The sequence below is a fragment of the Campylobacter concisus genome (assembly GCF_003048445.1).
In the GTDB taxonomy this organism is placed as follows: Bacteria; Campylobacterota; Campylobacteria; order Campylobacterales; family Campylobacteraceae; genus Campylobacter_A; species Campylobacter_A concisus_BF.
In genome coordinates, this window is the sequence record NZ_PIQW01000009.1 from 56,177 (window position 1) to 110,427 (window position 54,251).

70 protein-coding genes and 5 tRNA genes (2 of these 75 running past the window's edge) are annotated in these 54,251 nt (G+C 38.6%); 37 read left to right on the forward strand and 38 right to left on the reverse strand.

Annotated elements, in window-relative coordinates; translation table 11 throughout:
- The 12 genes in view from rplN to rpsJ are tightly spaced (at most 20 nt apart) and all read right to left on the reverse strand, a layout consistent with a single transcriptional unit that may run on beyond the window.
- Positions 1-15, reverse strand: the beginning of a protein-coding gene (gene rplN, locus CVT14_RS06705; protein ID WP_002941516.1) for a 50S ribosomal protein L14. 354 nt of this gene lie to the left of the window's left edge; 15 of the gene's 369 nt are visible here — the first part of the coding sequence; the start codon lies at positions 13-15; the stop codon falls past the left edge of the window.
- Positions 15-266 carry a 30S ribosomal protein S17 gene (rpsQ, locus tag CVT14_RS06710; protein ID WP_002941511.1) on the reverse strand — a complete coding sequence of 84 codons (252 nt, stop codon included), beginning with the start codon at positions 264-266 and terminating at the stop codon, positions 15-17. Before rpsQ ends, rplN begins: the two co-directional genes overlap by 1 nt.
- 1 nt (position 267) lies before the next feature.
- Positions 268-462, reverse strand: a complete 195-nt coding sequence (gene rpmC, locus CVT14_RS06715; RefSeq protein WP_002941625.1) for a 50S ribosomal protein L29 — start codon at positions 460-462, stop codon at positions 268-270.
- The gene (gene rplP / locus CVT14_RS06720) at positions 449-874 is read right to left on the reverse strand and encodes a 50S ribosomal protein L16 (RefSeq protein WP_002941572.1); all 426 of its coding nucleotides are present in this window, start codon (positions 872-874) and stop codon (positions 449-451) included. Before rplP ends, rpmC begins: the two co-directional genes overlap by 14 nt.
- Before the next feature lie 2 nt (positions 875-876).
- A complete protein-coding gene (gene rpsC / locus CVT14_RS06725) occupies positions 877-1,575 on the reverse strand; it encodes a 30S ribosomal protein S3 (protein WP_002941650.1) in 699 nt (232 codons plus the stop codon).
- Between the two features lies 1 nt (position 1,576).
- Positions 1,577-1,909 carry a 50S ribosomal protein L22 gene (gene rplV / locus CVT14_RS06730; RefSeq protein ID WP_002941544.1) on the reverse strand — a complete coding sequence of 111 codons (333 nt, stop codon included), beginning with the start codon at positions 1,907-1,909 and terminating at the stop codon, positions 1,577-1,579.
- An 11-nt stretch (positions 1,910-1,920) separates the two neighbouring features.
- On the reverse strand, positions 1,921-2,202 hold the full coding sequence (rpsS, locus tag CVT14_RS06735; protein WP_002941639.1) for a 30S ribosomal protein S19: 282 nt from the start codon (positions 2,200-2,202) through the stop codon (positions 1,921-1,923).
- Positions 2,203-2,204: 2 nt separating this feature from the next.
- Positions 2,205-3,038 (reverse strand): 50S ribosomal protein L2, encoded by an 834-nt coding sequence (gene rplB / locus CVT14_RS06740; RefSeq protein ID WP_002941522.1) that lies wholly within the window; start codon positions 3,036-3,038, stop codon positions 2,205-2,207.
- A 1-nt stretch (position 3,039) separates the two neighbouring features.
- Positions 3,040-3,321: a 50S ribosomal protein L23 gene (locus CVT14_RS06745; RefSeq protein WP_002941535.1), complete on the reverse strand. Its 282-nt coding sequence runs from the start codon at positions 3,319-3,321 to the stop codon at positions 3,040-3,042.
- Between the two features lies 1 nt (position 3,322).
- Complete coding sequence (rplD, locus tag CVT14_RS06750; protein ID WP_021089209.1) at positions 3,323-3,937, reverse strand: 50S ribosomal protein L4; 615 nt, start codon at positions 3,935-3,937, stop codon at positions 3,323-3,325.
- Positions 3,934-4,512, reverse strand: coding sequence for a 50S ribosomal protein L3 (gene rplC, locus CVT14_RS06755; RefSeq protein WP_002941563.1), 579 nt, complete (start codon positions 4,510-4,512; stop codon positions 3,934-3,936). Before rplC ends, rplD begins: the two co-directional genes overlap by 4 nt.
- A 20-nt stretch (positions 4,513-4,532) precedes the next feature.
- On the reverse strand, positions 4,533-4,841 hold the full coding sequence (gene rpsJ / locus CVT14_RS06760; RefSeq protein WP_009295257.1) for a 30S ribosomal protein S10: 309 nt from the start codon (positions 4,839-4,841) through the stop codon (positions 4,533-4,535).
- A 363-nt stretch (positions 4,842-5,204) separates the two neighbouring features.
- Between rpsJ and CVT14_RS06765 the strand changes: the two genes are divergently transcribed.
- The 3 genes from CVT14_RS06765 to CVT14_RS06775 all read left to right on the forward strand — a co-directional run bounded on the left by CVT14_RS06765 (position 5,205) and on the right by CVT14_RS06775 (position 7,788).
- Positions 5,205-6,299, forward strand: a complete 1,095-nt coding sequence (locus tag CVT14_RS06765; protein WP_021089213.1) for an ATP-binding protein — start codon at positions 5,205-5,207, stop codon at positions 6,297-6,299.
- A gap of 80 nt (positions 6,300-6,379) precedes the next feature.
- Complete coding sequence (locus CVT14_RS06770; RefSeq protein ID WP_107849983.1) at positions 6,380-7,234, forward strand: S-adenosylmethionine tRNA ribosyltransferase; 855 nt, start codon at positions 6,380-6,382, stop codon at positions 7,232-7,234.
- Complete coding sequence (locus CVT14_RS06775) at positions 7,234-7,788, forward strand: ribonuclease HII (RefSeq protein ID WP_021089239.1); 555 nt, start codon at positions 7,234-7,236, stop codon at positions 7,786-7,788. Before CVT14_RS06770 ends, CVT14_RS06775 begins: the two co-directional genes overlap by 1 nt.
- A gap of 72 nt (positions 7,789-7,860) precedes the next feature.
- Here the strand turns inward: CVT14_RS06775 and CVT14_RS06780 are convergent, their stop codons facing one another.
- The gene (locus CVT14_RS06780; protein ID WP_035169966.1) at positions 7,861-8,391 is read right to left on the reverse strand and encodes a hypothetical protein; all 531 of its coding nucleotides are present in this window, start codon (positions 8,389-8,391) and stop codon (positions 7,861-7,863) included.
- Positions 8,392-8,394: 3 nt separating this feature from the next.
- Positions 8,395-10,770, reverse strand: a complete 2,376-nt coding sequence (locus CVT14_RS06785; RefSeq protein ID WP_021089231.1) for a molybdopterin-dependent oxidoreductase — start codon at positions 10,768-10,770, stop codon at positions 8,395-8,397.
- A gap of 102 nt (positions 10,771-10,872) precedes the next feature.
- On the opposite strand from CVT14_RS06785, the gene CVT14_RS06790 reads away from it, so the two are divergent.
- A complete protein-coding gene (locus CVT14_RS06790; protein ID WP_021089222.1) occupies positions 10,873-11,550 on the forward strand; it encodes a hypothetical protein in 678 nt (225 codons plus the stop codon).
- Between the two features lie 106 nt (positions 11,551-11,656).
- On the opposite strand, the gene frr is transcribed toward CVT14_RS06790, so the two are convergent.
- The 5 genes from frr to CVT14_RS06815 form a co-directional block, all read right to left on the reverse strand.
- A complete protein-coding gene (gene frr, locus CVT14_RS06795) occupies positions 11,657-12,214 on the reverse strand; it encodes a ribosome recycling factor (RefSeq protein WP_087581160.1) in 558 nt (185 codons plus the stop codon).
- A complete protein-coding gene (locus tag CVT14_RS06800; RefSeq protein WP_107849984.1) occupies positions 12,204-13,163 on the reverse strand; it encodes a polysaccharide deacetylase family protein in 960 nt (319 codons plus the stop codon). Before CVT14_RS06800 ends, frr begins: the two co-directional genes overlap by 11 nt.
- 2 nt (positions 13,164-13,165) lie before the next feature.
- Positions 13,166-13,495: a preprotein translocase subunit SecG gene (gene secG / locus CVT14_RS06805; RefSeq protein WP_021087232.1), complete on the reverse strand. Its 330-nt coding sequence runs from the start codon at positions 13,493-13,495 to the stop codon at positions 13,166-13,168.
- Positions 13,496-13,557: 62 nt separating this feature from the next.
- A complete protein-coding gene (locus CVT14_RS06810) occupies positions 13,558-13,941 on the reverse strand; it encodes a hypothetical protein (protein WP_021089275.1) in 384 nt (127 codons plus the stop codon).
- Entirely contained in the window at positions 13,934-14,632 is a 699-nt protein-coding gene (locus tag CVT14_RS06815; RefSeq protein WP_002941542.1) for a Bax inhibitor-1/YccA family protein, read from the reverse strand. Before CVT14_RS06815 ends, CVT14_RS06810 begins: the two co-directional genes overlap by 8 nt.
- Before the next feature lie 171 nt (positions 14,633-14,803).
- Here CVT14_RS06815 and CVT14_RS06820 point away from each other — a divergent pair, with 171 nt between their 5' ends.
- From CVT14_RS06820 to CVT14_RS06835, 5 genes are read left to right on the forward strand one after another with little or no spacing between them, the layout of a single operon-like run.
- Positions 14,804-15,448 carry a carbonic anhydrase gene (locus CVT14_RS06820; RefSeq protein WP_021086289.1) on the forward strand — a complete coding sequence of 215 codons (645 nt, stop codon included), beginning with the start codon at positions 14,804-14,806 and terminating at the stop codon, positions 15,446-15,448.
- Positions 15,441-17,285, forward strand: coding sequence for a mechanosensitive ion channel domain-containing protein (locus CVT14_RS06825; protein ID WP_107849985.1), 1,845 nt, complete (start codon positions 15,441-15,443; stop codon positions 17,283-17,285). The genes CVT14_RS06820 and CVT14_RS06825 overlap by 8 nt, the downstream gene beginning before the upstream one ends.
- 10 nt (positions 17,286-17,295) lie before the next feature.
- A complete protein-coding gene (locus tag CVT14_RS10735) occupies positions 17,296-17,454 on the forward strand; it encodes a hypothetical protein (RefSeq protein WP_002941615.1) in 159 nt (52 codons plus the stop codon).
- Between the two features lie 45 nt (positions 17,455-17,499).
- On the forward strand, positions 17,500-18,594 hold the full coding sequence (locus tag CVT14_RS06830; RefSeq protein ID WP_107849986.1) for a GGDEF domain-containing protein: 1,095 nt from the start codon (positions 17,500-17,502) through the stop codon (positions 18,592-18,594).
- The gene (locus CVT14_RS06835) at positions 18,587-19,636 is read left to right on the forward strand and encodes a GGDEF domain-containing protein (RefSeq protein ID WP_021089238.1); all 1,050 of its coding nucleotides are present in this window, start codon (positions 18,587-18,589) and stop codon (positions 19,634-19,636) included. The genes CVT14_RS06830 and CVT14_RS06835 overlap by 8 nt, the downstream gene beginning before the upstream one ends.
- Before the next feature lie 25 nt (positions 19,637-19,661).
- Here the strand turns inward: CVT14_RS06835 and CVT14_RS06840 are convergent, their stop codons facing one another.
- The 3 genes from CVT14_RS06840 to CVT14_RS06850 are packed head-to-tail and all read right to left on the reverse strand — an operon-like array spanning position 19,662 to position 22,491.
- The gene (locus CVT14_RS06840; RefSeq protein WP_021089224.1) at positions 19,662-20,945 is read right to left on the reverse strand and encodes a TRAP transporter large permease; all 1,284 of its coding nucleotides are present in this window, start codon (positions 20,943-20,945) and stop codon (positions 19,662-19,664) included.
- A gap of 11 nt (positions 20,946-20,956) precedes the next feature.
- On the reverse strand, positions 20,957-21,499 hold the full coding sequence (locus tag CVT14_RS06845) for a TRAP transporter small permease (RefSeq protein ID WP_021084026.1): 543 nt from the start codon (positions 21,497-21,499) through the stop codon (positions 20,957-20,959).
- A complete protein-coding gene (locus CVT14_RS06850) occupies positions 21,499-22,491 on the reverse strand; it encodes a DctP family TRAP transporter solute-binding subunit (protein ID WP_021089263.1) in 993 nt (330 codons plus the stop codon). The genes CVT14_RS06845 and CVT14_RS06850 overlap by 1 nt, the downstream gene beginning before the upstream one ends.
- A 469-nt stretch (positions 22,492-22,960) precedes the next feature.
- Here CVT14_RS06850 and sodB point away from each other — a divergent pair, with 469 nt between their 5' ends.
- Entirely contained in the window at positions 22,961-23,578 is a 618-nt protein-coding gene (gene sodB, locus CVT14_RS06855) for a superoxide dismutase [Fe] (protein ID WP_103599099.1), read from the forward strand.
- A 195-nt stretch (positions 23,579-23,773) separates the two neighbouring features.
- Here sodB and CVT14_RS10650 read toward each other — a convergent pair whose 3' ends face one another.
- Both CVT14_RS10650 and CVT14_RS06860 read right to left on the reverse strand, forming a co-directional pair.
- Entirely contained in the window at positions 23,774-23,938 is a 165-nt protein-coding gene (locus CVT14_RS10650) for a hypothetical protein (RefSeq protein ID WP_159071748.1), read from the reverse strand.
- 222 nt (positions 23,939-24,160) lie between these two features.
- Positions 24,161-25,327, reverse strand: coding sequence for a MalY/PatB family protein (locus tag CVT14_RS06860; protein WP_103599098.1), 1,167 nt, complete (start codon positions 25,325-25,327; stop codon positions 24,161-24,163).
- 88 nt (positions 25,328-25,415) lie between these two features.
- Here CVT14_RS06860 and CVT14_RS06865 point away from each other — a divergent pair, with 88 nt between their 5' ends.
- The 3 genes from CVT14_RS06865 to tpx all read left to right on the forward strand — a co-directional run bounded on the left by CVT14_RS06865 (position 25,416) and on the right by tpx (position 27,772).
- A complete protein-coding gene (locus CVT14_RS06865; RefSeq protein WP_103599097.1) occupies positions 25,416-25,871 on the forward strand; it encodes a DIP1984 family protein in 456 nt (151 codons plus the stop codon).
- A 218-nt stretch (positions 25,872-26,089) separates the two neighbouring features.
- Positions 26,090-27,232 (forward strand): trans-sulfuration enzyme family protein, encoded by a 1,143-nt coding sequence (locus CVT14_RS06870; RefSeq protein ID WP_107849987.1) that lies wholly within the window; start codon positions 26,090-26,092, stop codon positions 27,230-27,232.
- Positions 27,233-27,241: 9 nt separating this feature from the next.
- On the forward strand, positions 27,242-27,772 hold the full coding sequence (gene tpx, locus CVT14_RS06875; RefSeq protein ID WP_009295238.1) for a thiol peroxidase: 531 nt from the start codon (positions 27,242-27,244) through the stop codon (positions 27,770-27,772).
- Between the two features lie 6 nt (positions 27,773-27,778).
- On the opposite strand, the gene CVT14_RS06880 is transcribed toward tpx, so the two are convergent.
- The 6 genes from CVT14_RS06880 to CVT14_RS06900 form a co-directional block, all read right to left on the reverse strand.
- Positions 27,779-29,647 carry a nuclease-related domain-containing DEAD/DEAH box helicase gene (locus tag CVT14_RS06880; protein ID WP_107849988.1) on the reverse strand — a complete coding sequence of 623 codons (1,869 nt, stop codon included), beginning with the start codon at positions 29,645-29,647 and terminating at the stop codon, positions 27,779-27,781.
- A gap of 211 nt (positions 29,648-29,858) precedes the next feature.
- Positions 29,859-29,948, reverse strand: a tRNA-Ser gene (locus tag CVT14_RS06885).
- A gap of 58 nt (positions 29,949-30,006) precedes the next feature.
- A complete protein-coding gene (locus tag CVT14_RS10740) occupies positions 30,007-30,162 on the reverse strand; it encodes a hypothetical protein (RefSeq protein WP_181001016.1) in 156 nt (51 codons plus the stop codon).
- 31 nt (positions 30,163-30,193) lie between these two features.
- Positions 30,194-30,267, reverse strand: a tRNA-Cys gene (locus CVT14_RS06890).
- 7 nt (positions 30,268-30,274) lie between these two features.
- Positions 30,275-30,361: transfer RNA gene (locus CVT14_RS06895), tRNA-Leu, on the reverse strand.
- Between the two features lie 9 nt (positions 30,362-30,370).
- A tRNA-Gly gene (locus CVT14_RS06900) sits at positions 30,371-30,445 on the reverse strand.
- A gap of 103 nt (positions 30,446-30,548) precedes the next feature.
- On the opposite strand from CVT14_RS06900, the gene CVT14_RS06905 reads away from it, so the two are divergent.
- The 8 genes from CVT14_RS06905 to CVT14_RS06945 all read left to right on the forward strand — a co-directional run bounded on the left by CVT14_RS06905 (position 30,549) and on the right by CVT14_RS06945 (position 35,750).
- A tRNA-Ala gene (locus tag CVT14_RS06905) sits at positions 30,549-30,624 on the forward strand.
- Positions 30,625-30,815: 191 nt separating this feature from the next.
- Positions 30,816-32,036, forward strand: a complete 1,221-nt coding sequence (locus CVT14_RS06910; RefSeq protein WP_021089240.1) for a tyrosine-type recombinase/integrase — start codon at positions 30,816-30,818, stop codon at positions 32,034-32,036.
- A gap of 7 nt (positions 32,037-32,043) precedes the next feature.
- Positions 32,044-32,703, forward strand: a complete 660-nt coding sequence (locus tag CVT14_RS06915; protein WP_021089284.1) for a hypothetical protein — start codon at positions 32,044-32,046, stop codon at positions 32,701-32,703.
- 268 nt (positions 32,704-32,971) lie between these two features.
- On the forward strand, positions 32,972-33,184 hold the full coding sequence (locus CVT14_RS06920) for a helix-turn-helix transcriptional regulator (RefSeq protein ID WP_021089242.1): 213 nt from the start codon (positions 32,972-32,974) through the stop codon (positions 33,182-33,184).
- Positions 33,181-33,639 (forward strand): hypothetical protein, encoded by a 459-nt coding sequence (locus CVT14_RS06925; RefSeq protein ID WP_035169960.1) that lies wholly within the window; start codon positions 33,181-33,183, stop codon positions 33,637-33,639. The genes CVT14_RS06920 and CVT14_RS06925 overlap by 4 nt, the downstream gene beginning before the upstream one ends.
- A complete protein-coding gene (locus tag CVT14_RS06930) occupies positions 33,636-33,866 on the forward strand; it encodes a hypothetical protein (protein WP_021089225.1) in 231 nt (76 codons plus the stop codon). The genes CVT14_RS06925 and CVT14_RS06930 overlap by 4 nt, the downstream gene beginning before the upstream one ends.
- 229 nt (positions 33,867-34,095) lie before the next feature.
- Complete coding sequence (locus tag CVT14_RS06940; protein WP_021089220.1) at positions 34,096-34,929, forward strand: phage antirepressor KilAC domain-containing protein; 834 nt, start codon at positions 34,096-34,098, stop codon at positions 34,927-34,929.
- A gap of 62 nt (positions 34,930-34,991) precedes the next feature.
- Positions 34,992-35,750, forward strand: a complete 759-nt coding sequence (locus CVT14_RS06945; protein ID WP_021089228.1) for a hypothetical protein — start codon at positions 34,992-34,994, stop codon at positions 35,748-35,750.
- 726 nt (positions 35,751-36,476) lie between these two features.
- On the opposite strand, the gene CVT14_RS06950 is transcribed toward CVT14_RS06945, so the two are convergent.
- The gene (locus tag CVT14_RS06950) at positions 36,477-36,698 is read right to left on the reverse strand and encodes a hypothetical protein (RefSeq protein WP_021089218.1); all 222 of its coding nucleotides are present in this window, start codon (positions 36,696-36,698) and stop codon (positions 36,477-36,479) included.
- A 157-nt stretch (positions 36,699-36,855) separates the two neighbouring features.
- On the opposite strand from CVT14_RS06950, the gene CVT14_RS06955 reads away from it, so the two are divergent.
- The 12 genes from CVT14_RS06955 (at position 36,856) to CVT14_RS07010 (ending at position 44,483) form a co-directional block, all read left to right on the forward strand.
- On the forward strand, positions 36,856-37,221 hold the full coding sequence (locus CVT14_RS06955; RefSeq protein WP_035169957.1) for a hypothetical protein: 366 nt from the start codon (positions 36,856-36,858) through the stop codon (positions 37,219-37,221).
- Entirely contained in the window at positions 37,218-37,454 is a 237-nt protein-coding gene (locus CVT14_RS06960) for a hypothetical protein (protein ID WP_035169955.1), read from the forward strand. Before CVT14_RS06955 ends, CVT14_RS06960 begins: the two co-directional genes overlap by 4 nt.
- Positions 37,451-37,789 carry a hypothetical protein gene (locus CVT14_RS06965; RefSeq protein ID WP_021089259.1) on the forward strand — a complete coding sequence of 113 codons (339 nt, stop codon included), beginning with the start codon at positions 37,451-37,453 and terminating at the stop codon, positions 37,787-37,789. Before CVT14_RS06960 ends, CVT14_RS06965 begins: the two co-directional genes overlap by 4 nt.
- Positions 37,790-37,890: 101 nt before the next feature.
- Positions 37,891-38,205 carry a hypothetical protein gene (locus tag CVT14_RS10840; RefSeq protein ID WP_234403118.1) on the forward strand — a complete coding sequence of 105 codons (315 nt, stop codon included), beginning with the start codon at positions 37,891-37,893 and terminating at the stop codon, positions 38,203-38,205.
- A gap of 354 nt (positions 38,206-38,559) precedes the next feature.
- Positions 38,560-38,802, forward strand: coding sequence for a hypothetical protein (locus CVT14_RS06975; RefSeq protein WP_021083829.1), 243 nt, complete (start codon positions 38,560-38,562; stop codon positions 38,800-38,802).
- Positions 38,796-39,074: a type II toxin-antitoxin system RelE/ParE family toxin gene (locus tag CVT14_RS06980; RefSeq protein WP_021089274.1), complete on the forward strand. Its 279-nt coding sequence runs from the start codon at positions 38,796-38,798 to the stop codon at positions 39,072-39,074. The genes CVT14_RS06975 and CVT14_RS06980 overlap by 7 nt, the downstream gene beginning before the upstream one ends.
- A gap of 430 nt (positions 39,075-39,504) precedes the next feature.
- Complete coding sequence (locus tag CVT14_RS06985; RefSeq protein ID WP_103609026.1) at positions 39,505-40,245, forward strand: spore coat protein; 741 nt, start codon at positions 39,505-39,507, stop codon at positions 40,243-40,245.
- An 80-nt stretch (positions 40,246-40,325) separates the two neighbouring features.
- Complete coding sequence (locus CVT14_RS06990; RefSeq protein WP_103609018.1) at positions 40,326-41,450, forward strand: PepSY-associated TM helix domain-containing protein; 1,125 nt, start codon at positions 40,326-40,328, stop codon at positions 41,448-41,450.
- 71 nt (positions 41,451-41,521) lie between these two features.
- Positions 41,522-42,544: a ribonucleotide-diphosphate reductase subunit beta gene (locus CVT14_RS06995; protein WP_009494790.1), complete on the forward strand. Its 1,023-nt coding sequence runs from the start codon at positions 41,522-41,524 to the stop codon at positions 42,542-42,544.
- Entirely contained in the window at positions 42,531-43,022 is a 492-nt protein-coding gene (locus tag CVT14_RS07000) for a hypothetical protein (protein WP_199907326.1), read from the forward strand. The genes CVT14_RS06995 and CVT14_RS07000 overlap by 14 nt, the downstream gene beginning before the upstream one ends.
- Positions 43,023-43,790, forward strand: a complete 768-nt coding sequence (locus tag CVT14_RS07005) for a carbon-nitrogen hydrolase family protein (RefSeq protein ID WP_107849990.1) — start codon at positions 43,023-43,025, stop codon at positions 43,788-43,790. It abuts the gene before it with no gap.
- Positions 43,791-43,850: 60 nt separating this feature from the next.
- Positions 43,851-44,483 (forward strand): protein-L-isoaspartate(D-aspartate) O-methyltransferase, encoded by a 633-nt coding sequence (locus tag CVT14_RS07010; protein WP_103603237.1) that lies wholly within the window; start codon positions 43,851-43,853, stop codon positions 44,481-44,483.
- A gap of 11 nt (positions 44,484-44,494) precedes the next feature.
- On the opposite strand, the gene CVT14_RS07015 is transcribed toward CVT14_RS07010, so the two are convergent.
- Both CVT14_RS07015 and CVT14_RS07020 read right to left on the reverse strand, forming a co-directional pair.
- Positions 44,495-44,980 carry a hypothetical protein gene (locus CVT14_RS07015; RefSeq protein WP_107849991.1) on the reverse strand — a complete coding sequence of 162 codons (486 nt, stop codon included), beginning with the start codon at positions 44,978-44,980 and terminating at the stop codon, positions 44,495-44,497.
- Positions 44,981-45,099: 119 nt separating this feature from the next.
- Entirely contained in the window at positions 45,100-45,684 is a 585-nt protein-coding gene (locus tag CVT14_RS07020; RefSeq protein WP_021089211.1) for an outer membrane protein, read from the reverse strand.
- Positions 45,685-45,853: 169 nt separating this feature from the next.
- Between CVT14_RS07020 and CVT14_RS07025 the strand changes: the two genes are divergently transcribed.
- Entirely contained in the window at positions 45,854-46,072 is a 219-nt protein-coding gene (locus CVT14_RS07025; RefSeq protein WP_021089255.1) for a hypothetical protein, read from the forward strand.
- 26 nt (positions 46,073-46,098) lie between these two features.
- On the opposite strand, the gene CVT14_RS07030 is transcribed toward CVT14_RS07025, so the two are convergent.
- From CVT14_RS07030 to CVT14_RS07050, 5 genes are all read right to left on the reverse strand, one after another.
- Positions 46,099-46,482, reverse strand: coding sequence for a hypothetical protein (locus CVT14_RS07030; protein WP_035169952.1), 384 nt, complete (start codon positions 46,480-46,482; stop codon positions 46,099-46,101).
- 105 nt (positions 46,483-46,587) lie between these two features.
- Positions 46,588-47,178: an outer membrane beta-barrel protein gene (locus tag CVT14_RS07035; protein ID WP_021089280.1), complete on the reverse strand. Its 591-nt coding sequence runs from the start codon at positions 47,176-47,178 to the stop codon at positions 46,588-46,590.
- A 206-nt stretch (positions 47,179-47,384) separates the two neighbouring features.
- On the reverse strand, positions 47,385-48,959 hold the full coding sequence (gene recJ, locus CVT14_RS07040) for a single-stranded-DNA-specific exonuclease RecJ (RefSeq protein WP_021089234.1): 1,575 nt from the start codon (positions 48,957-48,959) through the stop codon (positions 47,385-47,387).
- Positions 48,960-49,271: 312 nt separating this feature from the next.
- Positions 49,272-49,874, reverse strand: a complete 603-nt coding sequence (locus CVT14_RS07045; protein ID WP_107849992.1) for an outer membrane beta-barrel protein — start codon at positions 49,872-49,874, stop codon at positions 49,272-49,274.
- Between the two features lie 80 nt (positions 49,875-49,954).
- Positions 49,955-51,589, reverse strand: coding sequence for a CTP synthase (locus CVT14_RS07050; protein ID WP_107849993.1), 1,635 nt, complete (start codon positions 51,587-51,589; stop codon positions 49,955-49,957).
- A 126-nt stretch (positions 51,590-51,715) separates the two neighbouring features.
- Here CVT14_RS07050 and CVT14_RS07055 point away from each other — a divergent pair, with 126 nt between their 5' ends.
- The 3 genes in view from CVT14_RS07055 to CVT14_RS07065 are tightly spaced (at most 1 nt apart) and all read left to right on the forward strand, a layout consistent with a single transcriptional unit that may run on beyond the window.
- Positions 51,716-51,931 carry a DUF4492 domain-containing protein gene (locus tag CVT14_RS07055; protein WP_048809899.1) on the forward strand — a complete coding sequence of 72 codons (216 nt, stop codon included), beginning with the start codon at positions 51,716-51,718 and terminating at the stop codon, positions 51,929-51,931.
- A gap of 1 nt (position 51,932) precedes the next feature.
- On the forward strand, positions 51,933-53,468 hold the full coding sequence (locus CVT14_RS07060; protein WP_107849994.1) for a cytochrome ubiquinol oxidase subunit I: 1,536 nt from the start codon (positions 51,933-51,935) through the stop codon (positions 53,466-53,468).
- Positions 53,461-54,251, forward strand: partial view of a cytochrome d ubiquinol oxidase subunit II gene (locus CVT14_RS07065; protein WP_021089277.1) — the 5' portion only. 334 nt of this gene lie beyond the right edge of the window; 791 of the gene's 1,125 nt are visible here — the first part of the coding sequence; the start codon lies at positions 53,461-53,463; its stop codon lies beyond the right edge, outside the window. Before CVT14_RS07060 ends, CVT14_RS07065 begins: the two co-directional genes overlap by 8 nt.

A 54,251-nucleotide genomic window follows, 5' to 3' on the forward strand; every position in this document is an offset into this window, starting at 1 on the left:
AAAACTTTGAATCATTACTCAACTCCCTTTGCCAATACAGCTTTTAAGCGAAAATTCTTGCGAGCTGAAAGTGGTCTGCACTCAACTGCAACAACTGTATCGCCTGCTCTTGTCTCATTTTTCTCATCATGAACTAAATACTTTTTAAAGCGTTTTACAAATTTATGGTATCTTGGGTGCATAACGCGTCTTTCTACCAAAATAGTAGCTGTTTTATCTCCAGCTTTTTGTAAAACAACACCTTGAATTTCTCTTTTTAATGCCATTTTACGCCCCTTGTCTTGTTGCACTAATTGCAGTGTTGATCTGAGCTATCTCTTTGCGAACAGCACTAATCTCATTAGGGTTGCTTAACTGCATAGTTTTTAGCTTTTGTCTTAAAGTAAATAAAAGCACCTTTTTCTCTTTTAGCAACGCGTTTAATTCTGCAACGCTCTTATCTTTTAACTCAGTATATTTCATTTTCACTCTCTCGCGTTACAAATTTTGATTTGAAAGGAAGTTTGTGTAGAGCCAAAGTTAAAGCTTCACGAGCCAACTCTTCGTCAACACCAGCCATTTCAAATATTATACGACCAGGTTTAATGTTCATAACCCACTCTTCAACTCCTGCCTTACCTTTACCCATACGAGTTTGTAGAGGTTTTTTAGTAAGTGGCTTATCAGGGAAAACCCTAATCCAAATTTTAGCCTGTCTCTTTACGTGACGAGTTAGAGCTTGACGAGCAGCTTCTATTTGGCGTGAATTTACTCTACCAGCCTCAACAGCTTTAAGTGCAAATTCGCCAGTTGCTAAAGATGCTCCGCGAGTCGCATAACCACGGTTGCGACCTTTCATTTGCTTACGAAATTTCGTTCTTTTAGGCATCAACATAATTATTTACCTCTTCTTGCTCTACGTGTTTTCTTAGGTGCTTCTTCTTCAGTTTTCTCAGGTTGAACACCCTTTTGAAGAACCTCACCTTTAAAAATCCATACTTTAATACCTATGTTTCCATAAGTTGTATGAGCCTCAGCTACACCGTAATCTATCTTTGCTCTAAGAGTATGAAGCGGAACGCGACCTTCTAGATACCACTCGGTTCTTGCCATCTCAGCGCCACCTAAACGACCAGCAACTGAAATTTTGATACCTTTAGCGCCTGATTTTTGAGCACCTTGGATAACTTTTTTCATAGCACGTCTAAATGCGACACGCTTTTCAAGTTGCATAGCTACGTTTTCAGCAGCAAGTTGAGCTGAAGCTTGAGCTTTTCTTTCTTCTTTGATATTTACATTTACTTCTTTGCCGATAAGTTTGCTAACTTCGTTCTTTAGGTTTTCAACATCTTGGCCTTTTTTGCCGATGATGATACCAGGACGAGCTGCAACTACGGTTACACGAAGTTTTTTAGCCGTTCTTTCGATTAGAATTTGGCTAATTCCTGCATAGTAAAGTTTTTTCTTTAAAAATGCACGAATTTTGTAATCTTCACCGATATTTTCAGGAAGACTTTGTTTGGTTGGAAACCATCTAGATTCCCAGTTGCGGTTAATTCCTAGTCTAAGACCTATTGGATTTACTTTTTGTCCCATATTATGCTTCCTTCTTTTCAGGTTTAGATACTTCTACCATTACATGAGAAGTAGGTTTGCGAATTTTGCTCGCTGTTCCTCTTGCTCTTGGTCTAAATCTCTTTAATACAGGACCAGCGTCAACGCGGCAACTAGTTACTACAACTTCTTCTGGCTCAAATCCGCCATTTGCTACTGCTGAGCTAATAGCGTTTGCTATAAATTTAGCACCACGATTTGGCATAAATTGCAAGCTTGCAAGTGCTAGCTCGGCATTCATACCTTGAACTTCTCTTGCTATAAGTCTTGCTTTTGTAGGAGAAAGTCTTACGAATTTTATAATTGCTCTACTCATATTATCTCCCCTTACTTGCCGATTTTCTTTTGCACTGAGCCTTTGTGACCCTTAAATGTGCGTGTTGGAGCAAATTCGCCAAGTTTATAGCCTATATGATTTTCTGTAACATATACAGGAATAAAGCTCTTGCCATTATGAACGTTAAATGTTAGTCCAATCATTTCAGGTACAATCGTGCTACGTCTTGACCAAGTCTTGATTGGTTTGTTATCGTTTGCATTTTTTGCGGCAATAACTTTTTTCATTACATGATCATCTACGAAAGGACCTTTTTTGAGTGATCTTGCCATCTCTATTTTCCTTTCCTTCTTGAAATTATAAGCTTATCGCTAGCTTTTTTACGGCGAGTCTTAGCACCTTTAGTTGGTTTACCCCATGGAGTAACTGGGTGACGGCCTGAATTTTTCTTACCTTCACCACCGCCGTGTGGGTGATCAACTGGGTTCATAGCAGAACCACGTGTTTGTGGGCGGATACCGCGGTAGCGATTACGTCCAGCTTTACCTATAGTGATGTTAGCCCAGTCTTCGTTGCCTACTACACCGATACTTGCCATACACTCAGCTAGTACTTGTCTCATCTCGCCACTTGGCATTCTTAAGATAACATACTTCTCTTCTTTACCCATTAGCTGAGCATAACCACCAGCTGAACGAGCTATCTGAGCACCTTTACCAGGTTTTAGCTCAACGTTATGAACAATAGTACCAACTGGGATAAATCTTAATTTCATAGCGTTGCCTGGTTTAATATCTAGTGAGCCCTCATCGATAGATGCGATAACGTCGCCAACATTTAGTCCGTTTGGTCTAATGATATAGCGCTTTTCGCCATCTTTGTAAGCTATAAGAGCGATACGGCAGTTTCTGTTTGGATCGTACTCGATCGCTTCAACTTTACCTTCTATACCAAATTTGCGACGTTTAAAGTCGATGATACGATAAAGTTTTTTTGCACCTGCTTCTTTATGTCTTGAAGTTATACGACCATTGTTGTTTCTACCGCCAGTTGCAGGTAGTTTAACAAGCAAGCTTCTAACGCTTGGTTTAGCTGTTATATCTTCAGAGCTTAGTCCAGTCATATATCTACGACTAGGTGTATATGGTTTATATGATTTTATAGCCATCTTACGCCTCCGTATTTTCTAGGCTTACGCCTTCAGGTAACTTAACGTAGAATTTCTTTATCTCGTCACGTTGGCCTGCTCTTCCTCTAAAACGCTTAACCTTGCCGCTAATTCTAAGTGAATTTACGCGAACAGGCGTTACTCCAAAATACTCTTGTAAAACCGCTTTTAAGCTGTTTTTTGTAACTCTTGGTGAAGTTTGGATAACAACAACGCCTTGTTCTTGAAGGCCTAGAGTTTTTTCTGTATAAATAATTGTTTTGATATCAGTTATATCCGCCATTTTAGCCCTCTTTTGTTATAGTTTTTAGTGCAGCTTTTTCAATGATAACCGAACTAAATGTAGAGACAAGATAAGCATTTACCTCATTTGCATCTACTACATAGCAGTTTGCTAAATTTCTAAAAGCAAGTAGTGTTTTATCGTCTAGTAAATCTTTAACGATAAGTGCATCTTTTACTTTTAAATTTTTGATGATATTAGCTGCATCTTTTGTCTTTCCAGACTCGATTGAGATGCTATCTACTGCGAAAATTTTACCATCTTGTGCTTTTGCTGCCAAAGCGTACTCAAGAGCTAGTCTTTTTTGTTTTTTATTGACTTTTTGAAAATAGTTTTTCTCGTTTGTTGGACCAAATGCAACTGCACCGCCTACCCAAACGTTAGTTCTAGTTGAACCTGCTCTTGCACCACCACGTCCTTTTTGTCTCCATGGTTTTTTACCACCACCGCTTACAAAAGCACGGCTTTTAGTATGAGCCGTATTTGCTCTTATACCAGCAAGGTAAGATTTTACATAAAGATATAGGTTGTGCGGATTTACTTCAGCGTAGCTTGCAGGAAGCTCTAACTCGCCTGAATTTTCAAATTTATCGTTTAATACGTGAATTTTACTCATTTTACAATCCTTATTTTACCCATTGCACCATTGTGACCAGGAACGCAACCTTTTACAACTACGATGCCATTTTGAGCGTCAAAGCTTATTAGCTCGTTTTTAACAGTAACTTTCTCATTGCCCATGTGTCCTGCCATTTTCATACCTGGTTGAACACGACCTGGCCATTCGCAGTTACCAATTGAACCGTGGCGTCTGTGGAAACGTGAGCCGTGGCTTTTTGGACCACCACCGAAACCATGTCTTTTTACCACACCTTGGTAGCCTCTACCTTTTGAGTTAAAGCTAACTTTTAAAATTTTAGCCTCATTTAATGGTGTAAAGTCTAGGTTTCCAACTTCGCTATTAGCTACTTCAAGCGTAGCAAATTTGTTAAATTCTGCAGTCAGATTGTATTTCTTTTGCTGACCAGCGATAGCTTTGTTGTTTGCTTTAGTGTGGGCATACGCTACGATAGCACGTTTGTTTTCGTCGATCTCACATACTTTAGCCTCAACTAGCTTAAGTAGTGTAACTGGCGTACTCTTCGTGGCAATCGTTCTACTCATGCCTATTTTTTCTACAATATATTCCATACTCTTATCCTTTTGTCCGCTTATTTCATCGCACGAACTTCGACATTAACTTCTGGAGCTAGGTCGAGTTTTGTTAGGCTATCTACAGTTTCTGGAGTAGCAGCTACGATGTCAAGCATACGAGCGTGTATTCTCATCTCAAACTGCTCACGTGAGTCTTTGTTGATGTGTGGAGATTTTAAGACTGTATAGCGTTTGATCTTTGTAGGCATTGGTACCGGGCCACGAACGTCGGCACCTGTTCGTTTGACAGCTTCTACGATTGCTGCAACAGTGCGGTCTAGAACTCTATGGTCGTAAGCTTTTAGCTTTAACCTGATTCTTTCCATGTGTTTTCCTTTAAAAAGAACTTGTCGCAAACTCGCGACCTCTTTACATCAAAATAACTCGCATAGGATCAAGCGATCGTACGAGCAAGACATAGGTCTTTCGTAAAGAGATAGGGATTTTACAAAAAAGCTATTATAGTTGTCAAGAAAAACGCTATTTTTTGTTGAATTTTGATTAATTATTTCCTTTTTATAAGGAAGGTATCTTGTAAATGGAGAATTTATTTTTCAAAAATTTTATAAATTTCTAGTATAAATTTTTATTTTTTATTTCTAAATTTTGTTTATTTTTTAAAATTTAACACAATATTTTCCTTTTTAAAAGGAAGTGGCTATAATTTCAAAAAGCCAAAAAGGTCAAATTTGAAAAGTTTAGAAACGCTCTATCAAGCACCCATTAAAAATACTAAATTTATCCCCAGAAAATATGAGATCATCTCGCCAAAGACGCTTATCATTGGTGCTATTTCAAGTGGCAAAACAGCCCTTGTTTATGAGTTTTTGAGCCATTACAAGAGCGAGGAGAGGCTTTATATAAATTTAGACGATCTAAGGATAAATAGAGCCTTGCTTTTAGCAAATTTAAAAGAGTTTTTAGAAAAAAATGCCCAGATAAAGGTGCTTGCAGTTGAAAATTTACAAGCCGCTGATCTCATAAATTTAAGCTTTTTAAAGGACGCTGCACTTGAGAATATCATCCTTACAAGCAAGGAATTTTCACTCTCGCTTGAGGGCTTTGTGCGTATAAATTTAAACTATCTTGACTACGAGGAATTTATACTATTTTTTAAGAAAAATTTAGACCAAGACCTGCTTTTTAGCTATTTTTTAGCTCACGGCAACGAGATAGCAAGTGCCTTTTTGGACTCCAGCGAGGTCACAGCTCACTTGCAGCAGCTCTTAAGAGCAAATTTAAACGAGCAAAGCATCGCTATCTTAAAAGAGTGCGCAATAAAATGCCACGACACGATAAGTGCCTTTGGGATTTATAAAAACCTAAAAGAGCAGATGAAAATTTCAAAAGATAGCGTTTATAGCGCGATAAATTTGCTAAATGAAAGTGGATACGTGGAGTTTGTGCCAAATTTAGATGAGAGTAGCACGAGTAAGAAAATTTACTTTACAAATTTCGCACTTCGTAATGCTTTGTGCCTAAAAAAGGACTTTCTCGCTGTCTTTGCAAATGTCGTTTTTTGTGAGCTACTTAAATTTAAAGATGAAATTTACTACACAAAAGAGATCGATTTTTTCCTTGCCAAAAAGAAGCTTGGGATCATCTGCGTGCCATTTTCTGCGCCTGAGATCGTCTTTTTGAAATTTAAAAAACTCCACGCAAGCCTAAAAGAGCTAGGTGTTAGCAAACTTCAAATAATCAGCGTCGCAAACCAAGCCGAACAAAGCATCGAAGGGATAAAGTGCGAGATCTTGCCATTTTCTAGGTGGAGCCTAGGTTTATAAATTTAAACTCTTTGTTTGATTATCATTTTAAAAGTCTAGAGATAAAATAGTTATAATCAAAAAAACTATAAAGGACGGACATGAGAGCATTTTTTGGGATCTTATTCATCGCTGCAAGCCTTTTTGGCTATGAGATAAACCACGAAAACTGGGCTAAATTTTATAAATTTAGTGGCGATGCAAATGGTGTGAAATTTGAAGTTTATATGAACTATTTTAAAGATGAATTTGAAAATTTCAAACAAACCAAGAGCTTTAAGGTCCCTCCTAAGATAAGCGGCCACATCTTTTTTGACGGCACAAAATACGACTACGAGAAGGGCTCTTTTGAGCAAAATGGCAGTGAAATTTCATCACTAAATGCGGTCTCAGACAAGATAAATTTAGACGTTAAAAACGAAAATGGCGAGCTAAAAGGCAAGATAATCGTCAAAAACAAAGCCTACAACGCCACCGTAAAAGAAGAAAAAGAGTATGAGATCCTAAATATCGGCATCCAAATGACCGAGGCAAACGGCACGAGATATGAGGCGATCACTAACGATATCTTCGCTAAAGACTCAGCCAAAAAGTATAAAAACAAGCTTCTTGCAGAGTTTTACGACCTAAAAAGCGAGCGAAAAAAGTGGCCAAATAGCCAGTATGAGAGCTTAAAAGATATCTACTACATCAACGATAAGATCAAGAGCGTTTGCACCTATAAAAATGAAAAAACAAACTGCGAGGTGATCTCGCTTGCGACAAACAAAAAACTAAAGCTAAAGCAAATTTTTAAAGATATAAACGACAGCCACCTAAAAGCGATCCTTGCAAATGCTGGCGTGAGCGACAACTTCGTGCTTTCGCCACTTGGACTTACATTTTTAAATGAGGAGCAAATCAGCGTGCCACTTGATGAGCTAAGACCTTACTTTAGCGATGAAGTCGGACTGTAATGGCTAAAATTTGCGGTATCGACGAGGCTGGACGTGGGGCGCTGGCTGGGCCACTAAGCGTGGCTGCTTGCGTGCTAAATAGTGAAATTTCTGGACTAAACGACTCCAAAAAACTAACCGCAAAAAGGCGCGAAGAGCTCTTTAAAGAGATCACAAAAAGCTCAAATTTTCTAATCGCCTACTTCTCAAACGCCCAGATAGACGAGCTGGGACTAAGTGAGTGCCTAAGGCGTGCGCTCAAACTTTTCAAGGCGCATTTTGAGGGCTTTGAGATCATCTATGACGGGAATTTAGACTACGGCGTTGGCATCACGACGATGATAAAGGCCGACGGCAAGGTCGCTGGGGTAAGTGCTGCTAGCATATTAGCAAAAGTAAGCCGCGACCGCTTGATGAGTGGTTGGGATAAAATTTACCCAGCATACGGCTTTGCAGGGCACAAAGGATATGGCACGAAGTCGCACCTAGATGCGATAGCTAAATTTGGCTACTCAGACTTTCATAGAAAAAGCTTTGTCATAAAGCCAAAACTCACGCAAGGCTCGCTATTTTAGCTGCGTATTTCATTATCTTTGCTTGCAAGAGTCTTTTAACTCTTGCAAGTTTTTTTTCAAGGCAAGTTTAGATTATTTTTTAGATGCAGGACCATCTTTTGCAAAAGCTTGCAAATATCTAAGAATTCTTGCCTTTTCCTCATCGTTTATTTTTGCAAAAGATTGCATAGCCGAAAGATATGCTTCCCACTCGTGCATTGAGTGTTCTTTTGGTTTATGTGCAGCATGGCATGAACTGCATGTATCATAGTAAAAAAGGTCTACTTCGTCCCAAGCTTCGACTTTATTATCACTAAGCTCACCAGTTTTTACCCAAAATTTCATCTTAGGCTTTGCTGTATCATCTTTTAAACTAAGTAATGTCAAAAGTGGCTCTTTTTTATAAGCTAGAACCTTAGGGTTATTTGCAGCAACTTCTCCACTAACCTCGACAAGGCTTAAATCGCCTTTCTTCTCCAAAACTTTAACTTTCGAACCTTCATAAATTTCACCAACTACCTGATTGTTTGTTGTATCAAAAAGATCAGTTTTTATATCAGATACGAAAGCATCTTTTGCGAATATAAAATTCGCCAAAATTGCCATAATTATAACTATTCGCATATTTTAAGCCTCAATAATTTTAGGTGGTTTTATGCCTTTGTACTCTCCGGCATCACTTTTTCTAATACCTACCAAGCATGTATCTACACTAGTAGCTTGTGCCATACTAGATGTTGGAATGCTACTTGTTAATATATTTGCATTACCAGCTTGGCAAACTCCATTCTCATCAAGATCTACCCAGGCACCTTCTTGTAAAGCAACTACTCCACGCATTATATTTTTAGTTACAACAGCTCCTGCTAGGATTTTACCCCTTGAGTTAAAGACTTCGACTGTATCACCATCTTTTATACCAAGAGTTGCTGCATCTTCATCATTTATAGTTATAGGTTCACGATTACCAACTTTATAAATCTTGCGGATAAAATTACTATTGTCTGCTTGCGAGTGGATCCTATAAAGTGGGTGTGGACTTAAAAAGTGGAATGGAAATTTAGCAGTTAATTTTTTGTTACCTAACCATTCTGCTGGCTCAATCCATACTGGGTGACCTTTAAAATCATCAAGTTTATAATCAGCAAATTTTTGGCAGAAAATTTGGATCTTTCCACTTTTTGTAGCCAATCTATTCTTAACTGGATCTGCTCTAAAATCAGCATGACGAGTAAAATTCTTCGCCTCTTCACTAGGCTCAAACTTCATAAATCCTTTCTCCCAGAATTCGTCAAAACTCATACGATCAGGGCAATCACTTCTTTCATAAAGTTTTTTAATATGCTCAAATTTATCCTTACCACTGCTAAATTTCCTAAATGCCTTATCTGAAACCATTTTAGCCATATCCGCAAAGATATCATAGTCACATTTTGACTCATAAAGTGGCTCTATAACCTTCTTCATCGCATACAGATAATCTTGCGAAAATGATCCTCCATAAGTGATGTCATCACGCTCTAGCTGGGTTGCAGCAGGTAGTACAATGTCAGCATATTTTGATGTAGGAGTCCACCAAGGATCTTGTGATATAACAGTATCAAGAGTCCTTAAAGCTTTAATCATCTCATTTGCATTAGGATGATGCCCTAATACATTTGCACCAGTTGCATAAAGAACCTTTATTTTAGGGTATTTAATCTTTTCGCCTTTAAATTTAATCTCTTTACCTGGATTTAGGATTGCTTCACTTATTCTTGAGGCAGGGATCACTTCTTCAACCTCATTTTTACCTTGAGGTAAGCCGGCAGGAAGCTTAACGTCGCAAGCGGCTTGACCATTACCAGAATAGTGCATAGAAAGACCAAGACCACCGCCTACAAGACCAATTTGTCCGATCATAGAAGCAAGCACTATAAGTGCCCATTGAGCTTGTTCTCCATGGTGAGCGCGCTGAATAGACCAACTGCCAGCGATGAAACTACGATTAGATACAAGCGTATCAGCAAGAGATTTTATAACCTCCTCATCAACGCCAGTTATTTTAGAAGCCCAGTTTGGAGTTTTTTCTATCTTGTCCATAGTTTTGCCTAGCAAATAAGGAACAAATTTGTCAAAGCCATCTGTATATTTTGCAATAAATTCTTTATCGTATTTCTTTGATGTGTATAGATAATGCATCATACCAAGCATTAATGCAACATCAGTATTTGGGCGAATTTTTATCCATTGTGCATTAAATTTTTTAGCAATAGGTGTGTATTGTGGTTCTATAGTTATAAATTTAATACCAGCCTTTACGTACTCATCATAAATTTCATTGTTTGCACGGTTTGCAACTTTATAATCTACTTGATTGCATTTAAAAATATCTGCACCCCAGAGCACATAAACTTTTGTATTTTCCAAAATAGTCTTATGTGAACTTTGAAGTGAATAAACTTCTAAATCACCTATAATATCGCCATTTACACGACTTGCTGCACCAGTAGAATAATCACCATCAGTGATAACAGATCCACCAAAAACTGTATTAAAAAATCTACCTGGCAATGAAACGCAGTTATGAAGTAGTCCTGGGTGGCTCCAACCATCATAAGCGGCGTTAAAAATTTCATTAGACTTTACACTTTTTAGTTTATTGACTATCAGTTCATATGCCTTGTCCCAACTCACGCGAACAAATTCTTCTTTACCGCGAAGCTCTCTTTTGTCTTTACCTTCCAAATAGCTCTTTCTAACACAAGGAAATTTTACGCGAGTATCACTATAAACACGCTCTATCCAAGCATCATTTAGTGGGTATTTTGGATCTTTATCAGACTCTTGTGGGCGAATTTTGATGATCTTGCCAGACTCATCTAAATCTGCATAAAACGCACCAAATCCGCTTGCATTTGGAACGCTTTTAGCTACTTTTTCTTCTGCAAATACTGGAGTTGAGCCAAGGGCTGCAGCAGCTATTGCACTTGATTTTAAAAAATCTCGTCTTGAAATTTTCAATTTTACTCCCTTTCAAAAAAATTTACTGTAATTTTACATTGCAATTTCATAAAAAGATCATTATTAATATTATATTTTACTTAAACTATATAAAATCAGATCATGAGAAATATATTAGAAAAACTAAATATAGCTGTGATATTAAAAGATAAAAAAACTGAAAAATTAGTTATTGATAAACGCAAGTATTTTAACAACATATATATTTGGAATACAGAAAATTTTGTAAGCTCATTTTGTAATTGCTGTACGAGAATAGATGCAATAATACTTGATTTAGATACATTTTATGAAAGTAGTGAGCTTATAGAGTTTGAAAAAATACTCGCACTATCAGAGCACCAGCATTTTATTTTTTTAGCCAAAAATCGTAGAATTTATTTAAAAATGCTCTCAAATTTTAATGGCGGGGATTCGATTATTTTATTTAAACCCATAAAACTTGCTGCCATCTTAGACAACTTAAAAATATTAGTCCCTATGCCTGAAATAAATTTAGTAAAAATTACTAAATCATTAAGTGTAGATATACAAAATGAGACAATCTATTTAAATAATGAAGCCATTTTTTTACCAAAAAAATTACATAAGTTGGCTTTGCTTCTTAGTTCTAATTTAGAACAATTAATACCTTTTGAAGAGATTGACGACATTGTCTTTGACGGGGGAGCGGAATCAAATGCTGTAATATCAAATCTAGTAGGTACTCTAAAAAATAGATTAACACTAAATATCAAAAATATTCGTTCACGTGGATATGTCTTGTATAAAGATACTTAAAAAGTATGACTAAATTCAAATTGTTTTAAAACATAATTTTAGCCACATTACATGGCTAAAATGGGGGTTTAGAAATTTGCAAGAGGCGCAAATTTCTAAATGAAATTTATATTTTTAAAAGCTCAGCTTCTTTCTCTTTTACGAGAGTGTCGATCTTTGCGGTGTAGGCGTCAGTTATCTTTTGAACCTCATCTTGTCCCTTTTTGCTCTCGTCTTCAGTTATAGCCTTGTCTTTTTCAAGCTTTTTGACCTCGTCGTTTGCGTCTTTTCTCACGTTTCTTATACTAACTTTTGCCTTTTCGCCCATAGCTTTTGCGTGTTTTGCATTTTCTTGACGTTGCTCGACGGTCATCGGTGGGAAAAATAGCTTAACGCTCTCGCCGTCGCTGTTTGGATTGACGCCGATATTTGCAGCTTGGATGGCTGATGAGATCGCTTTTATCATGCTCTTTTCCCAAGGGGTGATAGCGATAGTCGAAGCGTCGCTTGTAAGCACGGTGGCTACTTGATTAAGCGGAGTTGGCGAGCCATAATAATCAACCATAACGTTATCTAGGATGTTGATATTTACCTTGCCAGTTCTAAGTGTTGTAAAATCGCGTTTTAAAGAAGCGATCGCCTTTTCGCAACCCTCTTTTTGGGTATCGTAAATTTTATTTAGCATTGGTGTCCTTTATTAGAAGTTTTGTACTTCTGTGATGATCTACTTTTAGCGACATTAACACTTTGCGTTTATCAAGCGGTGGATTAAATTTACACTCAAAAACGCCATTTGTCATAGGTACTTTTCTAAAGCCATCAAAGCCAGTCATGAAAAAACTGCCCTCACTTGCGTTAGTGTCGGTCTTGATGATGAGCTTGTCGATCGCGTTGTTTTGCGGATAGCCCTCTGGAAATATCCACTGAGCATTTAAAAATTTACTATTAAAAGTTAGCGCTATCTTTGTGCCGTTCATCACTGGCGTTCTGTAAAGATCATAAACGTCACTTTTATCTGAAACTGCGCCTGAGTTTTGATTTAAAAGTGCCAAAAAGCCAAATTCTTTTGCCAAAGAGACGACCCTACTATCGATCTCACCGTAAGGCACTGCGAAGTATTTAGGCTTATAACCCATATGCTTTTCAAAGGTCTCAACACCCTTTACAAAGTCCTCTCTTAAGGCCTCATCACTAAGTTTAGTCATCCTTGGATGAGCGTATGAGTGATAGCCGATCTCTCCGTAAGCTTCTAACTCTTTGATCTGATCAAAGTCTAAATAATCACCATATTTGTTCGCGCTTGCCTCTACATAGACCATCAAAGCAAATGGGTAGTTATACTCTTTAAAAAGCTCAAGAGCGTTATTGTAAAAGCTTTTGTATCCATCATCAACGGTGATAACAATCCAGTTATCAGGGATCGGTTCGCCAGCATTTACCGCATCGACAAGCCTTGATAGCTTAACAACTTCGAATCCATTGTTTTTAAAGTATTCAAACTGCTCTCTTAAATTTTGGATAGAAATATCTGTGCTAACGTGTCTTGGATCGTCAAAGCGGTGGTAAACTAGGATGTGAGCGTCTGCCAAAGCAAACGTTAGCGTCAAAAGTGACGCTAAAAACGTTTTTATCATTGTTATTTTACTGGATTTTGTGGTGCGCTAGGAGCTGCTGGCACGTCGTTTGATTTTGGTATGACTAGAGATTTGCTATCGACACTATCAACGATAGAGCGTTTTAGATCTTTGTTGTAAAAATATCCAAGCGCAAGTGTGTTTAGAATAAACAAAACGCCTACCACAAAGGTAAATTTAGCTAAAAACCCAGCTGGTCCTTTTGCTCCAAAAAGGCTCTCGTTGCTTCCACTGTATGCTCCAAGACCGATAGATGAGCTCTTTTGGAGTAAAACTGCGATCGTGATAACGACAGCTAGAACAAATTGCAAGATTAAAAATATTAAACTCACGAAATTTCCTTTAAATTTTTTAAATAGTTTGCGATTATACAAGAAAAGATTTAAATTTTTAGTTAAAGTTCTTTTTCAAGCTCATAAAGCTCGTATCTTATGCTTTTAAAAAGCTCGGCTCGCTCTAAATTTACAAGCTTAAAGCACTCTTCAAGCACGCGAGCGCTCTCCTGGGCACGCTTGAAATTTGCAGTGATAATCTCGTCTAAATTTGATCTTTCTTGCTCGCTTTTTGTGCTGGTTTTTAAAACGTCGTTTTGAGAATTTCTAAATTTTAAAAATTCTTTTTGTGGGATCTTTGCCTTGTGGCGGAGAGATTTTATCTTATAAGCGAGCTTAGCGTCATCAAAGACATATCTTTTTATATCTTCAACGACGCGAAGCCCTTCTTTTAGCCTATTTAAATTCGCATCTATCACTCGGTAGATGCGCTCGTCATTAGTCATTTCTATTAAAAATGCCTAAAATTTGTAGTAATGATGTAAATAAATTTACAAAATCAAGATACAAAGCAACTGCGCCTTCAACCGGCGTCTCGTAGTTGCCACGGATGATATTTTGTGTATCAAAAAGTATGTAAGCACTAAATAAGATCGATGAAATACTTGCGATTACAAGTTGGAACATCGTGCTTTTAACGAAAATGTTGATGATCGCTGCCACAACGATAACTATCAAAGTTATAAACAGCATCTTGCCCATCGTTGTAAAGTCGCGTTTTGTATTCATCGCAAAGACGCTTAACGCACCAAATGCAACTGTTGTCAAACCAAATGCTTGAGCCACGATACTAGCGCCACTTGGCATAGCAAGGATCGCTGAAAGTAGCGGAGTTAGCGTAAGACCGCTTACAAATGTAAATGCAAAAAGAAGTATTAAATTTAATCCCTCTTTGCGTTTAGCTGCCATTAGCCCAAAAAGCAACACAAACTCTAGTATCACAAGTCCCCAAAACAAAAATCTATTTGCCGCAAAAACGCCAGCAATGCTAATGCCTACGTAAGCGCCAGCAGTAGCTGAAAGTAGTGATGCTGCAAAAAGTTGATAAGTTTGTTTTATAAAAGTGCTTAGTGAGCTTTGAGAATACGCAAGCTCTTCTTGATTTTGCTTAGCGTAGTTTCTATCATACAAACTCATTTTTTCTCCTTATGAATTTTTTCGGTGAGTTTAGCCTAAAATAATTAAACAATAAATAAAAAGAAGTTTAATAAAAAATATTAGTTTAAAGTCCGTTTTAGAGGGCATTTTTTTGATTAAATAAAAGTTGCTATAATCGCGATAAAAATATAAAAAATGGAGATAAATTTTATGGATGATTCAATACTTGAAGGTGCAGTAAAATTTATGGAAGATGGCTTTTTAGAGCATGAAGAGCTCTTTAAAAGCTTACAACACAAGCAAGATCCGCACACGCTTTTCATATCATGCGTGGATTCAAGGGTCGTGCCAAATTTGATAACAAACTGCCTACCAGGCGAGCTTTTTATGGTACGTAATATCGCAAACATCGTGCCACCTTATAGGGTGAGCGAAGAGTTTTTGGCGACCACTTCGGCGATCGAATATGCGCTTGAAGTTTTAAACATCAAAAACATCATCATTTGCGGGCACTCTGACTGTGGTGGATGCGCGGCACTTTATGTGGATGAAAAGAAGCTAAAAAACACTCCAAACGTTAGAAACTGGATCAGGCTAATAGAGCCGATCAAGCGAGAAGTGCTTAAATTTACAAGTGACGATCCAGCCAAAATGGCGTGGCTAACCGAGAGGCTAAACGTGATAAATTCGATAGAAAACATAATGACATATCCAAATGTAAAAGAGGAGTATGAAAGTGGCAAGCTTCAAATTTATGGCTGGCACTACATCATAGAAACTGGCGAAATTTTTAGCTACGATTTAAAAGAGGGCACGTTTAAGCTTTTAGCGGACAAAAGAGGCGAAAATGCGTAAGTTTCTAACCATCATCCTGCTTTCTTTCATAACTCTTTTTGGCGCTGATAACAACGTAACGCAAGAAGACGATATCATCAGCATAACAAATCAAATTCAAACCCTAAACAGCCAGATAAACATCATAAAATCTCAGCAAAAAGACCTAAACGCTTCAAAGATCGATAACTCAAATTTGATCACTCTTCAAAATAAAAAGAACGCTCTTTTAGAGAAAATTCCGACTTATGTTATGCAGATCGAAGTCACACAAAGCGATATCAATAAATATAATCTGCAAAAAGAGGCGCTAGAGAAAAAGGTAGCTAGGCTAGAGAAGCAGTCAAACAAGGACGCCTATATCCAAAGTGCTATCGAGCTTGAGAAGATGAAGGTTGATTACGCTTACTACTCAGCGCTTATTAGTCTTGAAGAGATCTTTAAAAAGGGTGCTAAGGCAAATTCTATAAAAGAAGTGATAGATAATGGACTTTTAAATTTACAGACAAATTCTTATGTAAGTATAAAAGATCTAAAAGACTCATTAAATGACACTTCAGGCTCTTACGACAGCGCCTTTTTTGACCTTGAGCTGAAAAAAGAGAGTGAAGAAGAAATTTTAATCTATCTTAAAAATAACGCCGATCTTCTAAGCTCAAGCATGCTCTTGTCTGAGCTAAATTTAGTCGATGCAGTCGAGTATATAAACAAAACAACAGCCATAAATTCAAGCAAATTTAACATCGGCAAGATCGTTGTTATCGTTGCGATATTTTTATTTTTCGTCTCGCTAACTAGAATTTTAGCCAAGCTCACCTACTGGGTGATGTCACTCGTCGCTTCAGGCGAAGGGGTAAAAGAGGCTAAAAATCAGATCGTTGATATCATCAAAAAGCCGATCTCAGCACTTCTTATCATCTATGCGCTAAACATCTGTATCGGCATTGGATTTTATCCAGTGCCAGTGCCTCTAACGGTAGCAAACATCTTTTCTATCATCTATATAGTCGCATTTTCATGGCTTGTTCTAACCATACTAAATGGCTACGGCATCGCTATACTCGACAAGATCGCGCAAAAAAGCAAGCGTAAAGAGGTGATAAACCTAGCGCTAAAAGTGATCTACGTGATCGTGTTAATTATCACACTTTTACTGATCCTTCAAAAGCTTGGCTTTGATATCTCAGCACTCATCGCCTCACTTGGTATCGGTGGTCTTGCTGTTGCCTTCGCTGCTAAAGACATCATCGCAAACTTCTTTGCATCTGTTATGATGCTCTTTGACAACTCATTTTCACAAGGCGACTGGATAGTTTGTGGCGACATCGAGGGCACAGTCGTTGAGATAGGATTTAGAAAAACAACAGTTAGAAGCTTTGATAACGCCCTTATCTTCGTGCCAAACTCAAAGCTAGCGAGCGATCCTGTTAGAAACTGGACCAGAAGAAAGGTCGGCAGACGCATAAGAATGGTTATTGGCATCGAGTATGGACCAACTACAGAAGAGATCAAAAAATGTGTAAATGACATCAAAAATATGCTGATAAATCACCCAGATATCGCTAAAAGCGAAGATATTGCGGCTAATAAAAGAGGTCTAAAATATAGACAAAACATAGTCTCAGTTGATGACTACGCTGGATATAAGTCAAATTTATTTGTCGTGGTTGATGACTTTGCTGATAGCTCGATAAATATCCTAGTTTATTGTTTTGCCAAAACTATCGTTTGGGGAGAGTTTTTAGATGTAAAACAAGATGTAATGCTAAAAATTATGGATATTTTAAAGCAAAATGGTCTAAATTTTGCCTTCCCAAGCCAAAGCTTGTATATCGAAAATATCAAAGATAAAATTTAAGGAGAGAAAAATGAGTGATGATTTTGACTACGAAGAGGTAGAAGAAGACTACTCTGAATTTAACGATGAGGACGAGGATAGTAGCGATAGCTATGACTATAACTACGACGAAAATGACTACAACTATGAAGATAGCGATGAGGATGAGGATAGTTACGACTCGTATTAAAATGGTCTAATTAAATTTAATGGATGAAATTAACGGAGAGAATGCTTGGTACAGGAATTTATAGAGCAAGATAGCTATAAGGCTATCGATGACATTTACAAAACGATATTAAACGTAGCGATAGCAAGTAACGCCTTTGTCTTGATCGCGCTTTGTAGTTTTTACTTTGACTTAACGATCATTTTTATCTGTTTTTTATTTCTTTCTATTAGCACTGCTTTAAGGATTAGATTTAATATCAAATACAGATTTTTAATCTCTGCCATCTTTCAACTAAATGTCATCACCGCAGTTATCGCTGGCGTTGTTGGCATGGGCTGGAGCTCTAATATATGGATAACACTCCTTGGCGTTATCTTTATAAACTACTTTTTGGCTTTTAACCAAAGACTTCTTACCTACTCTGTCTGCCTTCTTGAGCTATTTATCCTTTTGTGGCTATATCTTACATATAAAGATAAAGTAGTTGAGATAGACTCCATGGTACAAATAGGCTCAACCTGTATAAGCGTTTTCTTTACTTTTTACTTGGTCTTTAGACTTTCGTTTTTCTCTGACGCGATCACATCTAGTGGCTACAAACAGATCAGCGAAGAGAAAGAGGAGATAGAGAGAATTTCTAAGTATGACTTTTTAACCGGTCTTTTAAATAGACGCTCGATCGAGAGAACACTTAGATATGAGCTAAAAGAGCTTAGGGAGAAAAGCAGTGACGCAAATTTAGTCGTTATGCTAGGAGATATAGATAACTTTAAAAAGATAAATGACACCTACGGACACGATTGGGGCGACAAGGTCTTAAAAGAGATCGCAAGGGCTTTGCAAGATACTTTTAGAGAAAATGACCACATTTGTAGGTGGGGTGGAGAGGAATTTCTAGTTATCTTGCCTGAAGTTAAAACTGAAGATGTAAAAAAAGTAGAAACCAGACTTGGCACAAGGATAGCACAGGTGAAGTTGCCTGATAAGAGCTCAGTAACCATGACCTTTGGTCTGGTTCTTTGTGCAAATGGTGTTATAACTGATATCGACACAGTCATAAACAAAGCTGATAAAAAGCTATACGAGGGTAAGAAAAATGGCAAAGACCGCATCGAGTATGAGATCATGAAGGCAAATAAGGACAAAGACAATGCCTAAAATTTCACTTTATATCTCACAAAAGATCATCGTCTTTTCACTTCTAGCTGTACATACTTTTTACCTAGTTATGTTCTGTCTCATGGGCGAAGAAATTTTGGCTGTGGCAAACATCCTTTCTGTTAGCATATATCTTTTTGCACTAAAGATACTCTTTGATAGCGAAGAGAACAACAAGATCGTAATGCTCATCTTGCAAGTAGAAATTTTACTCCACGCCTCACTTTGCGTCTTTATCCTAGGTCTAGGCTGGGGCTTTGAAATTTTATTTTTAACATCGACAATTAGCCTCTTTTTCTTATCAGTTAGCTTTAAAATGTTAAGCAGAATTATCTCTTTGCTAGATATCGCGGCATTTTTACTTTTTTATCTAGTGATAGATATACCAGCAAAGGACGATCCTTTATACAAAGAGATATTTTTTGTATTTAACCTAACTGCATCTTGCGTGTTTGCCGTCCTAACATCATTTTTACTAGAGAGCTCAAATTTATTTATTTTCTTAGGCATCTTAGAAGAGAAAGAGTCTGCTAAAGCTGTCTTTAACCACGACCCACTAACTGGACTTTTAAACCGCGCTTCGATGCAACAAATTTTTAGACAAAAGAATTTATTTGACGGCAATGACTTTGCTATCGTGATGTGTGATATCGATAATTTTAAAAAGATAAATGACACCTACGGACACGGCGCAGGAGATGAAGTGCTAAAAAATCTCTCTGCAATTTTCAAAAACGCATTTAGAAATGAAGATAGGGTTGCGAGATTTGGCGGTGAGGAGTTTTTGGCTGTTATCTTTGACGTTAAAAAGGCAAAAGCAGTTAGCATCTTAGAGCGTATCAGAGAGACGCTTAATCAAAATGTCGTTGAATTTGAAAACCATAGGATCATAGCAACGATGACCTTTGGCGTCGTGGCTCACAGTGGCAACACTGAGGTAAATATCGAGCGTATGATCAAGCAAGCTGACGAGCTGCTTTATGTCGGTAAGCGTAATGGTAAAAATATCGTTATGAGTGCGGATTACGATCCAAAAGGATAAATTTAGAGGCCTAAGCCTCTAAATTTTAATGTCCATACATTATGTTTGGCAACCAAAGTGAAATTTGCGGTATATAAGTAACCAAGATAAGGCCAAAGAACAAGGTTAGCGTCCATGGCAAGCACGCCACAATGACCTCTTTTAAGTTCATATTTGTAAGACCGCTTGCGACAAATAAATTTAGTCCAACAGGCGGAGTGACCATACCTATCTCCATATTTACAACCAAGATGATACCAAAGTGTATAGGATCAACGCCTAGTTGCGTAGCTATCGGAAGCAAGAGCGGCACCATGATCATGATAACGCTTGAAGGCTCCATAAACTGACCCATGATAAAGAGCAAGATATTTACAAATATCAAAAATCCTATCATGCCGATATTTGCATCAAGTATCATCGATGCGATCGCTTGCGGGATCTGCTCGCTAGTTAGCAAATATGCAAAAACAACGGCGTTTGCGATGATGAAAAATATCATAGCTGTTGTAAGGGCTGAGTCTAGGCAGATATCCCAAAGATCTTTTATCTTTATATCTCTATAGATAAAAAGTGAGATAAATAGCGCATAGACCGCACTTGCTGCAGCAGCTTCAGTCGGAGTGAATATGCCTCCATAAATTCCGCCAATAACCACAACGACGATCAAAAGAGCCCAAAATGCTTTTGCAAATTTCTGCACTCTTACTTTAAGTGGCTCAGCCTTAGTCGCTTTAAATCCAAGCTTTTTTGCGCCAACGTAGGTTTGCACAAGCATCATGCCACCAAGCATAAGACCTGGCATAACGCCCGCCATAAAGAGCTTACCGATGCTAACCTCTGCCGTTACGCCGTACACGATCATAACAACCGAAGGTGGGATCAAAATGCCAAGCGAGCCAGCCGTAGTTATGCCACCCACTGCATACTCTTTTGGATAGCCAGCCTCTTTTATCGCTGCAAACATTATTGAGCCAATAGCCACAACCGTCGCAGGCGAGCTTCCAGAGACCGCTGCAAATATGATGCAGGCAAATATCGCACTCATAGGAAGACCGCCTGGCAAGTGCCCGACCATAGACTTTGCAAAGTCGATGATACGTCTTGCTGAGCCGCCTTTACTTAGTAAATTTCCAGCCAAGATAAACATCGGGATCGCCATTAGCGAAAATTTATTGATACCATCAAAAATTAACTGCGGGATCGTAGCGATGTCGATATCTGTAAAAAATATCATCGTTAAAACAGTACTTGTGCCTAGCGAAACTGCGACTGGCACGCCTATTAGCATCAGTGCAAAAAGTAGGATAAATAAAAATGCTATTGTCATCTTTTTTCTCCTTAGTCTTTGACTACGCTACCGTGAGCTAGCTCGTGCGCTTCGTTGCTTACGACCTTTGCTGCAGGCGTTAGTGCTACTTTGATAGCCTTTTCAGCCGAGCGGTAGCTAGCTGTGACGAAGGCTATTGGAAGCACTAGCATAGGGACCCATTGAGGTATGCCAAGGTCTATGATCATCTGCTCGATCTCGTGTAAAATTTTAAGATAATCAACCGAATAAACCGCGATAAATATCAAAAAGACAGTTGTTAAGATATGCGAAAAGAGTAAGCACGCCTTTGCAAGCGCTGGTGGAAATTTCTCCACCAAGATAGTTACGCTCACGTGGATGCCCTTGTTAAAGCCATACGCTGCGGCAAAAAACGCCGACCATATAAATAGGTAGTTTGATAGCTCGCTCGCCCATGACCAGCTTTTGTCAAAAAAGTATCTAGCCACGACGTTGGCAAAGGCTAGCAGCGTTCCACTAGCTAGCCCTAAAACGGCGATAGTTTTATTAAGCGAGACTATCAATATATCAAGAGCGTTAATGAAATTCTTCATTATTTTGTCTCGATTGTCTTTTCTATAAGCTCTTTGCCGATGACATCGTAAAATTTAGGATAGATAGCCTGCATAACTTTTTGCCATTCAGCTTTTTGTGCATCGTCGATCTTGAAAATTTCTAGCTTTTTAGTCTCTGCTATATATTTTTCAAGCTGAGCTATGACGTGAGCGTCCTCTTTAGCTGTCTCTTCTCTCTCGTAAGCTGTAGCTTCGCTTAGAGCTTGTTTTACATTTGCTTTTAGATCATCTGGTAGTTTGTTCCAAAATTTATCACTCATAACAACTAGATAGCCTAGATATCCGTGGTGAGAAAGTGTAAGAGAGCTTTGAACCTCGTGAAATTTAGAGTTATAGAAATTTGAAAGTGGGTTTTCAGTCGCATCAACTACGCCTTGTTGAAGTGCAGAATAAACCTCTGAAAATGGTAGAACTTGTGGGTTGCCACCGATCGCTTTGATCTGCTCTTCAAGCACTTTTGAGCTTTGAATTCTAAATTTTTGTCCTTTTGCATCTTCTGGAGTGAGGATAGGCTTTTTGCTTGAGCTAAAGTGCTTAAATCCAGCATCCCAGTAATCAAGCGCTACAAAGCCCTTCTTAGTCACAAGGCCTTTTAGCTCCTCGCCAACTGCACCGTCTTGAACCTTGTGAAGGTGGTCTGCATCTTTAAAGATGAAAGGTAGGTCAAATAGCTGAAACTGCGGCACGATAGGTGTAAATTTAGAAAAGCTTGGAGCTGCCATTTGGACGTTGCCAAGCTTTAGCGCGCCAAATACTCTATCATCATCAAGTAGCTGAGCTGATGGGAAGACTTGAACTTTTATCTTGCCGCCACTTAGCTCTTCAGCACGCTTTGCAAAAAAGTCAGCTGCCTTACCCTTTGGCGTAGAAGCTGCGACAACGTGAGCAAATTTGATCGTATAGACCTTATCAGCACCAAATGCTAAGCCACTGATGGCACATGTAAAAAGTAAAGCTTGTAAGAATTTCATCTTTCATCCTTTGTAATAGTTTTGATAGGTGCATTATAAATTTCAAAAATAAAAATTTAGAAATTTTGTTTCATAAATTCACATATCTTTATTTTTATATGTGTATTTTTGTAACATTTTTGACCAGAAATAGATAGTTTTTGCTTTGTAAATTTAACGTAAAAATTTATTTATCATTTTTATAGTCTATTTTTGTTACGTTTCTACACATATTTTTATATTATTTTTTACATTTAGATAAATTTAAATTTACTTTTCTTGCTTTTGCAAAGCCAAATTTGCTCTTTTAGGATATAAATTTTCACTCTTTAACCATAAATTTTTAAAGTAAATTCACTCATCTTTTAAAAATAAAAAAATTAGCTTTTATAAAAACGCCCTATTTTTGGCTTAAATTTTAAAAGATTTTGTTTGTTAATCTTTTGTGGCTATAATGCGAAATAACAAATTTTATTATTAAGGAATTATTATGTTTGAACTAAGAAAACTTCCGTTTGACGCAAACAACAACGCAGTAGTAAGTGCTAAAACCTGTGAATACCACTACGGCAAGCACCACGCAACCTATGTTGCAAATCTAAACAATCTCATAAAAGATACAAAATTTGCTAACGCTTCATTTTACGAGATCCTAAGAAATAGCGAAGGCGGCCTTTACAACAACGTCGCTCAAGTCTATAACCACGACTTTTACTGGGACTGCATCGCTAAAAAAAGCGGGATGTCAAGCGAGTTAAAAGCTGCGATCGAGGCAAATTTCGCAAATTTTAAAGAGGAGTTTTTAAAAGCAGCTACAACGCTTTTTGGCTCAGGCTGGGCGTGGCTTGTATTTGACCCAAGCAGCAAAAAGCTAGAGATCGTACAAACTAGCAACGCAAAAACTCCAGTGAGCGACGGCAAAGTGCCACTTCTAGTCGTTGATGTTTGGGAGCACGCTTACTACATCGACAACTTCAACGCTCGCCCAAAATACCTAGAGACATTTTATGAGAACATAAACTGGGAATTTGTAAGCCAAGCTTACGAGTGGGCGCTAAAAGAGGGTCTTGGCTCAGTTGAGTTTTACACAAAAGAACTACATAAATAATATCTGGCGGGAGCTCCCCGCCTTTAAATTTCTGCTTTTTACTCAAATTTAACTATCAAATTTACCATTTTATAAAGAGAGCGCAAACACTTGTTTTGACAAACGGTCTTTTTATAAATTTAAAATCAGCATGAGCTAGCTCATCTTTAAATTTCTATTTTCTAAATTTTAAAATCATCAATTTTTTCAGCAAAATCACTTTTTGAAAGATAATACGATCTTAAATGGCTCAAATTCTTGTTTTGGCAAGTGAGTTTTCTTAAATTTAAAGCTGGCGCAAGATATCTCACTTTCAAATTTCTTTTGAGTTGCTAAATTTAGCAAGCAATAGGCGCGATATTTATAGCTTTGAAATGACATAAAATACTCGTTTTAGCTACCGCCCTATTTTGATGCGGTGGCTTTCACTTTAAATTTAGCGCTATAAAACGAAACCAAAACAACTATCTCACCTTTAAATTTATCAGTAAAACTTACTTTGATATTTAAGAAATGGAGCAGTATTTGTTGCTTCAAAATGCTCCAAGTAGATTTTTGTATCAAGCAAGGGCGGCTTAAATTTCAAAGCCACCCAGCCAAAATTTATCTTTTTGAAGTGTATAAATTTATCCCCTTTTGCAAGCGTTTTAACCCTTCAAGCACCCTTTCGCGCTGCGTTGCGATATTCATACGAAGGAAAAATCTATCTCCTCTGTAAGCGTTGCCGTCATTTAGCCAAAGTCCCGCTTTATCGCGCAAGAAATTCATAAATTCGCTCGAATCCTCGCAAAACGCACTGCAGTCAAGCCACAAAAGGTAGGTCGCACTCGATGGCAAGAGCTTCACTGGCAAGCCTTGCTCTTTTATGAAGTTTGCAACGACCTTTTTGTTTTCAAAAAGATACTCTCTTAGCTCATCAAGCCATGCCTCGCCCTCGTTAAAAGCGGCGATTGCGGCGATGATCGCAAAGGCATTTGCCTCGCCAACCTCATCGTAGTTGATAGCAGCATTTAGTCTTGATCTGATCTTTTCATTTGGCGTGACGACGGCTGAGCTTTGAAGGCCAGCTATGTTAAAGGCCTTTGTTGGCGATATGCACGTTATGGAGTTGTTTTTGCACTCCTCGCTAACGCTGATAAATGGTACGTAGCTTAGCCTAGGGTCGGTTATGTCGCAGTGAATTTCATCGCTAATGACCAAAACGCCGTGCTTGTAGCAAAGCTCACCTATCTTTTTTAGCGTCTCTTTGTCCCAAATTTTACCTATTGGATTGTGGGGATTACAAAGTAGCATCATGGTCGTTAGTGGCTGGGCTAGCTTTGCCTCAAGGTCGTCAAAGTCTATCTCATAAGAGCCATTTTTGTAAACAAGGTCGTTTGATAAAATTTCACGGCCGTTGTTTTTTATGCAGTTAAAAAAGACGTGATAAACGGGCGCTTGCACTAAAATTTGATCTCCCGGGCTGCTAAATCTCCTAATAGCCGTCGAAAGTGCTGGTATGACGCCCGTGCAAAAGCAGATCCACTCGTTTTGAAACCCCACATTGTGACGTCTTTGCCACCAGCTCCTTATCGCCTCATTCCACTCTTTTGGGATGAACGAGTAGCCAAAGACGCCGTTATCAAGGCGCTTTTGCAAGACACTTAATATCTCAGGTGCAGCCTTAAAGTCCATATCTGCAACCCACATCGGCAAAACGTCATTTTTCATACGCCATTTTGATGAGTTTGTGCCTTCTCTGCTTACTAATGTGTCAAAATCGTACTTCATAGCTTTTCCTTAAATAAAATTTTAAATCAATTATAACCCAAAAGATACTAAGATGATTTAAAAATTTAATACCCAAAAAGGAAAAATGATGAAACTAGCTCAGGCTCTCATCCTAAGATCTGACACGCAAAAGCGCATCGAACAGCTAAAAGTTAGGCTACTTAGCAATGCAAAAACGCAGGAGAACGAAAGTCCAAGCGAGGATCCAAAGCTTCTTTTAAAAGAGCTTGACAAGCTAACAAGCGAGCTTTTCACGCTCATTTGCTCTATAAATTTAACAAACTCAAGCGCTAAATTTGATGGCATGAGCCTAACTGAGATGATCGCTAAAAAGGACGCTTTGACGCTAAAAGCAAACGTGCTTAGGGAGTTTGCAACAAGCGCTAGTCAAAAAGTGGATCTTTACTCAAATAGCGAGATCAAAATTTTAAGCACAGTCGATGTTAGCGCGCTTCAAAAGCAAGTGGATGCGCTTTCAAAAGAGATCAGAGAGCTCGAGATGAAACTTCAGGAGGCAAACTGGGCGATTGAACTAGTAGAGTAAAATTTATGGTAAAAATTTAGCCAAAAGCGAGTAAAAAACCATACATTGGCGGCTTGCGAAGACCAGGCAAAAGCTTAAATTTAGTCTTAGCAATCTTACAAATGCAAATTTAAAAAGCACTTTTACTACCACTTACTGGTTTGGCTATATTTTGGGTGGGTTTGGGGAAAATTAATCTTTATCATGTAAAATTTCGTAAATTTTTAAAAAGGAAATTTATGAAACTAGACACTCTCATCGTAAAAGGCATCGAAGCCAAAAACAACCCAAACAAAGCGGTTGTTCCGCCAGTATTTTTAGCTAGTACCTTCGTGCAAGATGACCTTGAAAATTTTCAAGAATTTGCCTACTCTCGTGGCAACAATCCTACGAAAAAGGCATTTGATGATATCTTTGCTAAAGTTGAAGGTAGCAAATATGCATTTAGCTTTGGCTCAGGCATGGCAGCAACAGCAGCCGCACTTAGCCTTATAAAAACAGGGCAAAAAGTCCTGCTAAATAGCAACGTCTATGGTGGCACATATAGGTATGTCACGACTGTTTTTGAAAGCCACGGCATAAAGAGCGAATTTATAGATGATCTAAATTTTTTAAGCGAAGATGACATAAGCGACGACGTGGCAGCTATCTTCATCGAAACTCCCTCAAATCCTCTCTTAAGAGTGACTGATGTCGCTAGAATTTCAAAGATCGCTCATAAAAAGGGTGCTCTAGTCATCGTGGATAATACATTTTTGACGCCTTACTATCAAAAAGTGCTTGAGCACGGAGCTGACATCGTAGTATATAGCGCCACAAAATATATCGGCGGACATGCTGACGTGATCGCTGGTATCGTCACGCTAAACGATGATGCTTTGGCTGAAAAGATCAAATTTGCCAAAAACACGCTTGGTGGCATCATCAGTCCGATGGACGCATACTACCTAATACGTGGGCTTAAAACGCTTAGCGTTAGGTTTGACAGACAAACGCAAAATACCCATAAAATCATCAAATTTTTAGAGAATAATGACGCCGTTAGCATGGTGCATTTCCCTGGCTCATATAGCGAGCAAGAGGCAAAGATGCAAGCGGCTCAAGCAAGCGACATCGGCGCTCTTATCTCATTTGAACTTGATGAAAAATATGATGTAAATAAATTTGTAAAAGCGCTAGAAATTTTTGATCTAGCAGTGAGCCTTGGTGGCGTAGAGAGCCTTATTTGCAGGCCTGCTACGATGACGCACGAGGCATATCCAAAAGAGTTGCTAGATAAGATCGGCATAAAGCAAAATTTGCTTCGCCTAGCCATCGGCATCGAAAACGTCGATGATCTAATAGCTGACCTTGATCAAGCATTTAAAAAAGCTAAAAGATAAGGAGAAATCATGGCAACTACAAAATTTAAAGGCAGTGAGGTAAATTTAAGCGGAAATGAGCTATTTGTTGGCTCTTATGCGCCTGAAGCAAGAGTCGTAGCGCAAGATCTTAGCGAATTTAGCGTGGGCGGAAATAATGGCATAGAGGTGCTTGTCTGTTTGCCTTCACTTGATACTGGCGTTTGCGCGGCAGAAGCACGTAAATTTAACGAAAAAGTAGCCGGCAAACACGGCGTAAAGCTTAGCATCATCTCAAACGACCTGCCATTTGCGATGGGGAGATTTTGCACGACTGAGGGCATAGCAAATTTGCGCGTGGGAAGCGACTTTAGATACGGCGAATTTGCCCAAAATTACGGCATGCTAATGAGTGATGGGGCGCTAAAAGGCTTGCTTGCAAGAGCGGTCTTTGTCATCAAAGATGGCGTCATCATTCACAAGCAAATCGTCCCCGAAGTGACCCAGGAGCCAAACTACGACGCAGTTTTTGACGCTATAAAACAAAGCGGCGGATGTGGTTGTGGCTGCGGCTGCCATTAAGATTTACTATGCAAATAGCCCAGCTATGATGGCAAAGAGCTGACTGCCTGTCACCACTAGCTCACCAACCTCTTCTACACCCCTTAAAACTGGCCTTATTTGGGCTAGTTTTAGGCCTGATTTTTCTTTTATTTGTTCATTTTTTGGTGGCAAGTCTTGCGTGATGCTTGCGTATTTTTTGATGACCTCTATCACCTGCTTTATCTCATCTGGCAAATTTTCATCCAAATTTTTAGGCAGTGAAATATATAAATTTTCACGGCTTCTAGTCAGTAAGACGTAAATTTTTCTATAAAAAAGTGCCCTTTCATTTTTATATATGGTTTGCAAAAACGGCAAAAAGTTGTGGATGATGACATTTTGCGCTTCAAGGCCTTTAATGGACTGTATCGTCAAAACCTCTACGTTTTTACCCTCTGGCAAGACGCTCTCTTTTATGGCATTTACAGCGACCTTGCTATTACTTAAAATGACGCTTGTTTCGCCATTTGGTAAGGCTTTTAGGCACTTTTTAAGTCCCGCAAATTCATCAAGCTCAGCTACTTTTATGCTGCCATCTTGCAAGATGCACTGGATGTCTGAGATGAAGTCTTGATTTAGATAAAAGCTCTTTTTGTAGTAGTCATTTATCGCTGAATCCTTTTGTAAGATCTCAAATGCGCACCTAGCGATGTTTGAAGGTGTTCGGTAGACGTTTTTTAGGTTTTTCACGCGCCCTCTCATATCGATGCGCTCAAATTTTGGATGGTGAAAGATGTCGGCGATGTTGTTCATCGTGTATGTGTAAAATTTCTGCGCCTCGTCGATGAAAAATATGCAGTCCTTTATCTCCTCGTAGATGACGCGCATAAAGCCAGCTGGCATATCCTGGGTCTCGTCACAAAGGACGTAGTCGATCGGATGCTTTGCAAGGTGGGCCTTAAATTTCGCTCTAAACTCGGCAATCGCTTCGTCTGATTCGTAAATTTGATACTTTTGGCTGATGTTTGTATTTTCATCCATGCCAAGCTTTGCTTCATCAAATTCTATACGTTTTAGCAGCGAGATGATCGGATAAACGGCTATGTTTTTGTTTATAAATTTATCGCCAAAGCTTGACTTGATATTTTGGGCTAAATTTTTATTAAAGCAAAGCACGAGAAATTTCTCATTTTCGTCACGCTCAAGCCTATTTGCAACAAAATTTGCAAGTATCATCGTCTTGCCAGTGCCAGCCACGCCTCTGATCACGCGAAAACCGTCAGTGTAGCCGTTCATGATACTAAGCTGCTTGTGGTCAAAAAACATCACTTCATCTTTCGTGATTATCGGGATTATCTTTTGTTTTAGCCTGCTTTGATTAACAAGCATTTCTGAAATTTTAAGAAACTCTTTTTTGTTTGGTAGCGTGCTTATAGAGGAGTTGAAAAACTTAGCAAAGATGTCCTCATCTGTTAGATCGTCCTTGAAAAAGGTGTGATTTTTTAAATTTAGATAGCTTGGATTTTTCGCGTAAAATTTACTAGCCTCGGCCTTGCTTATAGAGGGGAAAATGACCCTGTACTCGACATTTATAGGCACTTTTTTAAGCTCTGATTCTATCTTTGCAAGAAGCATTCTTTGATAAATTTTCACCTGTTCGTATGGATTATTTTCATCCATTTGCTCAAGGTCGCTCCAGTTTTTCACCTCGATGACGTAAATTCCAAGCACTGGATGGAGCAAAAGCAGGTCGATCTCCATAGAAGAGCCTGCAGGATCGTCGATGCTCGCCTTTGGGATGAGATAGTAGTTTTCATCGCCTTTTTGGTTTAAGATTTTACCGATAGCCTCGAGCACATCGGCCTCACCCTGCTCACCTTTAAAGATCTTACTAAAAATGCTTTTTATGTTCATAAACCACTCCTTTAAATTTTTAACAACTTTGCTATTTTATAAATTTTAATCTTAGAGTTTGAAACCGTACATTGTTAAAATTTAGTTTGAGATTAAATTTAAGCCTTACGGGTGAATTTAAAATAAATTTTTATGGTAAAAATACAAATTTATAAATTGGAGGAATAAGAAAAAATGACTGAAAAAATAAAAGATGATTTGAAATTTAAAGTGGCCGGGAGATAGGGATTCGAACCCCAGGAGGCTTTCACACCTCAACGGTTTTCAAGACCGCCGCTTTCGACCGCTCAGCCATCTCCCGATTATAAGATTTGTGATTATAGCCAACTTTGCTTAAAATTTGCTATAACCACTAAGAATTATTCTGTTTTTTCTTTGACGTAACTAGCGCCGTCATTGATCTTCTCTTTAGTCCATTCTTTGGCGTTGTGGCTATCTTCTTTTACGCCGTGCCAAGTGTTTGAACAACCTACTACAAAAAATGCCATACATACTATTAAAAGCAATTTTTTCATCGTTATCCCTTTATGTGGTTATTTTTGAAGTTGGAGGCGACACCCGGATTCGAACCGGGGATCAAAGCTTTGCAGGCTCATGCCTTACCACTTGGCCATGTCGCCGTTTTGGTGGTGCCCGAGACCGGACTTGAACCGGTACGGTAAAAACTACCGAGGGATTTTAAGTCCCTTGCGTCTACCATTCCGCCACTCGGGCAAAATTTAATGGAGCGGGAAACGAGATTCGAACTCGCGACCCCAACCTTGGCAAGGTTGTGCTCTACCCCTGAGCTATTCCCGCATTAAAGGTTGCAATGTTATCCAAAAGTTGCTTAAAAATTTATTTTATAAAAACGACTTTCAAAAAAATGTAAGCCATAAAAAGATAAAATACCAAATCTTTTGGGGTTATAGCTCAGCTGGGAGAGCGCTTGAATGGCATTCAAGAGGTCGGCGGTTCGATCCCGCTTAACTCCACCAACAGACGTTTTCAGGGGTTTTCAAACCTTGTCAAAAAATGCTTTTCAAAGCCCAAATTTAGGGCTTTTACCACTTTTTAAGCTCTCATCTCTTATCATTGCATTTCATCTAATATCACTCTTTTGAGTGTATATCTGAGTGTAAAAAAATATTTTTTCTAACTTTTTACACTCAAAATTAAGGGTTACGAAATGGCAAGCTTTGCGAACGATTTGGCACTAAAAAAATTTACACTCAAAAATAAAATTCGTGAGTGGGTAAAAGATGACGGAGTGAAATTTTTATACGTGCTTGCATACAAGACCCAAAAAGAAACCACCAAGACCTTTTATTTCAAATATCAAGAGAGCGACGAAAAGCGAACAACAAAACAAATCAGGCTAGGCAAATATCCAAGCATTACGCTAGCAGAAGCAAGGGCGAAAGCCTTAGAGCTCGAGAGGCTAAGAGATAGGGGCGAGGATTTACAGCTAGCCACGGCCAAGCAAAAGGCTATCACGTTTAAAGATGTAGCCGATGAGTGGATAGAAAAAGAGCAGAGCAAAAGCCTCGTATCGACTAAGAAGCAAATAGGGCGTGTAAAAAATCATCTCATCTTTTATTTAGGTAGCAAAGAGATAACCGCTCTAAAGCGTAGAGATTATATGCAAGTAATCGAGCAGATACAAGCGCGAGAAACGAAAAGGGAGCTAACCCACGAAACATCAGAGCGGACTTTTAGACTACTCCGTAAAATCTTAGATTTAGCAGTAAATAAGGGCTACATCGAACACAATCCAACACGAGATATTATTTTTAATGATACTTTCAAGACCTCATCAAATAACCACTACAAGGCAATAACTGAGCCAAGCAAGCTAAAAGAGCTATTAAGAGCAATGCAGGACTATCAAGGCTCGTTTTGCACGCAGCAAGCGTTAATATTTGGAGTGCATACCTTTTTACGTAGTGCAAACGTGAGAGAACTAAAATGGCAATACGTGGATTTTGAGAATAATTTAATCACGTTTCCAGCCGAGGCGATGAAGTTAAGAGAAGTTTTTTATATACCAATGAGTAAGCAGGTCAAGAAGCTTTTAAAAACAATGCTAGAGCATAAAAGTGGCGATTTTGTTTTTCCTAGTGGCATAAGTGCGACAAGACCGCTAAGCGATAGCACACTAAACCAAGCGATTAAGCGGTTAAACTTCGGCGATGAAATGGTATTTCACGGCTTACGCACGACAGCAAGCACCCTATTAAATGAAAACATCAAAAATCACGGCTTTAGCAGTGATGTGATAGAGCTTTGCCTAGACCATAAAGAGCGAACAAGCGTAAAAGCTATTTATGACCGAAGCCAAAGGCTGGACGAGCGAGCCAAGCTTATGCAATGGTGGAGCGATTATTTAGATAGTTTGGTAAAGGGGTAAAAGAACAATGACAGAGAACAAAATTGACTTAAATGAATTATTAGAAATGGAGAGGGATAAAATAATGTTAAAAGATGAGTTATTAAATTTTTTGTCGCGATATGCAAATAAATACCCACAATTTCAAAGCGAGGCTAGTATTTATGAGTTAAAAGAAAGTTTAATTTTTTTAAAAGATTTTAATACTGATGGCAATTCTTACGTAGATTATTCCGCCAAATTTGCCATAAATAAATACATTCAAGATTTAGAAGCCATAGCCAAGAAAAAAGAACGCAAACAAACAAGAGATGAACGCCTACTTAAAAAAATCGAAAAAGCTATTAATGCATTATACGATATAAAAGAGGATTTTTTTATGGGCGAAGATATTGACGAAGAGGACCACAAGGCTATGTACCCCGATGAGATAAAAATACGTAAAAACATAGATGATTTAATATACGCACTTTACTTAAAAATTGATTGTTATGAAAAAGATGAAAATATTACGCCTACAATAGCAAACAAAAAATTTGATAAAGCTTTTTTTGAACTTCTAAACGAAAGAAAAAAGAATAATAATATTAGCCCCCTAGAGTTAGCCAAAGCAATAACGCAATTAAGAGTTACCATAAGAAACATTTTTAATAATAAGCCAAATATACGGACAAAATCCAACAAATAAGCATAAAAAATACCTCTAAAAATTTCTTACATTACTTTCGATGTAAGAAATTTATTTTTTACATTAAAACTAATGCATTTTTTTAAAAACCTACATTAAAAAACAAACATCTTTTATTTTTCTAACATCGATTTTAACGCTATTTTTCTACTAGCTATTAATATTTTTATTTATTAATATTCTTACATCAAATCAATTTAAGCACATCAAGCTTGCAAGCATTCAGGCTTAACCATTTGAGAAAAATTACATACAAAAGGATTAAAAAATGCAAAACAAAGCACTACTAAATTCAAAAGAAACAGCGGAGCTTTTAGGCGTGGGAGTATCAACACTTTACAGATACAAGAAATTAAGCGATTTTCCGAAACCTATCTTTTTTACAAATGTTACAAAACGCTTTAAAAGAGATGAGGTCGAAGCCTTTATCAACAAAAGACAAAACGAGGGCAGACCATTACCACAAGGGGGCGAAAGATGAAAGCTTTTAAAGACGATAACGAGGCTAGGCTATACGGGCGTTTTTATACCCATTTATCCAAATACCCCGAGATTAAGGCGATTTACGCGCAGACGGACGACCAGGATCAAAGCGAGCTACGCGAGGGCGTGACTAAAGCCCTTTGCGTAGCTTTTGATTTATTTGAGGAGCGCGAAACGGAGCTAAATCAAAAGAGTATATGCGAAATAGCGCGAGAGTGCAAAGAGATAAAAAGCGCGCCCGAACTTTACGTAAAAATGCTAAAAGAGTGCTACCCCGATATTTATCTCAAATCTCTACAAGACGAACAAAGCGGAGACGATACGGCGGACTTTAAGCCCGTAGCCTTTGATTTGTTTTGCATTTTGACCGAGCAGGCGAGAGAGCTAAACGCATTACGAGACGAGAACAAAAGGCTAATCGAAACCTTTTTTATCAATAGGAGTACGCGATGAGTAAGCTAGTATTTACGCCTAGCAAACTTTGCTTTAGTGCAGGCGATGAGGTTATGTTAAAAGCTTTTAAAAAGCATTTGCATATCTACAAGGTGACGAGCCTGGACGGCGTCGCTCAACCTTTGCTAGATTGCGCTTATGATTTGTTTCATATCGTGCAGACGCAAAGCAAGAGCATAAAAGAGCTAGAGATAAAAGCAGGTATAAGAGAGGAAAATAACCGATGATACGAAGCAGACATAAAACGGCGTTAGTAAAAATGATGTGGGACGGAACGGAAATAACCGCGGGGCGAGTATTTGGCATAAGTAACGCCAATCAGTATTTAGTAGAGCTTTTTAGAGAAAAAATCGTTAAATTTAGATGGTGCACGGACGCAAATAACCCTAAAAGGTGGTTTAAATTATGGCGTATCGACGATTTCCAAAAGGCTAAAAGATATTTAGGGAGCAAAATATGAGCGCAATAGTAGCATTTAATGATCTAAATTTAGAGATTTCGGAGTATCAAGACACTTGGGCTTTGTCGGATAGACAAGTAGCACAAGGTTTTGGAGTTACACAAGAAGCAGTAAGAAAACAAAGAACGCAGGGCGCGACTGAATACATCGAGGGCGTGCATTATTATTACAAAAATACGTATAATGACGGTAAAGGTGGCGTATATGATACACCCCCGGACAAATCGGGCGGGGGGTCAAGAAATACCCAAAAAATGGTATTTTGGACGAAAAAAGGCGTAATAACTCTAGGCTTTAAGCTAACCGAAACACCTCAAACAATAGCTTTTAGAGATTGGGCTAGCGATTTTATCCTAAACAACAATAACCACCCTACTACTATTCAAGAGCTTTTAGATAATCCTCGCTCACTTGCTGAGCTGGCTCTAAGATATGCTGATACGTTAGAGCAAAATAAACACCTAGAAGCTCAGGCGGTAGAAAATAAGCCTTATATAACATACGCTAAGACGATAGAGAGTAGCCACGGCGATTTAAAAATAGGCGAATATGCGAAAATCCTTTGCGATAAGAGTAAAGGCGTAATTATAGGACAAAACCAGTTATTCGCTCTAATGCGCGAACTAGGGATTTTGATGTTTAATAATGAACCTTTGCAAAAGTATCTAAATATGGGCTATTTTAGACGCAAACCGCGACCATTTACAAAGCCAAACGGCGAGCAATGCTTAGACCTTATCACTCTAATAACGCCAAGGGGTCAAGTAAAGTTAGCTAAAAAGCTAATCGAGGCTATAAAAGCTAAAAATACGCCTCGAATAAAGAGCTAATTAAAGAATTTTAGGGGTGGTCAAGCCGAGCAAGTTTAGCCACCCTTAACAAGGTTACAAACGTGGATATTTTAGCAGAAGTTGAGAGTATTATCAACCCAGCCGAGAGCGGAATTTACATCGACACGATAAGGGCTACATTTTTCAAAAAAGCTATTATTCAAAAGAACTATACAAAAATGGAGCTTTTAAACTCAATCGCTCGAAAGTATGGCAAAAAATGGCAAAAGCTGGATAAGCAGACAGCAAAAGCCGTCAAGATAGAACACCGTTTTGAGTTTCGAGATTATGAGATAGTTAATATTTATATGCTTAGCGATTTGCCTATTTTCTACGCCACGCTAAAAAACGCAGGCAATGAGCCACAAAAGGCGTTATTTGAAGTTTATGGGCTTAGGCAATATAATAAGACACCTCCACCAAAAGAATTAATAGCGGAGCTCCTAGGCGTGATAAATAACGTTTCATCACTTGACCTTTGTTTTGATAAGGATAGTCCATTTAACCTTGAAGTCTTTTGCGATGAGGTTATTAGCTTTGAAAATACCAAGTATCTAAAAAACAACGATGTATTAAGTAGAGTGTATTTTTACGACAAGGCAAAAAAGAATAATCTAAACTTGCCTATCTACCGAGCCGAAGCCGTAGTAAGCATAAATCCCAAAAGTAAAGATAACCCCTTGCCACTCAAACAAAGGCTAAATTTACAACTCCCTTACGCTCTAGATGAGTTTAAATCCATACTAGACAAGACCACTAAAGAACAAGGCACGAGCAAGCCCTACAAGTCAAAAGAGAACAAAAGAGAGCTAAGAGCATAACCAGCCGAGATTTTGGCTCGTTACCTCAACGCACGGATATTTTTATGCGTTAGCCTAATTTTTGGCTTACGTAGCAAAGCCCCCTAACAATGAAACCCAAACAGCCCTATTGTCAAAGCTTGAGCCTTGCAAGTGAAACGTAAAAGCTCCATACGTTAAACGTAGCTAGCTTTAAAAGATGACCTAGATTTAATCTACCTCATCGCTTTACAAAAAAATGAAAACGGCTTTTAACCTTAAGCCAAAATAGCCCTTTTTTAGCTTGCTTAAGTTTTCATAAAAAAGGGTATTGCAAAGCGTTTCACTCTCTACCATTTTTTTGGCTATTTTTACCCTTTTTGTATAAGCCAAAAATCAAAGCCAGCACCGAGTGGCTAGAGCTTAGCACGCAAGCCACGCACGAGCGAAAATCACAATTTAAGAAAAGCAACGTATAGTGTGCCCTTGTAAAACTACCCTACAATGACCTTTTTGTTACAAAAAATCTCCCCTTATCCTTAAATGAAAAAATTAATTATCAAGAGGGCTAAAAATAATCGGGGTCGGCGGTTAAAAAAACGAGCAAGCTAAGCACTAGAACGAGCGTAAAAGCCCTATTCTAGGCGGTAGCTTTGAGCTGGGTAAGTTAAATTTAGGTAGCTTTAAAGGGGGGTCATCACAGCTGACACCCTAGAGGGTAACACGTGTAACGTTACATGTAACGGACGAACTCGTTACAAGATGATATTAATCCTCGTTGTTTTCAGTGTAAGGCTTAACCACCTCAACGATTTTATCCATATCAAGCGATTTAATGTAGTTTTCAAGCATAAATTTTAAATAAGGTGGATATGGAGTGCGTGACCCCCAAGCATTAACGGTTGCGTAAGGGATGTTGGATAATTCACTAAGTCGTTTTTTATTGATACCAGCTTTATTTAACAAGTTTTGAAATTCGTTTTTATCCATTTTTTAACCTTTATTTTTTTATGAAATAATAGCATAACGCAACAAAAAATAAAAATAAAATATTGTTATGCTATTTTAGTTAATAATCTTTTAAGTATCATTACAATATGATTTTTCTTAAAATTAATAGCGTAAATATACTTTTAAAGGAGAACAAATGTTAATCCCAACCAATTCAGACAGACCAATGTTTAAAAGGTTTCATGAGTTTGTTATCGAGCAGAACAATGGCAACACAGAGGTAGGCGAACAAACGCTTTACGATGTAGCATACTCGCTATTTTATGAGAGCCACACGCTAAGAAGTGAAAGAGATAGAGCCTTTCAAAGCCTAGGCAGAGCAAACGCACTATTTGCCAAATCAGAGGAGCAAAACGAGCAATTAAGAGCCGAGATAGAACAAGCAAAAGCAAAGTTTGAGAAGCTAGCTAGTAATTACGTTACCTTGTGCGATGAGATGGCCGAGCTACAAAAAGAAAACGCAGAGCTAAAAAGCAAATTATCACTAAAGGGGCAAAAATGAAGTTAGTTTTTAATGAAATCAATAAGAATTTTGAGTTAGGCGTTGAAATAACTTGCGTATTAGGACAAGTATCTACCCTAATGCTAGCACTAGCAAATAAACACGAGAGCATAGACGACAAAGAGAGATTAAACGCTACTTATCTACTAAGTGGCATTTTGCTTGATATTGCCTCAACGCTTGATGATTATGCACTAAAAGACACGAAAGCGACTAAGGAGCAAAGAAAATGACGGCCAAGAGATACGTAAAGTTATACGAGCTTGAAAAGGCTCGAAGCTTTGATGAGCTAATAAACACACTAGAGCAAAGCGAGAACATCAGTAAAGAAGTAGCCATTTACCAAGCAGGGGCTAAGGCGTGGATATTTGTAGATTATTACATTAACGAGCTCAGGCACGCAGAAGCACAAGTAAAGCACTTGAAAAGACAGCTTGACCGCCTAAGCCCTAGCGATAAAAGCAAAGAGGACTTTAACAAAAATAATCCCTTAGAAGCCAAAGGGATTTTTAAATGGCATAAGCCCTTAAAAGGTGCAAGCTTGCAAAACGATATGCAAGCAAGCTAACCATAATCTAAAGGGGCGAGGCTAGCCCCTAACCTCATCACGCCACGAGAGGATAAACAGCCTTTTTCATAAAATACTGAAAAAATCAAAAGGCTAAATCAATGCTACCAAAAGAGCTTAACACACTTGAAACCTTTTTTAAAATCCTTGATAAGTTTTACCCAGACTGGGAGAAGCGAGCAGATGATTATTATTTAACCGAAATAGCCTTTTTAATCCTAAGGATCTTTAATAGCCCTTACACGGACGAAACCGTTATTAACAATTTACGAGTTATGAAAGTGAGTAAATATGATAAAGAGCTAGCTAAAATTTACGCTTTGCCACTAGAGGCTTACTCGTGGATTATGCAAAATAGAATGAAGCCAGATAGGGTAAAGGCGAGCGCAAAACGATATGTAAAAAATACGATGTAAAGAAACGGCTATTTATTTAAATACCAAAGCATAAAACAGCAAAGAAACAGCAAAAGCTTTCGCAAAGGCAAGAACCGGAGCAAGCGAGGTTTTAAATAGTAAGTGCGAAAAGTTACCACTAAAAAGAATGGGAACAAAAATGAGCACTCAGCTGAAGCTCAAATAACGCTATTATCGGCACAAACTCAAAAATCAGAAATAAAAATGAGCGCCTAAGTGAATACCATGCGAATACTAGTAAGCACGTAATAAGCGTATAAAGATTGCAATTAGTGAATAAAAGTGAATACCAAAATAGAACGTAAGCCACCTTTTAACAATACAAGCTAAAATAATCAAAAGAAAGGGTTGCAAATGCAGACATTAACCATACGAGCAGATGAAGCACTAATAAGCCAAATAGTAGCAATAAGTAAGGCTCTAGCTAATACGACTAATCAAAAGCTAATTATCGATGAGGATTATCCGATTTACGACGATGGCAAGACGATGAAGCAAAGGATAGCCGATTACGAAGCGGATATTGAAGCTATCAGACGCGGAGAGCTTGAAACCTATCCACTAGAAACGTTAAAAGCCGAGATGGAAAAATGGTAGTTAGACGCACAGCACGTTTTAACCACGAATTAAAAGCTGCGTTTGACTTCATAGCCAAAGACAGCCTAAACAGAGCGCGAGAGTTTAGAAACGAACTTATCGCAAAGATAGAACGCACAGCACAGACGCCTTTTGTTTGCCGTAAGTCTATTAATTTTAACGATGAGAGCATAAGAGATTTGATATTTAAAGGCTATGTGATACCTTACTTGGTAGATGATGAGGTTATTTATATACTAGGCATTTACAAGGCTAACGAGTGGCAAGTGTGAAACGTATAAAAGCAATAACGTTTCACAAAATAACCTTAATTAAGTTTTCGAGCAAAAAAGAGATGAAAACTAATTTTTCTTAAGCCAAAACGACCACTTTAAGCCTCCGAAACTTAAATTATTTAACTTTACAACTTCACAACCCCATATTTTAGGCACTTATGATAGTTTTGTATTGAAAACTAAACTTTTCATAACCAACAAATCAAACACTAAAAGCTTAAAAAGCTCGAGTGTATAAATGAGTGTAAAAATTCTTGATTTTAATTTTATTAAAAATCGATAAATACGAGCTTTAAAGCTAAAAACATTTTCCGCTTAACTCCACCATGATTTTAATCTCTTTTTTGCTCACAAATTTTTTCATTTTTCACAAAATTTTACGTCAAATATATGTAAAAATTTAGAATTCTTTCGCTACATTTACAACATGCAAAATTTAAAACAATATGTAAATGAAATTTTAAAAAATCACCATGATGAGCGTGTATTTAGCTTTGAATTTGATGGGCAGAAATTTTGGTTAAAACGCATTGAAAAGAGTATCGAAGGCAGCTTTTTAACTAAAATTTTTAAACCAAACCCTTATAGGTCATTTGCCGCCGAGATAAAAAAGCTTGAAATTTTAAACGAAGCAAATGCTCCTGCTCCAAAAATCGTGCTAAAAAGTGATGAATTTTTTGTTATAGAAGATGTCGGTGAGCCAGTTTCTAGACTATTTAAATATAGCGCTGATGAAAATTTTAAGCATGAAATTTTACTAAAAGCAGCTCGCGCATTAGCTGGACTTCACACTCTAAATTTCGCGCACGGACGCCCAGCACTTAGAGATATTGCCATAAAAAATGACGAGATAAATTTTATTGATTTTGAGTCAAAATTTTTTAGCGATGATCTAGAGCTTAGAAAGTGCCGTGACCTGCTAGTTTTCATCCACGAGCTCTACCGACAAAAAATTTCAAACGAGCTTGTAAAAGAGGCGATCAGTGAGTACATTAAGGCTAATGGCAGCGAAATTTATGAGCACTCTTTGCGATTAATATTGAAATTTAAGCCACTTTACTACCTGCTAAGGCCGTTTAAATTTTTAGATAAAAAAGATCTAAATGCGGCTATTTCAACATTTGAGCTACTTTTGCCAGCTGCAAAATCCAAAATCACATCCAGATAACTAAAAAAAATCTTCTAAATTTTATCTCTGCTTAACAAAAAATAAATTAATATTCGTTATTAAAATCTAAAAGGAGATATATGCTTTTCAAGCGTAACAAAATCATTTTCAACATCCACCTAATAATCGGTCTGATCGCGACTATACCGCTACTTATCATGACACTTGCAGCGCCATTTGCCTCTTATAGAGAGGAGATCAAGTCTGCGATAAATGAAAAATATATAAATTTAGCGCCTAGCGAAAAGCCAAATTTAAGCTTAAGCGAGATCCTCGCCAAAGCAAAAAGTGAGATCAAATTTGATACGCTTGAAAACGTGCAAATCGGTGGCGAAAACAAAGCCTATAGCATCAGCGTCACTAAAGATAAAAAGCTCTTAAATTTCTTCATAGATCCACGCACTGGCGAGGTGATCAGCGAGGACTGGGGCGAGAAAACTCGCATGATAATACTAAGCCTACATAGAAATTTAGGCCTTGCCCTGCTTGATAGCAAAGTCCCAGCCAACATCGGCAAGCAAATAGTCGCCATTAGCTCCATCATCATGGCGCTTCTTGCCATCAGCGGGCTCATCCTCTACGCACCAGCGATCAAGCGAAATTTACTAAATTCGCTAAAGATCAAAACAAATGCAAAGGGCTACGCCTGCTTTTACAACCTCCACACGAGTCTTGGCACCTACGTGGCGATCCTGCTTGTCGTGATGTCGCTAACTGGTCTTTACTGGTCTTATGGCTGGGTCAGAAACAGCGTAAATAGCATATTTTTCGAGCTAAAACCAAGCCAAGCGCAAAGAGCAATGCCTCAAAGAAATTTAACCCCAATAAGCGATGATAAATTTAAAGAGATCGAGACTGCGGAGCAAATTTTTAAAGACAATGTCACGCTAGAGCTAAAATCACTCACGATAAACGTGCCTGAAAACAACCAAAGCACCTACACCATAAACTACGAAACTAGCGAGAGCCAAGTGGGCAAACTAAAGCTTGACGCGAGCGCTGGCAAGATCAAAGAAAACAAGCTTGTTAGCAAGGCTGAAAGCATCCCAGAGGCAAAAAAGGCTGGCCGCAAGGTGCTTAGCCTGCACACTGGAGAGATGTTTGGCGAGGTCGGTCAGATCGTCTTTGCCATCTCTTGCGTGATCGCCGTTTTACTAATAATAACTGGCTTTTTGATGACCATAAAAAGGAGCAAAGCCATATAAATAAAAGTAAATTTTTACCTTGCTTTGGGTAAGATTTTAAGAAATTTTTACCACAAACAAGAGAGAAATTTATGAACAGAAAACGCATCTACAACCCAAGTTCAAATGAAAATTTGACCGATAGAAGAGTCTTTAACGGCAACCCACACGGCATTTTAAATTTCACCAAGGCAAAATACGAGTGGGCGTTAAAGCTTTGGGACCTCATGGAGGCAAACACCTGGTTTCCAAAAGAGGTCGATACCACCGACGACGTGCGCGACTACGCCTACAACCTTACAGAGGCTGAAAAGCGCATGTACGACCTTGTCTGGAGCCAGCTCATCTCGATGGATAGTTTTCAGACAAACAACCTAGCTGACAACATCAACCCTTACATCACCGCACCAGAGATCAACGCCGTGCTAAGCCGCCAAGCCTACGAAGAGGCAAACCACAGCAAGTCTTACGCCGTCATGGTCGAAGCGATCTGTGACAACACCGACCTCATCTACGAGATGGAGAAGCACGACGATGTCTTACGCGAGAAAAACGACTATATCTCAAGCGTTTATGAGGAGCTTGCAGGCGAAGTGACTGATGAGAAGCTACTTCTTGCGATGGTTGCGAACCAAATTTTAGAGGGTATCTACTTTTACAGCGGCTTTACAGCGATTTACGCTCTAGCTCGCGCTGGCAAGATGCTAGGCTCAGCACAGATGATCCGCTTCATCCAACGCGACGAGATCACGCACCTGCTTTTGTTTCAAAACATGATAAATTCGGTCCGCAAAGAGAGACCCGACCTTTTCACACCTGAGACTGAGGCGAAAATTTATGATATGTTTGAAAAAGCTGGAAATTTAGAGATCAAATGGGGTAAATACATCACCCAAAACCAGATAATGGGCTTTACAGACGATATCATCGAGCAGTACATCCACTATCTCATCGACCAGCGCCTAGTTGCGATCGGTCTAAAACGCAAATACAACGTCGCTCACCCGATCAAATGGGTCGATGACTTTGCTAAATTTAACGACCAAAAGTCAAATTTCTTTGAAGCAAAGGTGACAAACTACAGCAAAGGAAGTATCAGCTTTGATGACTTTTAAAAATGGCATCTTAGCCCTTGTCTGCGTGCTTTTTGTGGGGTGTGCGAGCAGTAGTCAAAGGATAATTGATCAAGCAAATAAAAATAATCTCGAAAATTTCTACGCCTACAAGCTTGTCAAGATAAAAGAGACAAACCAAGCGGAAGTCTATCAAGAGATGCCAAACGGCGAAATTGCACCAAGTTTCGCGCCACTAGGATCCGTTCTGGGAAATGACGTGATGCTTGGCATAAACAAGCAGTGCAGCTTTGAAGCAAAAGACCTAAAAGAGGTAAGAGTGGTTTCACATGATGAGACTAGAGGTCTAGGCTTTGAGGTCTGGGTTTTTAATGATCCACTCTCACAGCGCGATGATAAGATCACAGCTATAAGCGTTATTTTAAAAGCTACACCAAACATCGGTGGCACGGATATAAACTGCAAAATTCCGAAAGACTGCCACGATGAAAAACCTGTGACATTTGTATTTGAAAAATAAATGAGCGAAAATTTAAATCTAATAAGCCTAACTTTAAAGGCAAAAAATGCAACAGACCGCCTAGAAGAGCTTGCAAATTTAGTTGAGGCTGCGCCTGAAAACTCTCTCCTGCTTGCAAGCGAGCTTTGCATAAGCGGCTATGATTTTGACGGCTTTTTTGCTGGGGCGAACAAAGCGATGCTTGGTGGCATGATAGGCAGCTTTGATGCGATGCTGCTTGAGCGCTTGCAAGAGGCGCTTAGCCCAGATAAATTTCTTGGTTTTACGCACCTTAGCAGCCTAAACAAAAGCGCAGGCCTCGCTCAAATTTCAAATCTAAATCCGCACCAACCAAAAATTTATAACGAATTTTTACTTCTTAACTCAAACAACGTCTTTCATTCGCAGTTTAAGGCTGAGCTTTTTAGGCCAAATTTAGAGCACGAGATCTTTGCTACTGGCGAAGTGAGCGATATAAATGCATTTACATTTAAGGGGCTAAAGCTTGGCGTGCTAATATGCTTTGAGCTTCGTGATAGCAGGCTTTGGGCAAAGCTAAAAGGATGCGACATCATCATGGTGCCAGCCATGTGGGGCAAGGCTAGAGAGGAAGCCTACCTTAGCCTTTGCAAGGCACTTGCGATCGCAAATAACTGCTACGTCATGATCTCAAGCTCGCTAGATCTTGAGCTCGCTGGGGTCTTTTTGCCAGATGGCACGCTAGAAGCAAGCGCAGTTTTTGACGCAAATTTGATCACGCAGATAAAGAAAAATTTAGGGCTTTTATAAATTTTAAGATAAGCTTTAAATCGTATAATAACGATTTAAAATTTGTTTAGGATAGAAATTTTGACCCCATTAGAAGCGATAAAATGCCAAAATTTAGCTAGCGACATAGCCGACGAGATCACGCTAAGTCCGCTTTTGTTTGACGCGATATCAACGACAGAGCGCGAAATTTTCGTGCCTATCCCGGCACATGCTTACAAGCTTGACGCACAGCCGATACTTGGCAACCAGTGGATCAGCTCGCCGCTAACAGTGGCAAAGATGACGATGGCGCTAGAGTGCGAAAATGTGGATAACATCCTAGAAATAGGCTGTGGCAGCGGCTATCAAGCAGCGATACTAAGCAAGCTCGCACATAGAATTTTTAGCGTCGAGCGCATAGAAAAGCTAGCCATGGAGGCAAAAAAACGCTTCGAGACGCTAAAGATCAAAAACGTGCACGTAAGATATGATGATGGCAACAACGGCTGGCGAAGCTACGCGCCGTTTGATAGGATTTTACTCTCGGCTGCTGCTGATGAGATCTCGCCAAATTTATTCGCTCAACTAAAAAATGGCGGCATCTTGGTCGCTCCGATGAAAAAAGATGGCAAGCAGTTTATCGCTAAATTTAGAAAAGATGAGAGTGGAAATTTAGAAAAAGAGTTTTTAGACGAGTGTCTTTTTGTGCCACTTCTTGAGGGCAGAGAGTAGAAATTTCGTAGCTATTGCCACCTAACCAGCCACTCGCCGCTAGGGTGCTGCGTAAATATAAGATCATCAAATTTTGTAGTTTCTTCGCCATCTGCCGTGATAAATGTAACACTAAAACTAAATGCGTTTTTGGCGATAAATTTCACATTTTCTATACTCAAGATATCTACGCTGTCGCTACAAGTGCCACTAGTCCTTTTAAAATGGCTATCATCTCTTCTTAGCGTAGGTGCTCTTATGCCACCTTCCATAAATTTATCATTTTTATTAGCCTTATAGCATGCCATATTTGCTAAAAATTCCTGCATCCTAGGCTTTGCGCTATCAAATTTAGCTTGATACTCCTTTGACACCTTAATGCCTAAAATAGCACCTGGCACCGTCTGACCAACCAAATCTCTACTTTTTGTTGGTGTTGGCTCGCTTTGTGGTTCGCAAAAGGCAAAGCTACTAAAAACAGCACAGAGCACAATGGCAAGAAGTGATTTGGTTTTCATTTTTCTCCTTTTTAGATAAGAGCCATTCTACCTCGCATCACTTAAAGGTTGCATGAGTTATAAATTTAAGATCAAATTTGAGTTTTTGGGAGGGGCAAAGCCTAAGCCTTGCCATAAATTTAGAATTTATAAGTGTAGCCTGTGTAAATTCCCACGGTTGTATCCCTTAGCTGAGCGCCACTATTTTTCTTATAAAATGTCTTATCAGCTTTTAGACCAAACTCTAGTGCGTTGTGAGCGTCAAATGAGTAGATACCGCCAGCTTTTGCGCCAACTAACAAACCTTTGAAATTTTTCTTGCTAGTTTCGTTTTCAAAGCTTTGTCTAACACTTAGATAACCAAGACCAGCATAACCGCCAAGCACGGCTTTAAAGTTTTCTGTGATGTTTGGAGTGTAGTCAGCGCCTGCCAAAAGCTTATGTTTGCTCCATTTTGCGTCTGCTTCGCCAGCATTTTTTCTAGCTTTAAAGTCGTAGTAGTAGCCACCATACGCTCTATAGCTGTCAAAATCATAACCGCCATAAAAGCCAAGTCCGTAGTGACCTTTGTTGAAGTTATTTTTTTCGCTTTTTGCGATATTTTTAGTTTTGATCTTTGAGTTGAACGAATAATCGCCCTCGCCACCGACAAATGCACCTTGCGCAAGTGCAGCTGAACTAACTAAAGCTAAAACCAAGCTTGATTTTACAAGTAAATTTTTCATACTTCTCCTTTAAAAATTTTCGTGATTTTACTATTACGCGTTTAATCTATATGAAATTTAAATTTAACAAAGCCCTATTTTTCGCTATTTTTAGCCTTTAAAATTTAAATTTATTTATATTTACTATTAAATTTTAAAATTAGAAAAAATTTTCATCAAAGGAGAGAAAATGGCACTAGATAAAGAGCTAGTAAATTTCGGTGAAGAGCATGAGCTAAATACGATCCTTTCAAAATTTGGCAAATCACAAAGCCAAAAAAATAGAGCAACACTAGGCGAGCTTGGCAAAAAATGCAAGGAAAAACTTGCTAAAAGAGTGCTAACTCAAGACGAATTTGGTGAGTTTGTAAAAGCACACCTAAAAGAGCTTGAAGACAAAAAAGCTTAAATCTCTGGGGGAGACCCCAGAAAATCTTACTTGCAATCCTCTTTTGTCAAATTTATCACAGCAAAATTTTTGCCGTTCTCGTAGTTATATATCCACGAGGCTTTGTCGATAAGAGGGTTTTTACTACTACAAAAGTCCTCTTTTAGCATTTCGGTTTGCATCTTTTTAAACTCATCTATCTGATTTTTATTAAATTTACTAAATTTAATATCCTCGCTATCATTTATAACAAACGTGGTTTTTAGGGTCTCATTTTCGCATGTAGCACCCATTATTACGCTATTTTCATCGACTCTTGTGGGAGCTGGCTCATCGATCATGCTTACAACAGCTTTAATAAATGCATTATCACAATCAACTGCAAACGTAGCCGTCAAGAGTATAAATAGAGACAATATTATTTTCTTCATTTTGTGTCCTTTTTGGAAAGTATATTAAATTTAATGGTAAAAATACTAGAGATAAATTTGCGCCCAAATTAGGGCGCAAATTTCTTAAGGAGGGAATGTTTAATATTAAAATTTATAAGTGTAGCCTACGTAAAGACCGATGTTGCTCTCTCTAACTCTGCTAACGTCATCTGCCTTATAGAAAGTGTAGTCAGTTTTTATGCCAGCTTCTAGGATGTTGTTTTGATCAAGTAGGTACTCAGCACCAAATTTAGCGCCTAAAACAAATCCTGTGTCATAGAATTTTTTATTCACATCATCTCTTGTGATAGAAAGTCTTGATACACCAGTGTAACCACCCGCAACAAGTTTGATATCTTTGGTGATACTTGGAGTGTAGTCAACGCCTGCTAATAAGCTGTGTTTTTTCCACTTAACATTAAATTTGTCGTCAGTGTCATTGTTTATTTGTTTTTTTGTTTGAAAGCTATAAAAATAAGCACCGTAAGCTCTAAAGCTGTCAAAATCATAACCAGCTTTTACACCGCTGTTAAATTGACCTTTTCTAACGCTTGCGCTCTCGCCGTCTGTTGTTTTCTCTTTCCAATTTGACGCAAAAGAGTATCCGCCCTCGTAACCAATAAATGCTCCCTCTGCCATAGCAAATGAGCAAACCGCACATGCAATCATGCTAGCTTTCAAAAATGAACTTTTCATTTTCAATCCTTTAAAAATATAATGTAAATGTAATTTTACGGATTTTTATTTAAAATATTATTAATTTATAATATTAAATAAGCATTGATAAATTTACTTTGTTTATGAAATTCGTATTTTAGGGATTTATAAAGATAAATTTATAAAATTTTGAATTATTAAAAAGTAACACCTAGTCGTAAAATTTCAAACGACTAGGTAAAATGCTATAAAATTTCTCTTATGAGAAGCTGTGGCGTAACAAGTCCGCGGAACGAATTTTTAGATACGCAAAAGATGATATCTATCATTTCGCCTACTCTAACGTGCTTTGTAAAGTTAAAAAACAGCGCCTCAAGCGTTTTGTTGTCTTTTTGCAAGATAAGTTTTAAGTGGTTTTGATCCCTGCCTATGAGCCTCTCGTTCTTCACGACAGCGTTTTCTATCTTAAAGACTGGGCGTGGATTTTTCTGTCCATACGGCTCATAAAATTCCAAAATTTCAAGTAGCTCAAAGTCTATCTCGCTTGGCATTATGTCGCCAAGTAGCTCGTCTGAGCTTTTGCACTCTTGCATATTTAGGCATGAGCAGCTTTTGTTTATCGCCTCTTTAAATTTTTCCAAATTTTCAGGCGCAAGAGTTAGCCCTGCTGCACCTTTGTGACCGCCGTAGCTTGTTAGCAGATCTTCGTGGCTTGCGATGAGTGATAAGATATCAAGCTTGCCAACGCTTCTAGCACTGCCTTTTGCGCGGCCTTTATCTATGCTAAAGACGATAGCTGGCTTTGCAAAGTGCTTTGCAAGGCGGCTAGCTACTATGCCTATCACGCCCTCGTGCCACTGCTCTCCCCAAGTGATGATGACCTCATCGTCCTCTTTTATGTCCTTTAGCGAGCACTCAAAGAGTTGGCGCTCCTCCTCTTTTCTGGAGTTGTTAAACTCGATAATCGTATCAAGGTAGTTGTAAGCCTCCTCGATGCTCTTTGCACGCAAGAAGTTAAATGAATTCATCGCATCGTCCATGCGTCCGGCTGAATTTATAAGAGGCGCTATAAGAAAGCTGATATCATCACACTCAAATTTATCCTTGCCGTAAAACTCTTTTATGACGCAAAATGCCGAGCGCTTCGAGGCATTTAGCTTGCAAATACCCATGCGAACGAGCATCCTGTTCATATCTCTTAGCTCCATCATATCAGCGATTATCGCGATGGCTAAAAGCTCTAAAAACTTGCTCATATCGTAGTTTAGCTTGCAAACATCCTTTAGCGCTCCAACCAAATACCAAGCCACTTCAGCACCGCAAATTTCGATATTTGGAAAGTTGCAGTCCTCTTGTTTTGGATTGATGATGGCGTAGGCTTCTGGCAAAATGGCTGGTGGCATGTGGTGATCTGTGATGATAAGATCGATGCCTTTTTCTTTGCAGATAGCGGCGGCGTCATTAGCTGAGATGCCGTTATCGACGGTGATTATTAGACTCACATCGCTTGCAAGCTCGTCGATGATCTCAGGGTTTAGGCCGTATCCGTCCTTAAAGCGGTTTGGGATCTTTACTAGGTAGTTTTTTACGCCAAGATCGTCAAAAAACTCGGCTAGAATCACACTTGAAACCACGCCATCAACGTCATAATCGCCAACAATAGCGATATGTTCATTTCTCTCGATCGCCTCTTTGATGCGATTAGCGCCTTTGTAGATATCCTTTAGAGCGCTTGGCGTTGGAATTTCACTAAGTTTTTTGTGTATGTCGTTACAAAATCTACGTGCTAGTAAATTCCTAATATCCTCTTTAGTTAACATAGCTTTGGCAAGGACTTTTTGACGCCCTGCCAACTTTTACTAATGCTATTTGCTCACTTAAATTTACGCCCAAACTGCCAAAAATTTGGCAACAAAAATGCTTTTTTTTCATCGTAATCTTTCGTCTTTATTTTGAATGCTTTGATTATATCTTTTTGAAATTTAATTTCTTATAATTTTCATTGAAAGTAAGATTTTTAGGGCAAAAAACTTTTGTTAAATTGATACTCTTTATAAATTAGCCATTGTAAATTTGAAGTAAAAAATGAGAGAAATTTTAAGTAAAAATAAGGGGTCATAAGACCCCAAAAATTAAAATTTATATGTGTAGCCTAGGTAAGCGCCCATGTCTGTTGCTTTGACATTATCAATATCGTCAATGTTATACCACGATCTATCAATTTTTACACCAAACTCAAGCGCATTATGCTCATCAAAGCTATACTCAGCACCAAGTCTTGTGCCAAGTAACCAGCCAGACTTAGTAACATCATAACTAGCCCTAACAACATTTGTATTAAGTCTAGATTTAAAATTCATTACCGAAATACCAGTATAAAGTCCTGCAATTAATTTAAAGTTATCTGTAATAGCTGGAGTATAGTCACCACCTATTACGAATTTATGATTTGTCCATTCTGTATCTAATGAACCAGTTACGCCGTTGATTGAACCTCTATCGCTATCTTTAGCCTTTGCATGATAGAAATAACCACCGTAAGCTCTAGCTACGCCAAAATCATAACCACCTTTTATGCCAATATTTGGTCTATTGTCTTTTATGCTATCGCCATCACTGCTTAACTTTGAGCTAAAGTCGTAGCCACCTTCTAATCCGACAAATCCGCCTTGCGCTAATGCAAATGAGCTAGCAAGTGAAAGTGTTAAAACACCTTTTAAAACACAATTTTTCATGTTAATCCCTTCAATAGTAATTATGGTGCAATTTTATGTATCATATACTTTATCTTTACTTAAATATTTTTGCAAATTTATCATTTTACGTGATTAGCCAAGCTTGCTTTTATAAAGCCTAGTATCACAGGGTTTGGTCTAGTTAAGCGGCTAGTAAATTCAGGGTGACACTGCACGCCTACAAACCACGGATGGCCTTTTAGCTCGATCGCCTCTACTAGTCCGTCGCTTTCGCCACTTACTATTAGACCAGCCTTTTCAAAGATATCTTTATATTTTGGATTTGCCTCGTAGCGGTGGCGGTGGCGCTCTTTTACGCTCTTTGCGTTGCCATAAATTTCAGCCAAAAGCGTCTTTGGCTTGATGTCGCAGTTATAAGCACCAAGTCTCATAGTGCCACCAAGTGGACTTGTGTGCGTTCTTATTTGCTTTTTGCCGTGAGCATCGATGAAGCTATCTATTAGATAGATGATAGGATTTTTGCACTCTTTGTTAAATTCCATAGAATTTGCATCTTCTAAACCCAAAACATCCCTTGCAAACTCGATTAGTGCCAGCTGCATACCAAGGCAAATTCCAAGATAAGGTATCTTATTTTCACGAGCAAATTTTATAGCCTGCATCTTGCCTAAAACGCCCCTTTCTCCAAAGCCGCCAGCTACTAAGATGCCATCCACGTCTTTTAAAAGCTCATTTACATTGCTCTCTTCTATCTTTTCGCTATCTATCCAGCGTAAATTTACCCTAGCGTCCAAATTTGCTCCAGCATGGATGATGCCCTCTGTTAGGCTCTTGTAGCTCTCTTTTAGATCGATATATTTGCCTACAAAGGCTATTGTAGTTTCGTTTGTTGGAGCGATGATCCTTTTTACTAGGCTATCCCAGTTTGCCATGTCTGGTTTTAGCTCACCAAAGCCTAAATTTTCAGCGATCGGCGTTAATATATCTTGCTTTAAAAATGAAAGTGGAATTTGATAGATACTTGCGCTATCTAAGCTTTCTATGACGCAGTTTTTCTCCACACCACAGCTTGCTGCGATCTTATCTTTTAGCTCGCGGTTTAGTGGCATTTCAGATCTGCAGATGATGATATCTGGGCTTATGCCGATGCGTCTTAGCTCGCCTACGCTATGCTGGGTTGGCTTTGTCTTTAGCTCGCCAGCTACTTTGATAAATGGCACGAGCGTTAGGTGGATATTTAGCGCTCTTTTTTTGCCAACTTCTACTCTTAGCGCTCTTATCGCCTCTAAAAATGGTAGTCCCTCGATGTCGCCAACGGTTCCGCCGATCTCAACGATGAGCACATCTTTGCCCTCGCCTGCTTTTTTGATACGATCAACGATCTCGCCAACGATGTGAGGGATCACTTGTATAGTCTTTCCAAGGTAGTCGCCACGGCGCTCTTTTTCGATAACTGAGCTATAAACTCTACCTGTTGTGAAGTTATTATCCTGACTTAGGCTCTCATCTAAAAATCTCTCGTAGTGACCAAGGTCAAGATCAGTCTCAGCGCCATCATCTGTGACAAAGACTTCGCCATGCTCTAGTGGGCTCATCGTGCCTGGATCTACGTTGATATATGGGTCAGCTTTTAAGACGCTCACCTTTAAGCCAGAATTTTTAAGTAATGTCGCGATAGACGCAGCTGCGATGCCTTTTCCAAGTGAGCTTAAAACGCCACCTGTGATAAAAATATACTTCGTCTCTTTTGCCATCAAAATTTCCTTAACTTTAGTTATTTTTTAATCTGCCGATTATACCCCTTAAATATTTAGTAAGGCATTAATCTTGCAATTTTTAAAAATTATTCTTTAAGTTTTTTTGTTATAGACTTCGACATTATGATTAAAAACTGCTTAAAAAACATCGCCTCTTTATATGTAGACGGCTTTAAAAACATGAAAATAGGCAAGAAACTATGGCTTCTCATAGCGATAAAGCTTATCATTATGTTTGGGATATTAAAGGTCTTCATCTTTGATGAAACTCTTAATACCAAATTTCAAACCGACGAAGAAAAAAGCGAATTTGTAATTCGTAATTTAATAAAGGAATAAAATGTCTGAGATGGATTTTGTTGATTGGTCTAGGGCTCAGTTTGCGCTGACTGCCATTTACCACTTTTTGTTTGTCCCACTTACGTTGGGGCTAAGTTTTATTATCGCCATTATGGAGACGATATATGTCAAAACTGGCGATAAGGCCTGGCTTGAGATAACGAAATTTTGGCTAAAGCTCTTTGGTATAAATTTCGCTATCGGTGTGGCAACTGGCATCATCATGGAGTTTGAGTTTGGTACAAACTGGGCGAATTACAGCTGGTTTGTAGGCGATATCTTCGGTGCTCCGCTTGCGATTGAAGGCTTGCTAGCATTTTTCATGGAGAGTACATTTTTTGCCATTATGTTTTTTGGCTGGGATAAAGTTAGCAAGAAATTTCACCTATTTTCAACTTGGCTTGTTGCGATCGGTTCAAATTTAAGCGCACTTTGGATCTTGATCGCAAATGGCTGGATGCAGTATCCTATCGGCATGAAATTTAACCCAGACACCGCTAGAATGGAGATGCAAAATTTCTTCGAAGTCGCGCTAAATCCACTTGGCATTAGCAAATTTTTACACACAGTAACTAGCGGCTACACTATCTCAGCTCTTTTTGTGATAGGAATTTCAGCTTGGTTTTTGATCCAAAAACGCCACATCTTGCTTGCTAAAAAAAGCATCGTCGTTGCTAGTGCATTTGGTCTTATCACTTCGGCATTTTTACTACTTAGCGGCGATGAGAGCGCATATCTTGCAGCTCAAAAGCAGCCTATGAAACTTGCAGCCATGGAGGGACTTTACAAGGGTGAGCAAAACGCTGGCTTAGTTGCAGCTGGCATTTTAAACCCAGCTAAAAAGCTTGGCGATGAGAGCGATGCCTTTTTGTTTGAGATAAAAGTACCTTACGCACTTGGCATCATGGCAAACAGAGAGCTTGACTCATTTACACCAGGCATAAACGACCTACTTTATGGCAACAGCGAGCACAATCTAATAAGCGTAGAAGAGAAGATGGCAAAAGGTAAAGTAGCTATCGAAGCTCTTAAAAACTACAAAGAGGCTAAAAAAGCAAATGACGAGAGCTTAATGAAAAGCTCACTTTCAAATTTAGAGAGCAACCTAAATTTCTTAGGATATGGCTATCTTAAGGACGCAAAAGATGCTGTGCCACCAGTTGCACTTACATTTTATAGCTTCCACATCATGGTCGCTCTTGGCACATATTTCATAGCTCTTTTTGCTATCACTCTTTATCTAAATCTCTCAAGAAAATATAAATTTGAAAACATAAGAGCATTTTTGTGGATCTGCCTCTTTACCATACCACTTGGCTACATCGCAGCTGAGGCTGGCTGGATAGTAGCAGAGGTCGGTCGTCAGCCATGGGCGATACAAGATCTCATGACCGTTGGCGTAGGAGCTACAAATTTATCAGACTCAAACGTGAAAATTTCATTTATATTATTTGCTGTTTTATTTACGGTCTTGCTGATTGCCGAGATCAAAATCATGCTTAAGCAAATAAAGATAGGATTTAATGACCATGCATAGTTTAAGCTTAGAAAATTTACAAATTTATTGGTGGTTTATAGTTAGCCTTCTTGGCGGACTTTTGGTCTTTATGATGTTTGTTCAAGGCGGTCAGTCGCTCATCTTTAGCCTTGGTAAGGACGAGCTTAAAAAAGATATGCTCATAAATTCTATCGGTAGAAAATGGGAGCTTACATTTACGACGCTTGTTATGTTTGGTGGCGCGTGCTTTGCGGCGTTCCCGCTATTTTACGCTACTAGCTTTGGTGGCGCTTACTGGGTTTGGCTAGCTATCTTATTTTGCTTTATCATCCAAGCTGTAAGCTACGAGTACCGCAAAAAGCCTGATAACTTCTTGGGTGCTAGAACTTATGAAATTTTCCTTTTCATAAATGGCTCACTTGGTGTTATCCTTATTGGCATGGCGGTTAGTACATTCTTTAGCGGCAGTGACTTTGTGTTAAATGAGCACAACTTTGTCGAGTGGAAAACTCCATTTCGCGGTCTTGAGGCATTGGCAAATCCTTACTTGTATTTGCTTGGCATAGCGATGTTTTTCTTATCTCGCGTAGGCGGCTGCTTGTATCTTATAAACAACATCGCTGATGGCGAATTTATACAAAACGCTAGAAAACAGCTAATTATCAACACCGTGCTATTCTTGCCATTTTTCTTAGGATTTCTTGCTTGGATACTTACAAAAGATGGCTTTGCATACGACGCAAACGGTGTAGTTAGCCTTGTTGCTTACAAATACGCTATAAATTTGATCGAGATGCCTGTCGCTGGTGTGCTACTACTTGT

Bases quoted from the DNA above. Each gene is read 5' to 3' on its own strand.
- rpsQ (WP_002941511.1), bottom strand. From the start codon at position 266: ATGGCATTAAAAAGAGAAATTCAAGGTGTTGTTTTACAAAAAGCTGGA.
- rpmC (WP_002941625.1), bottom strand. From the start codon at position 462: ATGAAATATACTGAGTTAAAAGATAAGAGCGTTGCAGAATTAAACGCG.
- rplP (WP_002941572.1), bottom strand. From the start codon at position 874: ATGTTGATGCCTAAAAGAACGAAATTTCGTAAGCAAATGAAAGGTCGC.
- rpsC (WP_002941650.1), bottom strand. From the start codon at position 1,575: ATGGGACAAAAAGTAAATCCAATAGGTCTTAGACTAGGAATTAACCGC.
- rplV (WP_002941544.1), bottom strand. From the start codon at position 1,909: ATGAGTAGAGCAATTATAAAATTCGTAAGACTTTCTCCTACAAAAGCA.
- rpsS (WP_002941639.1), bottom strand. From the start codon at position 2,202: ATGGCAAGATCACTCAAAAAAGGTCCTTTCGTAGATGATCATGTAATG.
- rplB (WP_002941522.1), bottom strand. From the start codon at position 3,038: ATGGCTATAAAATCATATAAACCATATACACCTAGTCGTAGATATATG.
- CVT14_RS06745 (WP_002941535.1), bottom strand. From the start codon at position 3,321: ATGGCGGATATAACTGATATCAAAACAATTATTTATACAGAAAAAACT.
- rplD (WP_021089209.1), bottom strand. From the start codon at position 3,937: ATGAGTAAAATTCACGTATTAAACGATAAATTTGAAAATTCAGGCGAG.
- rplC (WP_002941563.1), bottom strand. From the start codon at position 4,512: ATGGAATATATTGTAGAAAAAATAGGCATGAGTAGAACGATTGCCACG.
- rpsJ (WP_009295257.1), bottom strand. From the start codon at position 4,841: ATGGAAAGAATCAGGTTAAAGCTAAAAGCTTACGACCATAGAGTTCTA.
- CVT14_RS06770 (WP_107849983.1), top strand. From the start codon at position 6,380: ATGAGAGCATTTTTTGGGATCTTATTCATCGCTGCAAGCCTTTTTGGC.
- CVT14_RS06775 (WP_021089239.1), top strand. From the start codon at position 7,234: ATGGCTAAAATTTGCGGTATCGACGAGGCTGGACGTGGGGCGCTGGCT.
- CVT14_RS06780 (WP_035169966.1), bottom strand. From the start codon at position 8,391: ATGCGAATAGTTATAATTATGGCAATTTTGGCGAATTTTATATTCGCA.
- CVT14_RS06790 (WP_021089222.1), top strand. From the start codon at position 10,873: ATGAGAAATATATTAGAAAAACTAAATATAGCTGTGATATTAAAAGAT.
- frr (WP_087581160.1), bottom strand. From the start codon at position 12,214: ATGCTAAATAAAATTTACGATACCCAAAAAGAGGGTTGCGAAAAGGCG.
- CVT14_RS06800 (WP_107849984.1), bottom strand. From the start codon at position 13,163: ATGATAAAAACGTTTTTAGCGTCACTTTTGACGCTAACGTTTGCTTTG.
- CVT14_RS06810 (WP_021089275.1), bottom strand. From the start codon at position 13,941: ATGACTAATGACGAGCGCATCTACCGAGTGATAGATGCGAATTTAAAT.
- CVT14_RS06815 (WP_002941542.1), bottom strand. From the start codon at position 14,632: ATGAGTTTGTATGATAGAAACTACGCTAAGCAAAATCAAGAAGAGCTT.
- CVT14_RS06820 (WP_021086289.1), top strand. From the start codon at position 14,804: ATGGATGATTCAATACTTGAAGGTGCAGTAAAATTTATGGAAGATGGC.
- CVT14_RS06825 (WP_107849985.1), top strand. From the start codon at position 15,441: ATGCGTAAGTTTCTAACCATCATCCTGCTTTCTTTCATAACTCTTTTT.
- CVT14_RS10735 (WP_002941615.1), top strand. From the start codon at position 17,296: ATGAGTGATGATTTTGACTACGAAGAGGTAGAAGAAGACTACTCTGAA.
- CVT14_RS06835 (WP_021089238.1), top strand. From the start codon at position 18,587: ATGCCTAAAATTTCACTTTATATCTCACAAAAGATCATCGTCTTTTCA.
- CVT14_RS06840 (WP_021089224.1), bottom strand. From the start codon at position 20,945: ATGACAATAGCATTTTTATTTATCCTACTTTTTGCACTGATGCTAATA.
- CVT14_RS06845 (WP_021084026.1), bottom strand. From the start codon at position 21,499: ATGAAGAATTTCATTAACGCTCTTGATATATTGATAGTCTCGCTTAAT.
- CVT14_RS06850 (WP_021089263.1), bottom strand. From the start codon at position 22,491: ATGAAATTCTTACAAGCTTTACTTTTTACATGTGCCATCAGTGGCTTA.
- sodB (WP_103599099.1), top strand. From the start codon at position 22,961: ATGTTTGAACTAAGAAAACTTCCGTTTGACGCAAACAACAACGCAGTA.
- CVT14_RS10650 (WP_159071748.1), bottom strand. From the start codon at position 23,938: ATGTCATTTCAAAGCTATAAATATCGCGCCTATTGCTTGCTAAATTTA.
- CVT14_RS06860 (WP_103599098.1), bottom strand. From the start codon at position 25,327: ATGAAGTACGATTTTGACACATTAGTAAGCAGAGAAGGCACAAACTCA.
- CVT14_RS06865 (WP_103599097.1), top strand. From the start codon at position 25,416: ATGAAACTAGCTCAGGCTCTCATCCTAAGATCTGACACGCAAAAGCGC.
- CVT14_RS06870 (WP_107849987.1), top strand. From the start codon at position 26,090: ATGAAACTAGACACTCTCATCGTAAAAGGCATCGAAGCCAAAAACAAC.
- tpx (WP_009295238.1), top strand. From the start codon at position 27,242: ATGGCAACTACAAAATTTAAAGGCAGTGAGGTAAATTTAAGCGGAAAT.
- CVT14_RS06880 (WP_107849988.1), bottom strand. From the start codon at position 29,647: ATGAACATAAAAAGCATTTTTAGTAAGATCTTTAAAGGTGAGCAGGGT.
- CVT14_RS10740 (WP_181001016.1), bottom strand. From the start codon at position 30,162: ATGAAAAAATTGCTTTTAATAGTATGTATGGCATTTTTTGTAGTAGGT.
- CVT14_RS06910 (WP_021089240.1), top strand. From the start codon at position 30,816: ATGGCAAGCTTTGCGAACGATTTGGCACTAAAAAAATTTACACTCAAA.
- CVT14_RS06915 (WP_021089284.1), top strand. From the start codon at position 32,044: ATGACAGAGAACAAAATTGACTTAAATGAATTATTAGAAATGGAGAGG.
- CVT14_RS06920 (WP_021089242.1), top strand. From the start codon at position 32,972: ATGCAAAACAAAGCACTACTAAATTCAAAAGAAACAGCGGAGCTTTTA.
- CVT14_RS06925 (WP_035169960.1), top strand. From the start codon at position 33,181: ATGAAAGCTTTTAAAGACGATAACGAGGCTAGGCTATACGGGCGTTTT.
- CVT14_RS06930 (WP_021089225.1), top strand. From the start codon at position 33,636: ATGAGTAAGCTAGTATTTACGCCTAGCAAACTTTGCTTTAGTGCAGGC.
- CVT14_RS06940 (WP_021089220.1), top strand. From the start codon at position 34,096: ATGAGCGCAATAGTAGCATTTAATGATCTAAATTTAGAGATTTCGGAG.
- CVT14_RS06950 (WP_021089218.1), bottom strand. From the start codon at position 36,698: ATGGATAAAAACGAATTTCAAAACTTGTTAAATAAAGCTGGTATCAAT.
- CVT14_RS06955 (WP_035169957.1), top strand. From the start codon at position 36,856: ATGTTAATCCCAACCAATTCAGACAGACCAATGTTTAAAAGGTTTCAT.
- CVT14_RS06960 (WP_035169955.1), top strand. From the start codon at position 37,218: ATGAAGTTAGTTTTTAATGAAATCAATAAGAATTTTGAGTTAGGCGTT.
- CVT14_RS06965 (WP_021089259.1), top strand. From the start codon at position 37,451: ATGACGGCCAAGAGATACGTAAAGTTATACGAGCTTGAAAAGGCTCGA.
- CVT14_RS10840 (WP_234403118.1), top strand. From the start codon at position 37,891: ATGCTACCAAAAGAGCTTAACACACTTGAAACCTTTTTTAAAATCCTT.
- CVT14_RS06975 (WP_021083829.1), top strand. From the start codon at position 38,560: ATGCAGACATTAACCATACGAGCAGATGAAGCACTAATAAGCCAAATA.
- CVT14_RS06980 (WP_021089274.1), top strand. From the start codon at position 38,796: ATGGTAGTTAGACGCACAGCACGTTTTAACCACGAATTAAAAGCTGCG.
- CVT14_RS06985 (WP_103609026.1), top strand. From the start codon at position 39,505: ATGCAAAATTTAAAACAATATGTAAATGAAATTTTAAAAAATCACCAT.
- CVT14_RS06990 (WP_103609018.1), top strand. From the start codon at position 40,326: ATGCTTTTCAAGCGTAACAAAATCATTTTCAACATCCACCTAATAATC.
- CVT14_RS06995 (WP_009494790.1), top strand. From the start codon at position 41,522: ATGAACAGAAAACGCATCTACAACCCAAGTTCAAATGAAAATTTGACC.
- CVT14_RS07005 (WP_107849990.1), top strand. From the start codon at position 43,023: ATGAGCGAAAATTTAAATCTAATAAGCCTAACTTTAAAGGCAAAAAAT.
- CVT14_RS07015 (WP_107849991.1), bottom strand. From the start codon at position 44,980: ATGAAAACCAAATCACTTCTTGCCATTGTGCTCTGTGCTGTTTTTAGT.
- CVT14_RS07020 (WP_021089211.1), bottom strand. From the start codon at position 45,684: ATGAAAAATTTACTTGTAAAATCAAGCTTGGTTTTAGCTTTAGTTAGT.
- CVT14_RS07025 (WP_021089255.1), top strand. From the start codon at position 45,854: ATGGCACTAGATAAAGAGCTAGTAAATTTCGGTGAAGAGCATGAGCTA.
- CVT14_RS07030 (WP_035169952.1), bottom strand. From the start codon at position 46,482: ATGAAGAAAATAATATTGTCTCTATTTATACTCTTGACGGCTACGTTT.
- CVT14_RS07035 (WP_021089280.1), bottom strand. From the start codon at position 47,178: ATGAAAAGTTCATTTTTGAAAGCTAGCATGATTGCATGTGCGGTTTGC.
- recJ (WP_021089234.1), bottom strand. From the start codon at position 48,959: ATGTTAACTAAAGAGGATATTAGGAATTTACTAGCACGTAGATTTTGT.
- CVT14_RS07045 (WP_107849992.1), bottom strand. From the start codon at position 49,874: ATGAAAAATTGTGTTTTAAAAGGTGTTTTAACACTTTCACTTGCTAGC.
- CVT14_RS07050 (WP_107849993.1), bottom strand. From the start codon at position 51,589: ATGGCAAAAGAGACGAAGTATATTTTTATCACAGGTGGCGTTTTAAGC.
- CVT14_RS07055 (WP_048809899.1), top strand. From the start codon at position 51,716: ATGATTAAAAACTGCTTAAAAAACATCGCCTCTTTATATGTAGACGGC.
- CVT14_RS07060 (WP_107849994.1), top strand. From the start codon at position 51,933: ATGTCTGAGATGGATTTTGTTGATTGGTCTAGGGCTCAGTTTGCGCTG.